Below are 56,694 nucleotides of genomic sequence, written 5' to 3' on the forward strand. Positions count from 1 at the left end.
AGCAGCAGGACTGATCGCGGCGTGGAGCGCGGCTCGGCCTGCCGCGACGCCTGGGACTCAACCAGCAGCAGGGCTGACCGCGGCGTGCAGCGCGGCTCGGCCTGCCGCGACGCCTGGGACTCAACCAGCAGCAGGGCTGACCGCGGCGTGCAGCGCGGCCCGGCCCGCCGCGACGATGGGATGCGCCCCGGTCCCGCGCCGATACGCGAGGCGGGTGCGCCGCCGAGTTGGCAGCGGGGTCAGGGTGACGCCCTCCGGTGCCGACAGCGCACCCAGATCGGGGACCAGCGCCACGCCCTGACCGGCGGCGACCAGAGCGAGCACCGCGCCGAAATCATCCGCGTGATGCCGGATGCGCGGTGTGAATCCGGCCGCCCGGCACGCGCGGACGGTCATGGTGTGGCAGAGCGTGCCCGAGGTGCCCGCGATCCATGGCGAATCACTCTGCGCGGCAAGGTTTTCCGTACCAGCATCGATACCCGGCACGGCCAGGTGGATCGTCTCGGTCAGCAGTGGTTCGCTGTCCAGTCCCGGCTCGGGTTCCATCGGGACGTAGTCGTACTCCTGCACCAGCGCGATATCGAGCGTCTCGGCGCGCAGCGCGGCGGGCGCGGCGGCCGGATCCAGCTCGGTCACCAGCAATTCCAGCCGCGGATGCGCCCGGCTCAGACTCACCAGGGCCGGGGAGAGGATGGTGCGCACCGCCGTGGGGAAAGCGCCGATCCGCAGCGTGCCGGTGAGTTCGGTTCGCGCCGTGGCCAATTCAGCCGTCGCCTGCGCGAGCGTCGCCAGCAGGGTCTCGGTGTGCTCGACCAGCCGCAGCGCCGCCGGGGTCAGCGTGACACTGCGGCCGGTGCGCTCCAGCAGCGGTACACCGGTCTCCCGTTCCAGCGCGCTGAGCTGTTGCGATACCGCCGAGGGCGTATACGACAGTGCCTCGGCGACCGCCGCGATCGTCCCGCGGTGCGCGAGTTCCCGGAGCAGCCGCAGGCGGCGCAGATCCAGCATCAGCACACCTTATGCTCGGCGGCAGAAACCTGAAATAGACGTGACGGTTCTCGTCCAGCACGCTGAAACCATGACATTCGCAGGGTTGTTCGTCCCGCTGATCACCCCGTTCACCGCCACCGGCGAGATCGCCGCCACGGCCCTGGAGGGCCTGGCGCACGAGGTCCTGGACGCGGGCGCGACCGGCCTGGTCGCCCTCGGCACCACCGGTGAACCCGATATGCTCACCCCGGATGAGCGCCGCCGCGTCGTCGATATCTGCGCGCACGTCTGCGCCGAACGCCGGGCCCCGCTGATCGCGGCCGCCGGATCGAATGTCACCGCCGCATCGGAGCGGGCGCTCGCCGAACTCGACACACGCGTCACCGCCGCGCTCACCGTCGTCCCGTACTACCTGCGCCCCTCCGAAGACGGTGTGGTCGAACACTTCCGGCGGCTCGCCGCCGCCAGCCCGGTCCCGCTGGTGGTCTACCACATCCCGTACCGCACCGCCCGCCCCCTGAGCGCCGAAACCCTGTGCCGCATAGCCGAATTGCCGAATGTCGCGGGCTTCAAATACACCGCGGGCGGAATCGGCGACGAGACGATCGCCTTCCTGAGCCGCGCCGCCGCCGATACCGCGATACTGGCCGGTGACGATCTCCACGCCGCCCCACTGCTCGCCCTCGGCGCCACCGGAGCCATTCTGGCCTGCGCCAATATCGCGCCCGCCGGATACGCCGAACTCATCGCCGCCTGGCGCTCGGGTCCGATCGACCGCGCCCGGCGAATCGGCAACACCCTGGCTCCGCTCGCCGCGGCCCTGTTCGCCGAACCCAATCCCACCGTCATCAAGGGGGTACTGGCCGCCCAGGGCCGCATCCCCACCCCGGATGTCCGCCTGCCGCTGCTCCCGGCAAACGCATCATCGGTCACCGCGGCACTGGCCGCGGTCGAGGCGACCTACGCCGCACAACTCGGCTGACCCGGGTGTGACCGGTGTCGCGTGGCCGGAGATGGCAGGATCGGGGGCGTGAACAACCCCGATCCGCAGGTGGAGACCGTCGTCGATCTCGAGGCCATCGCGCACAATGTGCGCATTCTGGTCGAGCACGCCGGTGACGCCGCCGTTATGGTGGTCGTGAAGGCGGACGGGTACAACCACGGCGCGATCGAGGTGGGTAGGGCCGCGCTCGCGGCGGGTGCGCGCGAACTCGGCGTCACCACCGTCGAGGAGGCGGTGACGCTGCGCGAGGCCGGTATCACCGCGCCGATCCTGTGCTGGCTCAACACCTCCGACACCGATTACGCAAGCGCCATCGCCGCCGATATCGAGATCGGGGTCTCCTCGGTTGCGCATCTGGAGGCGGTCGCGCGGGCCGCGCGCGAGCTGAATCGGCAGGCGATCGTCACCCTCAAGGTCGATACCGGGCTCAATCGCAATGGCGTCTCACCGGCCGAATACCCCGAGGTGCTGACCCTGCTGCGCGAACTCGTCGAGGCGGGCACCGTCCGCTTCCGCGCCCTCTTCTCGCATCTGGCGCTGGCGGATTCCCCGCAGCACCCCTCCATCGATATGCAGCGCGACCGCTTCCTGGAGTGCATCGCCACGGCGAAAGAGCAGGGGCTGCAACCGGAATTGACGCATCTGGCCAACTCCGCAGCCGCCCTTACCCGCCCGGACCTGGCCTTCGATATGGTCCGCCCCGGTATCGCCGTCTACGGACTCTCGCCCATTCCGGAGATCTCCGACTTCGGCCTGCGCCCGGCCATGACCTTCCGCGCCCGCGTCGCCCTGGTGAAACAGGTCGCCGCCGGGGAGGGCGTCTCCTACGGGCACGAATGGATCGCCCCGCACGACACCACCGTCGCCCTCATTCCCGCCGGGTACGCCGATGGTGTCCCGCGCGTGCTGGGCGGTCGCTTCGATGTCTGGCTGGGCGGTGCGCGCAGACCCAATCGCGGCCGCATCTGCATGGATCAGCTGGTGGTCGACCTCGGCGACAATGCCGCCGGGGTCCGCGAGGGCGATACCGCCATCCTCTTCGGCGGCGCGCCCGGCGCACCGCATCCGCAGGAGTGGGCCGATGCCCTCGGCACCATCCACTACGAAATCGTCTGTGCCCCACGCGGTCGCGTCGTGCGCAGCCATATCGGCGGTGCCCGATGAGCACGCACGGCATGCGCACCCTGCCCACCGTCGAGGACACCGAGGCCCTCGGCCGCGAACTCGCCACCCAGCTGCAACCCGGCGATCTGGTCATCCTGGACGGTCCGCTGGGCGCGGGCAAAACCGCGCTCACCCGCGGCATCGCGGCCGGTCTCGGCGTCCAGGGCCGAGTCAGCTCACCGACTTTCATCATCGCCCGCCAGCACCGCGCGGGCAGTGATCCGAGCTCCATCGCACTGGTGCACGTCGACGCCTACCGGCTCGGCGGCGATCTCGACGAACTCGACGCCCTCGACCTGGACACCGATCTGCACGATGCCGTTGTCGTGGTCGAATGGGGTCTGGGTGTGGTGGAACACCTCGCCGACCGCCACCTGCGCGTGCTGCTGCGCCGCGAATTCGACTCCGACATCCGCACCGCCGAATGGGAGTGGGTCTCGGCCAACTAGGCCGGGGGTACACAGGGATCGAGTGGCCGCGACCACCCGGTATCGTTAGGGCAATCATGCTTGTATTGGCTGTCGACACCTCGACCCCTGCCGTCACAGCGGGACTGGTGGAACTGGAACCGGCGGACGAGGGGAAAACCGCACCTCGCAGCACGACGCTCACCTCCAAGGTGACCGTGGACGCACGCGCGCACAATGAGGTGCTGACCCCGCAGATCCTGGCCTGCCTGGCCGAATCCGGCCGCACCAGAGCCGAGATCGACGCCGTCGTCACCGGAATCGGTCCCGGACCGTTCACCGGACTGCGCGTCGGCATGGCCACCGCCGCCGCCTTCGGTGACGCGCTCGGTGTGCCGGTATACGGCGTATGCAGCCTCGATGCCATCGCCGCCGATACCGAGAGCTATCTGAGGACCCCGGCCGAACCGGTCGAACTGCTGGTCGTCACCGATGCCCGCCGCCGCGAGGTGTACTGGGCGCGGTACCGCGCCGAGGGCCGGATCGAAGGTCCCGAGGTGAGCAAGCCCGCCGATCTGGACCAGGGCTCGGCCACCGTCATCGCCGGATCCGCCTCGCACGTGGACTACTTCGACCTGCCGGTGCTGCCGGTGGAAACGCCGTCGCCGTCCGGTCTGGTGCGCGTCGCCGCCCGCGACATACTCGCCGGCGTCACTCCCGAACCGCTGGTCCCGCTCTATCTGCGCCGCCCCGACGCCGTCGAACGCAGCTACGCGCAGGTGGGCCGATGACCATCCGCATCGAACCGATGCGGCCCGCCGATGCCGTGCGCTGCGCCGAACTCGAACAGGTGCTCTTCCCGGAGGACGACCCCTGGCACGAGGTGTCGTTCCTGTCCGAGCTGGCCGCCTCCCACAATCGGTACATCACCGCGCGCGACGAGCACGGCCGCATGATCGGCTACGCCGGAATCGCCCTGCTGGGCACCGACGATCAGCCCGAGGCCGAGATCCACACCATCGGCGTCGATCCGGAACTGCATCGCGGCGGCGTCGGCACCCAACTGCTGATCGCCATGCTCGCCGAGGCCGGTCGCCGCGGCGGACCCGTCTTCCTCGAGGTCCGCACCGACAACACCCCCGCCATCGCCATGTACGAGAAGCACGGCTTCCACATCATCGGCCTGCGCAAGAACTACTACCAGCCCAGCGGGGCGGACGCGTACACCATGCGCAAGCCCGCCATGGCCGGGTACACCCAGGACGCCGGGTTCCCGGAGGACACAGAGGTCTTGTCATGATCGTCATGGGTATCGAAAGCTCCTGCGATGAAACGGGAGTCGGCATCGTGCGCCGATTGCCCGACGGCCGTTGCGAACTGCTTGCCGACGAGGTCGCCTCCAGCGTCGATCAGCATGCCCGATTCGGTGGCGTGGTGCCCGAAATCGCCTCGCGCGCACACCTCGAGGCGATCGTGCCCGCCATGCGCCGGGCCCTGGCCGCCGCCGATATCGATAAGCCCGACGCGCTCGCCGTCACCATCGGACCCGGACTCGCGGGCGCGCTGCTGGTCGGCGTCGCGGCGGCGAAAGCCTATGCGGCAGCGTGGGATATCCCGTTCTACGCGCTCAACCACCTGGGCGGGCACGTCGCGGTCGACACCCTCGAGCACGGGCCGATGCCGCCCGCGGTGGCGCTGCTGGTCTCCGGCGGGCATACCCATCTGCTGAAGGTCACCGACCTGTCCCAGCCCATCGTCGAACTCGGCAGCACCGTCGACGATGCCGCGGGTGAGGCCTTCGACAAGGTCGCACGCCTGCTCGGCCTCGGCTATCCGGGCGGACCGGTGCTCGATGCCATTGCCGCCGAAGGCGATCCGCACGCCATCGCCTTCCCGCGCGGTATGACCGGCCCCCGCGATCCGCGCTACGACTTCTCCTTCTCCGGGCTCAAGACCGCCGTCGCCCGCTATGTCGAAGCGGCGCAGCGGGACGGGCGCGAGCTGCCGATCCCGGATATCGCCTCCTCCTTCCAGGAAGCGGTGGCGGACGTCCTGACCATGAAGGCCGTGCGCGCGGTCCAGGACCAAGGGGTGAACACCCTGGTGCTCGGCGGCGGCGCGACCGCCAACTCCCGCATCCGCTCCCTGGCCGAAGAGCGCTGCACCGCGGCCGGAATCACGCTGCGCGTCCCCAAACCCCGCCTCTGCACCGATAACGGCGTCATGATCGCCACCCTCGGCGCGCATGTGATCGCCGGCGGCGCAACCCCTTCCGCCCTCACCGTGGCCACCGATCCGGGTCTGCCCGTCTCCACCAGCCAGCTCTGATCCGATCCCGGACGCGCTCAACCGTGCAGCCACCACGGCCACGGCGCGGTGGACAGCACCGATAACGCCAGGCTGGCCGCCGCCACCAGACCGAGCAGCACATTCTTGATTCGCATCCGCACTCCCGTCACTCCGGGGCCGTTCCCCCGCAGCGACGCTAGCCGTGCCCGAATTCGCCCTCCAGCCATAGCTTTCCGCGCCCCGAGAAACCGGGGGATCCGAACATGGCGCAGCCGCCCGGAGCGTCATTGCTGCGATGCGGCTGTTTCGGAGCGCGGCTCGATCAATCGGTGGGGCGGACCAGGGTGGTGGTGCCGCCGGACGAGCCCGAATTATTGCGGGGCAGACCGGGAGTGGTGGAGCCGGGCGTTGTCGAACCCGGGGTGCTCGGTGCGATGGTGTCGGTCGGCGGCAGGGTGGTACCCAGCAGCGGACCCAGCAGGCGCGGCAGATCGGACGGGAACGGAATCTGCGGTAGGCCCGGATCCGGGCGCAGCGGCGGCTGGGCGGCCGTGGTCAACGGCGTCGACGGGGTGCCGCCGGGCGTGGTGCCCGACTGACCCGCGGACGGTGTGGTGGCGGGGGTGCCGCGGTGCGAGGGATTGGTATTGATCGTGGTGTTCGCACCGGAGGTGGGGCCGCTGGGCGGCGTGGTGGGCAGCACCGGCTGTTGCGCGCCGGTGGTGGGCGGGGAGTAATTGGTGCCCTGCGGTTCGGGGACAAGCTCTTTCACGCCGTATCCGATGATCAACCCGACCACGGCGATCGCGCCGGCGAGCGTGCCCGCCAGCTTGGTGAAGGTGCCGATCGGCGCGTCCGAACCCCGGCTGATCACCGGGAAGGCGATCGGCGCGGCCGAATGCGCCACCAGCGCCGCGCCTTTGGCGATGGCCGCCTCGGGCTCGGGCACGGTCAGCACCGGCACGTCGAGCTGACGCTCCAGACTCGCCAGCACCGCGGGCGTATTCGCGCCACCGCCGATGACCGCGACCACCTCGGGGAACTTGGGTGCGCGGGCGAAGACGGCGCGGGCGAAGACGGCCAGCTCCCGCAGCAGATCCGAGACCAGCTCGTCGAAATCCACCCGGGTGAGTTTGAGCGGCTGCCCGGCCACATGGTCGATGGTGACCGCGGGCGCGATGGACAGATGTTCCTTGGCCGCGCGCGAGCGATTGAGCAGCATGCCCCGATTCGGCCGGGTGCCGCGCCGGGCCAGATGACAGTCCAGCAGATGCCGCAGGATCAGTTCGTCGACCGCGTTACCGCTGACCGTCGCGGTGCGCTCGGAGCGCAGCACGGTGTCGTCGGCGTGATCGGCCACGGTGACGGTGGTGCCGGTGGCCCCGATATCGAGCACCGCGACCGTCTGATAGCGATCCAACAATCCGGTATATCGCAGAAAGGCCAGTGCCGCCGTGCTTTCCGGAATGAGCCGCACATCGCGGCGTTGCCGTCCGATGGCCGAGCGGATGATCTGGGCCTGTTCCCGATCCCGGTAGGCGACCGCGATGTCACCGGGTGGGCCCGGCGCCGAATCGTGGTGTGCCGCGGCCGCTATCGCCGCCGGATGGGTGCCGAGGGGATGCACCGCGTCGCGGGGGATCTGAGTGGTCATCAACTCGATGGAGGAGGCCACCAGATCGCCGAGATCGCTGTGGGCCGTATCCGCGGTGACGACTCGATAATCGAAGTGCTGCAGTCCGTTCGGGGTGGTGGCGACAGTCGCCGAGCACACCACCTCACTCCCGGCGGAGATGCCGAGGGATGTTCGCATGTTCACCTCCCTTCGAGCGGATGGTCCTGGTGTAGACGACCATCTCGAACGGGCTCTGGAAGCGTCATTTGGTTGACGGACGTTTCCGAGCTACGGATCCGGCGGGGCCCTTGTCCGATGGGGCGTCGGGTCCAGCCAACGATCACTTGCGGTAAGGCTCTCGTCTCAGCTCTGTGCGGAGTGCTCCCGCGCAGTGGGGTGAAGCAACGGTGGAACTGGAAGCAACTGTGTAACTGTTCGGTCCGTGACGTGACGCACTCGATGCGGCCCTGCACGCACCCGTCGTCAATGGTGTCACAATCCGTTATCCGAACGTTACAGATTTTCGTATTTCTTTGGAAGCCCTCAGATTCTTCGGCCGTTCCAGTCGGCGAGTCGCGTTGCGGGCGGGTCTGTCGCCGTGTTGCGCGCCCGGCGACGCCGCATAGAGTGCGGCAATAGCAGAGCCCCACCTTGAGCGCTGGCACTCCCATGTATAGAGTGCTAGGTGGCACTGGGCGATGGTCCCGGCACCCGCGACGACGGGGCTTGTAGCGCAGCGTCAGCAACGTGACCGAAACCGTGAGCCCGGGGAACCGCCCCGGGCGCGAAGACCCCTGAAAGTGGAGGGCTCAACGTGGCGAGCGTGAACATCAAGCCGCTCGAGGACAAGATCCTCGTCCAGGCCAACGAGGCCGAGACGACGACCGCCTCCGGCCTGGTCATCCCCGACACGGCGAAGGAGAAGCCCCAGGAGGGCACCGTCATCGCCGTCGGCCCCGGCCGCTGGGACGAAGATGGCGAGAAGCGGATTCCGCTGGACGTCAAGGAAGGCGACGTCGTCATCTACAGCAAGTACGGCGGCACCGAGATCAAGTACGCCGGTGGCGAATACCTGATCCTGTCGGCGCGCGACCTGCTGGCAGTCGTCACCAAGTAGAACGACTCTCCGGGACCCTTCGAGGGGCTCCGCCCTTCGAAACCTCGGACACTCCGCCCCGCGTCGTCGCTTGCAGAAGCCTTCGGCCGGGGCGGAATGCGTTCACTCCCAACCCACTTCAGGAGCAGGTACACACATGCCAAAGCAGATCGAGTTCGACGAGAAGGCTCGCCGGGCAATGGAACGCGGTGTCGACAAGCTCGCCGACGCCGTCAAGGTCACCCTGGGCCCGCGCGGCCGGCACGTGGTGCTGGCCAAGTCGTTCGGCGGCCCGACCGTCACCAATGACGGCGTGACCATCGCCCGCGATATCGATCTCGAGGACCCGTTCGAGAACCTCGGCGCACAGCTCGTCAAGAGCGTCGCCACCAAGACCAACGATGTCGCCGGCGACGGCACCACCACCGCCACCGTGCTGGCCCAAGCCCTCATCAAGGGCGGCCTCAAGAACATCGCCGCGGGCGCCAACCCGATGACCCTGGGCAAGGGCATGAACAAGGCCGCCGACGCGGTCACCGCCGCCCTGCAGGCCATGGCCACCCCGGTCGACGGCGAGAAGGCCATCGCCCAGGTCGCCACCGTCTCCTCGCGTGACGAGGAGATCGGCGCGCTGGTCGGCAAGGCGCTCACCACCGTCGGCAAGGACGGCGTGGTCACCATCGAGGAGTCCTCCTCGACCCAGACCGAGCTGGTCATCACCGAGGGCGTGCAGTTCGACAAGGGCTACCAGTCCCCGTACTTCGTCACCGATCCCGAGACCCAGCAGGCCGTCCTCGAGGACGCGCTGATCCTGCTGAACCGCGAGAAGATCAGCTCGCTGCCGGATCTGCTGCCGCTGCTGGAGAAGATCGCCGAGTCCGGCAAGCCGGTGCTGATCATCGCCGAGGACATCGAGGGTGAGGCGCTCTCCACCCTGGTGGTCAACGCGATTCGCAAGACCCTCAAGGCCGTTGCCGTCAAGGCCCCGTTCTTCGGCGACCGTCGCAAGGCGTTCCTGGACGATCTGGCCATCGTCACCGGCGGCACCGTGATCAACCCGGATCTGGGCATCACGCTGCGCGAGGCGGGCCTCGAGGTGCTGGGTAAGGCCCGTCGCGTCGTGGTCACCAAGGACGAGACCACCATCGTCGAGGGCGCCGGCACCGCCGACGCCATCGCGGCGCGGGTTTCGCAGCTGCGTAAGGAGATCGAGAACACCGACTCCGACTGGGATCGCGAGAAGCTGGAAGAGCGTCTGGCCAAGCTGGCCGGCGGCGTCGCGGTGATCAAGGTCGGCGCGGCCACCGAGACCGAGCTCAAGGAGCGCAAGTACCGCGTCGAGGATGCGGTCTCCTCCGCCAAGGCCGCGGTCGCCGAGGGCATCGTCCCCGGCGGCGGCACCGCCCTGGTGCAGGCCGCGGCTCAGCTGGTCGATCTCAAGGCATCGCTCTCGGGCGATGAGGCGGTCGGCGTCGAGGTCGTGCGCGCGGCCCTGCTGGCCCCGCTGTTCTGGATCGCCAGCAATGCCGGCGTCGACGGCGCGGTCGTGGTCTCCAAGGTCACCGACAGCAAGGACGGCTTCAACGCCGCCACCCTGACCTACGGCGACCTGGTCTCCGAGGGGGTCATCGATCCGGTCAAGGTGACCCGTTCCGCGGTCGAGAACGCCATCTCGGTCGCCCGCATGGTGCTCACCACCGAGTCCGCCATCGTGGAGAAGCCGGTCGAAGAGCCCGAGCACAGCCACCACGGCCACTCGCACTGACGGTGACCGTCGCCCAGCGCGATTGAGTCACCGACGGAACAAGGCCCCCGGACATGGAAGTGTCCGGGGGCCTTGTCGGCTGCGGCGAATTCCGGTGTGGCACAGCACGGGTCCGTGCCGGGCCGAATGCGTCAGCGGCGCACACGCGCCACTCGCGAACCCATGACATGCGTGCGGCCCCGGACAAACTGTCCGGGGCCGCACGCAAGCACTGAGATCGGTGCGCGGCAGGGGTTGTCGTCCGGGTGTGGACCGGTCGGGCGTCCTGCTCTGGGAGCCGAGGGAACTAGTCGCGAATCGCGCGGGGGCGGCCGTTGCCGGGGTACAGCGCGTTGCGATTGTGATGGATTGCGGTGGGTGGCGCCTGGTCTGCTGCTACGGCTGCGAGCAGGCGGTCGCGCAGTGCGGGCGGGGGCGGTGTGGCCGCCACGGTCGCCAGCAGGGCGAGAGCCTCTCGGGTGTGCTGCACTTCCTGGGTGAAGTCCGCGCGCAGTACCGGGTCGTCGGTATCCAGTATTTCCCGCACCGCGCGCTGATCTTCGTCGCCGATCGATCCCAGCGCGACAGTGTGCGCGAGATCGATCTGGCTTTCGTTCATCTCACGTCACTCCCAAACTTTTCTTGAGTCGTGTCAGTCCGTCCCGAATACGGGACTTAACGGTAGGCAACCCTACGCCGAGATAGGCTGCGACCTCGGCATATGTACGTCCGCCGAAGTAGGCGAGCGTGATGGCTTCGCGTTGGGTTTCGGTCAGGGTCGCCAGACCCTGGCGTACCGCCTGCTGTTCGAGCCGTCGCCCCACTTCTTCGGTGACCTCGTCGAATTCGTTACCGAGGGTGCTGGTTCCGTAGGCGACCTCGCGCTGCGCATGCGCCTGTTCGGCGCGCACGCGATCCACCGCGCGGCGATGAGCCAGTGTCATAAGCCAGGTGACAGCGGAGCCCTTGGCCGGATCGAAATTGGCCGCGGTGCGCCAGATCTGGAGGTACACCTCCTGAGTGGTCTCCTCCGCGTAACCAGGATCGTGTAGCACCCGTAGCACCAAGCCGAAGACCCGAGCGCAGGTGCGGTCGTAGAGCTCGGCGAATGCCGGCTCGTCGGACTGCCCGCAGCGCTGGAGAAGTGCGGCTAGTTCGAGGCTTTCGGCTGCGCGTGCCGTCATCGCAGAGTCGGCCGGTGTGGCCGTGCGAGCGTTCCTGGAACTCTGGAACGAGTCGCCCTCTGCGGCCGGCGGCCGCGCTGTCACAACGCTCCGTTCTGTGTCATCGGCCACGAGGGTAGCCGGTCGCTATAACCTCCTCTCGGTGGGGGTATCGGCTAAAGCGACTGCCGCGCAGCGGTTTTCCGATTTGTACCGACTCGCCCAAACCTGTCTTTTCGCGCGACACGCTGTGACACGCCGGAGCTTGTAAGAATCGCCGAAACATTGCCAGTCCCAACCGACTCCTGCTGCGTCAGTGGCCGGTTATTTGCTAGGCATTCGGCGCGCCGCACCGCGCGGATGGGAAAGTTTCTGAAGTCGCGCCGCTGTGGTCAGCGGTTACGAGGTGACGCGCCTCGCCCGCACCGCTGGTTGACAGCTGTCACACGAAATGCTCACGCGGTCGGCCCGCGGCCGGATCGCCGAATCCTCAGGCGACCGCCCGGCGGCGGTTCCGGCGGGCGTGCATCTCACGCTCGGTCTCGGACATTCCACCCCAGATGCCATAGGGCTCGCTGACCTTCAGCGCGTGCGAACGGCACTGCAGCAGGACGGGGCAGGATCGGCAGACTTCCTTGGCGCGCATCTCGCGCTGGGCTCGCGCCCGGCCGCGTTCGCCATCCGGATGGAAGAACACCGAAGAATCCTGTCCGCGGCAGGAGCCGCGCATCTGCCAGTCCCATACATCGGCGTTCGGACCAGGGAGGTGGGTCGGCATGGGCATGGTGAACTCCTCTTGGTGCGAGCTCGTCGGCATTGTCGAGCGGTGCTGGTGAGCAAACAGTGGGCCGCATCACCGGGTTCCGGCGATCGCACTCCGCAGGCTCCGTAATTTCACACGGCGCCGACGGCGGCGATGTCGTACGTTAGGTCGGAGAATGAATTCGAGTCAATAGTCCGTTCCATCCCGATTCAAATACCAGCGCATTAGAGAATTAACGTCTTAGCTATTTACAAAGTGGGTCGTCTACGGCGATACTGATCGGTTGCCCAGTAGGCATCGAGTGCTGCGATAGCCGATCCGACTTGTGGAAATGCCTGATAGGACGCGCTTTTCGAGTGCGAATCCGAGCAATCCCGACTATGCGCGCATCGCGATCAGGGTGATCTCAACCATTGCGCACATCCCCGTGAGCGGGGTGCAGATGGCCGGATCGAGGCGCTCAGGTTAATAACGCGAAACGCCATGCGAATTTCTTACGGGCGTGCTAGGCGATAGCGAGCACAGATTTACCGAGTGGAAACACAAAGACATTCCCCAATGCTGAAAAATAGCTGCATTTCTGTGCTATGGCCGTGGCCGCGGGTCCCGGTGGCACTGGTTACAGTGCGGCAGTGCCTGTGCTCGAAGTGAACTCGCTCCTGGTCGATACCGCCTTCGGCGCCGACCCCGGCCGCGCTGCTACCGGATTGCCCGTCGCGCGTACCGCCCCCGAGAGTTGGCTGCGCGCGGTCTCACTCGGCGGAATCGGGCACTACGCCGCCGCGCGAGTCGAACTACGCCGCGCCCGCGCGTCGACCACCGATCCGGTACTGCGTTCGCTCACGCACAGCCTCGAGGGCTCGCTGCTGCGCCAGCTCGGCTGGCACGCCCGCGCGGCCGCCGCCGACGGCCGCGCCGCCGCCCTGGTGCTGCCCGCCACCCCCGCCGTCGGGCGCGCCGAAGACGTCTCGAATGTGACATGGCTCACCTCGAAGGCGAATACGGCTCGCGCCGAGGCGGTTTGCGATGCGTTGACGGGTCTGGCCGCCGATGCGCTGGGCACCGCTCGGCCGGGGCTTGCCGCCCGGCTGCTGCACCGTTGCCGCACCCATCTCGAACAGCACCTCGCCGATCCGGGAACCGCTTGGCGACAGCGCATTCGGCTGCACTGGGTGTCTGCCGAGACCGCGCTGTGCGCTCCCGGAGCCGGTTTGATCGCCCTGCCCGAACCCATCGGTCCTGTTCCGGGCGTCGCGCACACCCCGTCGACGGCGACGGATCCCGCTCTCGCACATGCGGAGACCGCCCTCGCCCTCGCCGAGAATTCACCTTCGGTCCGGCACCGGGTCAAATCCCGGCTACTGGTGGCGGCCGCCGGTGCCGCGGGCGGTGACCTGGACCGATCCCGTGCGCTCGCGACCGAAGTGGCCGGCGAGACCGCCGAGTTCGAGCTGCTTCCACTGCGCTGGGCCTGCGCCATGCTGCGCGCGGGCATCGATCCCGAATCCGGGGGCGCCGCCGAGGCTTTCGAGTGCGAACGTTTGCTGGCGTTTCGCGGAGGGCGATTGCGTTCGGCGAGCGACACTCTCGGACATCCCTGAGTGCCCCCCGAGAGGTCCCTGAGTCGACCCCGAGACTGACCCCGTAACGGCTGGCTTGAATGAGCCAGCCGCTATTGTTGGACCGTTCCGCCCTCCGCGGAAGCACCGGCCTTCCAGCCACGGTGCCACTCGTAACGCCAGGAACAGCTCTGACGATGAACAACACGGGTGAGGAGTTGGACCCAGCCGTCGTCGCTGCCGCCGCGCAGGGCGACCGGTCTGCTCTAGCCCAGGTACTCGAGAGCATCCGCCCCCTTGTGGTGCGGTATTGCCGTGCGCGGATCGGGTCGGCCGAACGCGGCCAACTCTCCGCGGACGACGTCGCGCAGGAGGTTTGTCTGGCCGTCATGACAGCCCTGCCGCGTTATCAGGATCAGGGCAGACCGTTCATGGCATTCGTGTACGGCATCGCCTCCCACAAAGTCGCCGACGCTCATCGCAACGCCGCCCGTAACAAAGCGGATGCCATGGCCGAAGTACCGGATGTCATATCCACCGACCAGGGGCCGGAACAGCGGGCTCTCGAATCGGAGACGAGCCGGCAGATGAATTCTCTGCTGGCCACGCTTCCGGAGAAGCATCGAGAGATCCTCATCCTGCGCTTGGTCATGGGTTTGTCAGCCGAAGAAACCGCAGTTGCCGTGGGCAGTACGGCAGGTGCTATACGAGTGGCTCAGCATCGAGCGCTCGCGAAACTCAAGTCTCAAGTGGCGAGGGCAGGTGAAATGTATGGCTAGGGATGGCGAGCGCGGTCGGGGCGACTGGAAGCGGCTTGGATCGCAAGACAGCGGTCCCTACGCCGAGGCGTCCGGTGATACCGGGCCGGTGGATATCGCGGCGGTTCGTCGCGACGACGCGCTGATCGATGCCATCTCCGGCGACGGTCCCGTGCAGACGGGCACCACGGAGGAGTATCAGCTCGCGGCGTTGCTCGCGAACTGGCGCGCCGAGATTCTGGACGAGCCGATGCCGGCCGGTCCGGATCTGGACACCATCGTCGCCGCGGTAAATCAGGAGATCGGTGCGCGACAGGCGCGAATCGGCGCCCAGTCGGGCGCGCGACTACGGCTGGTGCGCCCCATTCTGGGATCCGCGGCCGCCCTGGCGTTGATCTTCGGTGGTCTGACGGCCTTCTCGTACAACGCGAATCCGGGAGATCCGCTGTGGCGGGTCAAGGAGGTCGTGTTCAGCGAACAGGCGCAGAGCACCGTGGTCTCGCGTGCCGACAGTGATCTGGCCCAGGCTCAGGAGCTCATCAATCAGGGGCGTCCGGAGCAGGCCAAGGCACTGTTGGAGAGCGCCTCGGCCAATGTCAGCCACGTCAACGACAGCGGTAAGAAGGACGATCTGCAGGATCGCTGGCAACAGGTGCTCACCTCGCTGGCGAAGGTCGCTCCCGATCTGGCCACCTCGTTGATGCCGACGCCGCCGGTGCAGGTTCCGGTCACGAGTCACGTTCCGGTGACAACCCTTCCGGGGGGTGTCACGGTGGTGCCGACCACCGTTGCGGGAACCGGCGGCGACAGCACCGTGCCGACCTACGATCCGCGCGGTCTGGATTCCACGCAGCCGGGTACCGGGCCCACCACGCTGCCCACCCAGCCGGGCACCGTGCCGCCGACGCAGCCCCCCACGGGGGAACCGTCGCAGCCGGTGACGGTGCAGCCGACCGCCGGTCCGTCCACCGTCGCGGAGCCCCCGACCGGGGCTCCGCTCACTACCGCTCCGGCGGGCGGTCAGCAACCGGTCACCCAGCCGCCGGTGGAGAAGCCGGCCCCGGTGGTGCCGACGGCCGCCCCGACCCTGGTTCCGACCATTCCGTCGGTGCCGGGAGTGCCCAAGTGAGTGCCGGGAGTCGCCGAGTGAGCCGAAGAGAGCTACAGGCATAAATAAATGGCCGACCCACATGGAGTCGGCTTTTTCGTACCCGAGAAAAGGGCCCGCGTTCCACAGGAACGCGGGCCCGATTTCGGTTCTAGATGTCGAACCCGTCGAACCCGTCGCCGTGCAGCGCCTCGTTCATCGAGGCATCGGCATAACCGCGACAGTAATCCCAGGTGACGTACGCCTCGGGGGTCGGGTCGTAGGCGGGCTCATGGGGGCGCACCGTGCCATCCACCAATAGCTGGAGGAGGTTGGCGCGCAACATATCCCAATCGTGGTAATGGTCCTGTCGGCAGTCCTCGCAGCTGACCACGAGTCCGCGGATACCGCGGTGGGCCAGCAACGCCTCATATACCGCGAGGTCGGCGAGATCCTCCTCGACCGCTAGGCGCTCGTGAGGATCCAGCGGTTCCCCCGGCTCGATGGCATCGAGCGCGGCCGACGGGTCGGAGGGATCTCCGGCGAATGGATCCGGCGGCAAGCCAGGTGGTAGATGGTCACGCACAGTCCCACGGTACGCAGAAAGAGGGTGCTTGCGCCAGCGCTGTTGAGTATTTGCCCTCACTTCGCTGGTGTTGAAACGCACACCGGGCATTCCGGGACATCGCTGGCCTCGATTGAGGGACATCACGGCGGCCGGGCGTGGCTGCCGGAAGAAATTATGCGCCGGATACCATGGTTGACCAAAGGCCGGGTGGTGAACGCCGGCATTGTCATTCATCCAGTCGTCCGCCGGGATCCGGGCCGGGGGACTGTGCCGAGCTCCAGGAGGGGTCGATCCGATGAGCAGTCCCGTTACGGGCGAACGAAACGCCGGCCGCCCTCATACGGGTGGCGACGATCCGAACAAGATCGCAATGCTCGGCCTCACCTTCGATGATGTGCTGTTGCTGCCCGCCGCCTCGGATCTGATTCCGAGTGCGGTCGACACCTCCAGCCGTCTCACGCGGGACATCTCACTGCGCACGCCGCTGGTGAGCTCCGCCATGGATACCGTCACCGAGGCGCGGATGGCCATCGCCATGGCGCGCGCGGGCGGTATGGGTGTGCTGCACCGCAATCTGTCGGTGGAGGCGCAGGCCGCGCAGGCCGAGACCGTCAAGCGGTCCGAGGCGGGCATGGTGACCGATCCGGTGACCTGTCGGCCGACCGATACGCTCGGCGAGGTCGACGCCATGTGCGCGCGCTACCGCATCTCCGGTCTGCCCGTGGTGGATGAGGCGGGCCAGCTGGTCGGCATCATCACCAATCGGGATATGCGCTTCGAGGTGGATCAGAACCGCCCGGTCGCCGAGATCATGACCAAGGCCCCGCTGATCACCGCGCAGGAGGGTGTCACCGCCGAGGCCGCGCTGGGTCTGCTGCGCCGCCACAAGGTGGAGAAGCTGCCCATCGTGGACGGCAACGGCAAGCTGCGCGGGCTGATCACCGTCAAGGACTTCGTCAAGACCGAGCAGTATCCGAACGCCACCAAGGACCGCGACGGCCGCCTGCTGGTGGGCGCGGCGGTCGGCGTCGGCGAGGATGCCTGGGCGCGCGCCATGACCCTGGCCGATGTCGGCGTCGATGTGCTCGTGGTCGATACCGCGCACGGCCATCAGGCGGGCGTGCTGCAGATGGTCGCCAAGGTCAAGGCCGAGGTCGGCGATCGCGTGCAGATCGTCGGCGGCAATGTGGCGACGCGTGCGGGTGCGCTGGCGCTGGTCGAGGCGGGCGTGGACGCGGTGAAGGTCGGCGTCGGTCCCGGTTCCATCTGCACCACCCGCGTGGTCGCCGGTGTCGGTGCGCCGCAGATCACAGCCATTCTGGAGGCGACCGCCGCGTGCCGTCCGCACGGTGTGCCGGTCATCGCCGACGGTGGTGTGCAGTACTCCGGCGATATCGCCAAGGCGATCGCCGCCGGTGCGTCGACCGTCATGCTGGGTTCGCTGCTGGCGGGCACCGCCGAATCCCCGGGTGATCTGATCCTGGTGGGCGGCAAGCAGTTCAAGAGCTACCGCGGTATGGGTTCGCTCGGCGCCATGCAGAGTCGCGGTGAGGCCAAGTCGTATTCCAAGGACCGCTACTTCCAGGACGATGTGCTGTCCGAGAAGAAGCTGGTGCCCGAGGGCATCGAGGGCCGGGTGCCGTTCCGCGGTCCGCTGGACCAGGTGATCCATCAGCTGGTGGGCGGTGTCCGCGCGGCCATGGGTTACACCGGCGCGCAGACCATCGCGGATCTGCAGGCGGCGCAGTTCGTTCAGATCACGGCGGCGGGTCTGAAGGAGTCGCATCCGCACGACATCACCATGACCGTCGAGGCACCCAACTACACCACCCGAGCCTGATTCCCGCTCATCCTTGCCCTCCGGCACCTCCGCGATAGTTCGCACGCCCCAACAATCTCCACCCGCTCCGCAAGTCATGACCCCGCAAGATTCGCGGCCCGTCTCGCTTCTGGACTGAGTGGAGCGGGGGAGCGAAGCGCGGGAGCGGAGGGCGGGAAGAAGTGAGACTTAGGGGCCGCGAATCCGCCGGAGCGAAGCGGAGGCAATCAAACACAGGAGGACTCGCTATGCGCGATATGGTCGAGATCGGCATGGGCCGGACCGCCCGGCGCACCTACGAACTGGACGATATCGACATCGTGCCGTCCCGGCGGACTCGTTCGTCGAAGCAGGTGTCCGTGGCGTGGCAGCTCGACGCCTACCGCTTCGAGATTCCGTTCCTGGCGCATCCGACCGATGCGCTGGTGTCCCCGCGCTTCGCCATCGAGCTCGGCAAGGCCGGTGGGCTCGGTGTGATCAACGGTGAGGGGCTGTGGGCCCGGCACGCCGATGTCGAGGCCCGGATTCAGCAGCTCGCCGATGTCGCCGAGAAGGAGGGCACCGAGGCCGCGGTGCAGCTGCTGCAGCAGTTGCACGCCGCGCCGATGCAGCCCGAACTGCTCGCCGCCGCGGTCGCCGAGGTGCGCGCCGCGGGTGTGACCACCGCGGTGCGGGTCAGCCCGCAGAACGCGCGGGCGCTGACCCCGAGTCTGGTGCAGGCCGGAATCGATCTGCTGGTGGTGCACGGCACCATCATCTCCGCCGAGCATGTCGGCGACGGCGAACCGCTGAACCTGAAGACCTTCATCGCCGAATTGGATGTGCCGGTCGTGGCCGGTGGTGTGAGCGATCACCGCACCGCCCTGCATCTGATGCGCACCGGCGCGGCCGGTGTGATCGTGGGCTACGGCTCCATGCAGGGTGCGACCACCACCAATGAGGTGCTCGGCATTCGGGTTCCGATGGCCACCGCCATCGCCGACGCCGCCGCCGCGCGCCGCGATTACCTGGATGAGACCGGCGGCCGGTACGTCCATGTCATCGCCGACGGCGAGACGCTGACCTCGGGGCATATCGCCAAGGCCATCGCCTGCGGTGCGGACGCGGTCATGCTCGGCGTTCCGCTGTCCCTGGCGCAGGAGGCTCCGGGCGCGGGCTGGTACTGGCCGTCCGCCGCCGCGCACCCCTCGGTGCCGCGTGGCGCGCTGCTGCCGTACGCCATCGACGAGGAGCGCGTGCCCCTCACCCAGGTCCTGGACGGACCCTCCAACGATCCGTTCGGTTCGCTGAATCTCGTTGGCGGCCTGCGCCGTGCGATGGCCAAGACCGGTTACTCCGATCTCAAGGAGTTCCAGAAGGTCGGCTTGAACATTCGCGCATAGAGCGCAGACTCCTCGCCCCCTGTCCACGCGCCCGCAATGGTGTGCGGCAGGGGGCGAAGTCGTGTTCGGGTCGAATCTCGTTTCTACTGTTCGGCTTTGCGGGAGACGGGGGTCTCACCCGTGCGGACGCGGGGCGAAGTGACCGCTCTGGGGATGACGTTGTCGCGGAGGAAGTCCTGGATGGCGATATTGACCGGGAGCGGGTGGGTCATGCTGACGGTTTGGCGGGCACCCTCGATTTCGAGGTAGCGGGCGTCGGGGAGGCGGTCGGCCAGTTCGCGGGCGTGCGCGCGGGGGATGCCGGAGCGGGTGGGGTGGATAACCAAAGTGGGGCAGGTGATTTCGGCTAGTCGGTCGAGCAGGCAGTCGCGGGTGAGCAGGGCGCCCGCGGCCACCTCGGTGGCGTGCGCGTCGCGGGTCAGCCAGCGGCGGACCCAGAACGATCTATGCCCTTCGTCCTCGCCGATGAGGGAGTGCGCGAGATGGTTCGCCAGTGCGGGACGGACCGCGTCCTCATGCCATTTGTCCAGGAAGCGGCGGGCATTGGCGAGTTCGGCGCTGGTCGGTTCATGCGCTTCGGTGCTGACCAGCACCAGTGCCGAGACGCGTTCGGGAGCCAGCAGCGCGGTGCGCAGCGCGATGAAGCCGCCCTGCGAAATCCCGCCCAGCACCGCCTTTTCCACGCCTAGCTGATCCAGCACGGTGAGGGCGTCGCGGGCGCAGGTCCAGTACGTGAACGGCAGCCCCTCGTCACGGGTGTCGCCGTGTCCGCGGGCATCCCAGGTGACCAACCGGAATTCCGGTGTCAATGCCGCCCGCTGCGAGTTGAACATTGTTCTGTCCATGAGGAATTCGTGCCCCAGCAGCAGTACCGGCCCCTCGCCTCCGCTGTCCTCGTAGTGGATCTCGGCATCGATCGCACGGGCGAATGGCACGCAGTACACGATAGCCAGAACCTCTGACAAAAACCTTTGCTTTGTCACCCTCGGTGGTTGTCGGCCCGGCAGTACGGGTCGGAGTTCCCGGCCGCGTGGGGCCGGAAGGCTCTATGCGCTCTCCGGACACGGCAATTGATCTCGGCAGACACTGCAATCGATCTCGGGCCGGGCGGGTCCGGTGTGTTCTGTGTCGCTCTTTAGACTGATCGGGTGGCAGATACCCAGCGACCAGTCCTTGTTGTCGACTTCGGTGCGCAGTACGCGCAGTTGATCGCGCGCCGGGTGCGCGAGGCGAGTGTGTACTCCGAGGTGGTGCCGCATACCGCCACTGTCGAGGAGATCGCGGAGCGCCAGCCGCTCGCCGTGATTCTCTCCGGTGGTCCGTCCAGCGTGTATGCCGAGGGTGCGCCGCAGCTGGATCCGCGGCTGTTCGATCTCGATGTGCCGGTGTTCGGTATCTGCTACGGCTTCCAGGCTATGGCGCAGGCGCTCGGTGGCACGGTCGCGCACACCGGGACCCGCGAGTACGGGCGCACCGAGTTGAGTGTGGACGGCGGTGTGCTGCACGGCGGTCTGCCGACCCGGCAGCCGGTGTGGATGAGCCACGGTGACGCGGTCACCGATGCCCCCGCCGGTTTCGAGGTGACCGGCACCTCCGCGGGTGCGCCGGTCGCGGCCTTCGAGAATCTGGAGCGCCGCCTGGCCGGTGTCCAGTACCACCCCGAGGTGCTGCATTCGCCGCACGGCCAGCAGATTCTGAGCCGCTTCCTGCACGAGATCGCCGGTATTCCGGCCGCGTGGACGCCCTCCAATATCGCCGACGCGCTGATCAAGCAGGTGCGCGAGCAGGTCGGTGACGGGCATGCCATCTGTGGTCTGTCCGGTGGCGTCGACTCCGCGGTCGCGGCCGCACTGGTGCAGCGCGCCATCGGCGACAAGCTGACCTGTGTCTTCGTCGATCACGGTCTGTTGCGCGCGGGTGAGCGCGAGCAGGTGCAGCGCGATTTCGTCGCCGCGACCGGCGCGAAGCTGGTGACCGTCGACGCGGTGGACAAGTTCCTGGGTGAGCTGAAGGGCGTCACCGATCCGGAGGAGAAGCGCAAGATCATCGGCCGGGAGTTCATCCGGTCGTTCGAGGACGCGGTCTCCGAGGTGGTCGGCGAACAGGGCGAAACCAAGGTCGAGTACCTGGTGCAGGGCACCCTCTACCCGGATGTGGTCGAGTCCGGCGGCGGCACCGGCACCGCGAATATCAAGAGCCACCACAATGTCGGCGGCCTGCCGGACGATCTGGAATTCGATCTGGTCGAGCCGCTGCGCCTGCTGTTCAAGGACGAGGTCCGCGCCGTCGGCCGCGAACTCGGCCTGCCCGAGGAAATCGTTGCCCGCCAGCCCTTCCCGGGCCCGGGTCTGGCCATCCGCATTATCGGTGAGGTCACCCGGGACCGCCTGGACCTGCTGCGCCAGGCCGATGCCATTGCGCGCGAAGAGCTTACGGCCGCCGGTCTGGACAAGCAGATCTGGCAGTGCCCGGTCGTGCTGCTCGCGGATGTGCGCAGTGTCGGCGTGCAGGGTGACGGCCGCACCTACGGTCATCCGATCGTGCTGCGCCCGGTCTCCAGCGAAGACGCCATGACCGCGGACTGGACCCGCCTGCCGTACGAGGCCCTGGAGCGCATCTCCACCCGCATCACCAATGAGGTGGCGGAGGTCAACCGCGTGGTGCTGGACGTGACGAGCAAGCCGCCGGGCACCATCGAATGGGAGTGAGCCGGGAGCGACGCCGGTCGCGCGCGTGACTTTCCGGACAAACGAAGGCCCCCTCACCGCGGTGGTGAGGGGGCCTTCGGCCTTCTCGGAGGGCAGTCCTCGAAGGCGGGTGCGCTGCTCCGGCGAGGTGGGGCAGCGCGGGGACTAGTCTCTCTTCTTCGTGGGGGACAGAACAAGCACGATTCCGACAACGATCGCCGCGATCACGACAATCCAGCCGAGCGAAATACCCTCGGAGACCGGCCAGGAGCTGGGGCCGATGAAGGCCCAGACGCTCACGCCCAGTCCGAGCAGGCCCGCCAGCAGCAGTGAGAACGAGGGACGACGATTCTTCTGCTCAGCCACGCTGCACCTCCGCATTGCCCATCTGCACATCGACGGTCAGATTCAGGACCGGACCCGTTGCCGGACCGGACATTCCGCTCGCACAATTCGAATCACCCAGGCGCACCGTGCAGATGGTGTTCACCCGTAGATTCGGCGGCAGGATCACCCGCGCGTCGCCCATCCGCACCGACACTTTGGTGGCGTGATCCTCGGTGAGCGCCAATTTGCTCAGATCCAGGGTCGCCGAGCCCATGGAGACGTGGTATTCGGGCAGTAGTTCGGTGCCCGCGGCCGCGCTCCAGGAACGATCACCCACCGCGCCCTGATCGAATTGGATCGGGCCGATGAGCGAGGACAGGATGACGAATCCGGCGAGCGGGGCCAGCAGCACCATCAGGCCGTAGCCGCGGCGCAGGAACGCGCCGATGATCAGGCCGAGGGCGAGCACCGCCAGCGCGGCCGCGCCGATCCGGCCCGGGGTCATCCACTCCACGCCCGCCGCCGCCGCGGCCCCGGCCGCCGCCGCGGCCAGCAGTGAGAGGCCGATGACGACCGGTGTCAGCCGGGAGCGAGGTTTGCGCTCGGGGGTCTGCACCACCGGAGTCGCCTGTGCCGGAACGGGTTCGGGTAGATCCCAGGCCAGCGGTGCGACCGCGAAGGGGTCCCAGCCGGGCGGGGTCGGGCCGAAGTCGGGGGAGATCGGTGCGGGACCGTAGGCGAAGGACGGGCGTTCGCTCATGACCGGAATGCGGTGCAGGGCAGGCTCTCCGCGCTCCGCGGGTGTGTGCTCCGGGGCCTTCTCCACGGCCGTGCCGGTGTCCGATGAGGTATCGGTCCGCTCGGCGTCGGCTACCGAATCCGCCGGTGCGAGGCTTTTGCTCAGCACTACGGTGGCGTTGTCGGTTGGCGAGATCGCCGGTGCCGCAGCGGCTTCGGTTCCGGACGCGGTGTCCTGCTTGGTCAGCACGACGGTGTCCGCGTCGGCGGGTTGCTCGGCCTCCGAAACCGGCTGGGTGGCGAGGACTTCCGTGGGAGCCTTGGCCGCCCGCCGCTGATCCGGGTCCGGCACGTAGCTGTCGGGCAGTTTGGTGTACGGCCCGTAGCCGTCGAAAGGCGCTGTGGTGCCCGGATATCCGGTCCAGAACGGCGAAGTGGTGCCCGGAAAGCCGCCGAGGGCGGTCTCACCCGCCTGCTCCAGATAGCCGATCGGTGGTTCGGGCTGGCGCTGATGCAGCAGCCACCAGCCGGCCAGCATGAGTCCGAAGCTCACCACACCGGATCCGCCGAGGCCGACCCCGACCGGGCCCATGGTGCTGACGGCGATGCCCAGCGCCACCAGCAGCACGATGGTCTTGGATGAGGTCTGCGAGCTCTGCCCCCTGCCGAAGAGCGACTCCGCCGCCGAGGACTGGTCGCCGGCCTGGTTGAGCAGCAGCCAGCCGAGCAGGTAGAGCACGATGCCCGCGCCGCCGAACAGCGTCGACACCACGAAAGCGACACGGATCAGCACCGGGTCCACGTTGTAGCGGCGGCCGAATCCGGCGGCGACCCCGGCGATCGGCCCGTGCTGGGGCAGGCGCAGCGGGCGGGTCTGCCACATTTGGTGAATCTGTTCCGCGAATCCGGCACGCCCGGTGCCCCTGGACCAGTCGCTCGTTCTCGTCATGGGATCCATGGTGGTTGTGAGCCGGGTCCGGGCGCATCGGGGAACACCCTGAAAGTGGACCTGACTTGCCTGTCGGGGGCGGGAAATGGGCATAGCGTGATCAGGTCGCCGTAGACCGCGCCGCTGCCGCCGTCACCGTCGGAGCCGGCGGTGATGACGGTGTAGGGCCGCAGCGTGAGTTGGCCGCCGCAGCCGGTGACATCGAGGTGGAAATCCTTGTTCATCGGGTAGGCGAGGCTGCCGTCGCCGGAGCCCTCGGCGCGCCCTCACGCTCCGGACCGATATCCGACCAGTTCAGCCCCGCTTTCCCGGCCGGACCGGGCGAAACGTGGTCTCAGGGCCGGAATCGGGGTGTTTCCTGATGTCGCCCGTCGGAGCCGCATGCCAGTATCGGAGGCATGTATCCGTCCGCACCCCTGTTCGACCCTGCCCGCGGGGCGCTCGATCCCGCGCGCGGGTCCCTCGATACGGGCGGCGGTGCGCAGCCGCCGAAGCTGGTGCGGCGTTCGGGCGGCCGGGTGGTCGGCGGGGTGGCGGGCGGGCTCGCCGATCATCTCGGCATCGATGTGCTCAAGGTGCGCATCGCGTTCGTGCTGCTGTCCGGTCTGCTCGGGGCGGGCGTCGTCGTCTACGGCATGCTGTGGATCTTCACGCCCGGCGGTGGCGACGAGGTGCGCCCGTCCTCCTCGGAGCGGCGGCAGGCGGTCGGCCTGGTGCTGCTGGGTTTGGCGCTCTCGGTGGGCATGTCGTGGTTGTTCAGCGGGACGGCCGCGCATGTGGTGGGCCCGATCATCGTGGTCGCCATCGGTGCGGCGCTGGTGTGGCGCGAATTCGACGCGGACGGACCGAGATCGGTCATCGGACTGCCCGCGCGGCCGTCGGTGGTCACCTGGGCGCGCATTGTCGGCGGGGCCACGCTCATCGTGGTCGGGCTGGGTGTGGTGGTGCTGGCCCGGGTCAACTGGAGTTCGATGGGTTCGGCGCTGCTGGCGGTGGCGGTGACGCTGGTCGGGGCCGGACTGCTCACGGTGCCGCTGTGGCTGCGCATGGTGCGCGCGCTCAATGATGAACGGGCGGCGCGCATTCGCAATGACGAGCGCGAGGAGATCGCCTCGCATCTGCACGATTCGGTTTTGCAGACCCTCGCGCTGATCCAGCGGCAGGCCGAGGATCCGCACGAGGTGGTGCGGCTGGCGCGCAGTCAGGAGCGCGAGTTGCGCAAATGGCTGTTCGACGATGCCGGTCCGGCCGAGTCGAGTCTGGCGGCGGCGCTGCGCATCATCTCCGGTGAGGTGGAGGATCAGCACGGGGTGAAGGTGACGCCGGTGACGGTCGGCGATGTCTCCATGGATGTGGACGACAGCGGAATCGGCTTGCCCAAGGAGCATTTCACCGCGGTGCTGGGTGCGTCGCGGGAGGCGCTGGTGAATGCCGCCAAACATGCCGAGGTGCCCGCCATCGATCTGTTCGCCGAGGTGGAACCGCATCAGGTGAGTGTGTTCGTGCGTGATCGCGGTAAGGGTTTCGATGTGAACGCGGTCGAATCCGATCGGCAGGGTCTGACGCGCTCGATTCGCGCCCGCATCGAGCGCCGCGGCGGCAAGGTGGAGATCCTGTCCACCCCGGGGCGCGGTACCGAGGTGCGAATCATCATGCCGCGCAAGGATGGTGCGGACGAGCGCATAGTGGTGCAGCAGGAGAATCACGAGGGTGATGGAGCTACCACCGAATGAGGAGATGTTGTTGAGCGTCCGGGTCTTTCTGGTCGATGATCACGCGGTGTTCCGGTCCGGGGTGCGGGCCGAGCTGAGTCGCGAATCCGATATGGAGGTGGTCGGCGAGGCCGGCGGGGTGGCCGAGGCCATTGCCGGAATCAAGGCGACCGCACCGGATGTGGTGCTGCTCGATGTGCACATGCCCGATGGCGGCGGTGTAGCGGTGCTGCAGGGGATCGAGACGGGGCCGGTGTGCTTGGCGCTGAGCGTCTCCGATGCCGCCGAGGATGTGATCGCGGTGATTCGCGCGGGTGCGCGCGGCTATGTCACCAAGACCATCTCGGGTCCCGAACTGGCGGACGGCATTCGCCGGGTGTCCGGGGGCGATGCCGTATTCAGTCCGCGCCTGGCCGGTTTCGTGCTCGATTCGTTCACCGGTAAGTCCCCGGTCCCCGAGCCGCCCCTGGATCCGGAGCTGGATTCGCTGACCCCGCGCGAGTTGGAGGTGCTGCGCCTGCTCGCGCGCGGCTACACCTACCGCGAGATCGCCGAGAACCTCTTCATCTCGGTGAAGACCGTGGAAACCCACGCCTCGAACGTGCTGCGAAAGACCCAGCAGTCCAACCGGAATGCCCTCACCCGCTGGGCACACCGCCGCCGAATCGACTAGAGCGCCACCAAGACCACGATGATGATCAGCAGGCCGATGAGCAGGCCGATCGCCACCGCGAGGGGTCCGGCATTGGGGCCGAGTTTGGCGAAGTCGAACGACGTGGTCTTCGACTTCGGTGGTGGCGCGGTGGCCGTCGCGGCATTGTTGCGCTGCGGCCGGGGCAGCGGGCTGGAGTTCGGGCTGCGCAGTCCGGCGGCGGAGTTGCGGGCCGCCCAGGCCGGAATGGTGCCGTCGTCGGTGCGGACGGGTGCGCCGAGAATATAGGGCGCGGTGCCGGGACCGAATGCGGCGGTGAGGATTTCATTGCGCGCCTCGGCCATGGTGGGGCGGCGCTGCGGTGCGGGCTCCATCATGTGCAGCAGCACGCTGGTGAGCGGTCCGCTGCGCTGCGGCGGAATGATCTGCGCCATGGCGGCGCGCTCCACGATCACATCGCTGTCCTCGTGGAAGCCGTAGGGCGGCTGCCCCTCGATGGCGGTGTACAGCGTTGCGCCGAGCGAGAATACGTCGCTGGCGGCGCTGGGCTGGGTGCCGCGCGCGACCTCCGGCGGCAGGTAGGCGGGTGTGCCGGTGATGACGTCGCCGGGATCGTCGGTGGCATCGCCCGCACCGCTGGAGATGCCGAAGTCGCTGAGCTTGACCATGCCGACCTCGTCCCCGCGATCGGCGACGAGGATATTGCCGGGCTTGATATCGCGGTGCACGATGCCCGCCGCGTGCGCGGTGGCGAGCGCGTCGGCGACCTGCGCGCCGATCTGTGCCACCTCGATGGGCGGGAGCGCGTTGGCCAGCGAAAGTGCTTTGGCCACACTGCGAGAGGGCAGATATTCCATGACCAGCCAGGGTTCACCGGCCTCGAGCACCACGTCGTAGACGGCGATGGCGTGCTCGTGTGAGAGCTTGGCCGCGACCCGGCCCTCGTGCATGATGCGCTGGCGCACCTCGCGCGCCTCGTCCTCGCTGAGTCCGGCGGTGGTGAGCACCTGTTTGATGGCGACATCGCGGTGCAGCAGCCGGTCGGTGGCCAGCCATACCGCGCCCATGCCACCGCCGCCGAGCTTGGATTGCAGGCGGTAGCGACCGGCCACGAGGTAATCGGGGCCGACGATGGGACGGGCGCGTTCGGTCACGGGTGCAGGGTAGCGGAAAACCATCCTGACTGGCCTGCTTCGAAGCTCGAGGTTTGCGCCACTGCCTCTTGACGCGCGCCGACACTCGAGTTCTACTGTGCATGAATCGAACATATATTCGATTAAGATAGGTAGCTGGATCGGTGCTGTCTCGTCGGGCTCGGACATCGGTTGGGAGAGGTGGTCCATAGATGGGTGCGGCGGAGGCGAAACAGGCGCAGCTCGCGGAGCTGCGGCGGCGAATGGCGGCGATTCCGGCGCGCGGTGCGGAGACGGCCGCGCGCAGGCCGGCGGCGGTGGGTGCGCCGCCCCGGCCGCTGCCCCCGGTGCCGGGTGCGCCACCGGGGGTGCGGGAGCGGCCGGACGGTGCGTTGCGCGGGCTTGGGGAAGACACGCGAGCGCTCACCGAATCGCTGCGACGGGAGGCGCTGCCGGTGCCCCCGGTACTCGAAAGTCTTTTGCCCGAAGGCGGTTTGGCGAAGGGTTCGGTGGTGCTGTACCGCGGTGCGCACTCACTGCTCTCGGGTTTGCTGGCCGCGGTGACGGGGTCCGGCGCGTACGCCGCGGTGGTGGGTATGCCCCGGCTCGGCTTGCTGGCCGCGGCGGAGATGGGCGCCCGATTGGATCGGCTGGCGGTCGTCGCCGATCCGGGCTCCGACCCGCTGGAGGTTGCCTCGGTTTTGCTGGACGGTCTGGATCTGGTTGTCCTGGGCCTGAATGGGGCTTCCATACCCATATCGCGCACCCGGGTGCTCACCGCGAAGGCACGCAGTAAGGGCGCCACGCTGGTGGTGACCGGTGGTTCCTGGGCGGGTCCGGTGCTGCGGATCGATGCCGAGGTCACCGGCTATTCCGGGCTGGGGCGCGGCTGTGGCCGATTGCGCACCGTACTGCTGAATGTCTCGGTGCACAGTCGCTCCGCGCAGCCGCGTACGGGGCATCTCACGCTCTGTCCGGGCGATGGCCGGGTCGAGTGGGTGGACACCCGGCAGACCGTGGCCGCGAATCACGATGCGGCCGAACCGTTCACCCGCCATGCCGTCTCCTGACCGTCCGCTGTGAAGACGCGGCGGGTGGTGGCGCTGTGGTGCCCGGATTGGCCCGCCGTGGCCGCGGCCGCCGAGGCGGGTGCGCCGGTGACGCGGCCGGTGGCGGTGCTCGCGGCGAATCGGGTGGTGGCGTGTTCGGCGCTGGCGCGGGCGGAGGGGATCCGGCGCGGGCTGACCAAGCGGGAGGCGCAGGGACGCTGCCCGGAATTACTGGTGGCGCAGGAGGATCCGGATCGGGACGCGCGCCTGTTCGAACCGGTGGTGGCGGCCGTGGACGCCACGGTGCCCGGGGTGGAGGTGCTGCGGCCCGGACTGCTGGCGCTGTCCGCGCGCGGTGCGGCGCGGTTCTTCGGGTCCGAGGAGCTCGCGGCGGAGCGATTGGTGGACGCGGTGGCGGCGGTCGGCGTGGAGTGTCAGATCGGTATCGCCGACGAACTCTCCACCGCCGTGCTGGCGGCCCGCCGCGCCGCCATCGTCCCGACCGGCACGGGCGCGGAATTCCTTGCCCCGCTACCGGTCTCGGAGTTGTCGGTGGAGCCCGCGCTGGCGCCGCCGCGGCGCGCCGAGCTGGTGGATCTGCTGCACCGCCTGGGTTTGCGGCGGATCGGTGATTTCGCCGCCCTGACCCCGGCGGAGGTCACCTCCCGCTTCGGTTCTGATGCCATTGCCGCGCACCGCTGTTCCCGCGCCGAACCCGAGCGGCCGCCCTCGGCGCAGACCCCGGCCCCCGATCTCACCGTCGAATACCGTTGCGACCCACCGATAGAGCGGGTGGATGCGGCGGCCTTCGCCGGTCGCCTGCTCGCCACCCGCCTGCACGAGGCGCTGGCCGCGGCGTCGGTGGCCTGTACCCGTCTGGAGATTCACGCGGAAACCGAATCGGGTGAACACTTCTCGCGGATCTGGCGCTGCGCCGAACCCCTCGCCCCCGACAGCACCGCCGACCGGGTGCGCTGGCAGCTCGACGGCTGGCTCACCCGGCGCTCGCTGGATCGTGCCCGTCGTGCGCGCCGGGATTCCCCCGGCGCACCGGAGATTCCGGAGTGGGACGACGCCCCGAACGATCCGATCACCCTGCTGCGGCTGGAGCCGATCGAGGTGGTCTCGGCGGGTGCGCTGCAATTGGGCCTGTGGGGCGGCGTCGGCGAGGACGAGGAGCGCGCCCGCCGCGCGCTGCTCCGTGTCCAGGGCCTGCTCGGCGGTGATGCCGTCCGGCTCGGTGTCCTCAGCGGCGGTCGCGGCCCGGCCGAACGCGTCACCCTGGTCCCGCTCGGCGAGGAGCCGGTCCCCGCCGCCGATCCGGCCCAGCCCTGGCCGGGCCGTCTCCCCGAACCCGCGCCGACCGTGGTGTGGGCGACCCATCCCGAGGTCCGCCTGGAGGATGCCGATGGCACGCCCATCTGGGTCACCGACCGCGGTCTCTTCACCGCCGATCCGGCGCGACTGCACTGGGGCCGCCGTTCCTGGCAGCTGGTCGGCTGGGCCGGACCCTGGCCGCTGGACGACCGCTGGTGGAGCCATCGGGTCCAGCACGGTTTCGCCGCCCGCGCCCAGGTGCAGTTGGACCAGGACAAACGGGTCCTGCTGCTGCTCGGCTACGACCTCACCTGGCACGTCGAGGGCCTCTACGAATGACCCCGGGCATCGGTCATCGGGAACCCGTGGTGTTCCCGGTGATCGCCTGACCGGTCGCTATGGCGATCGGCACACCCTGCGGCGGGCCTCGGGGCGGGTCCGTACGCTGGTTGATCGTGGAGTTGACGGTTGCGCGCGAGGCGTTCGGGGACGTGCTGATCGCCTATCGGGATTCCGGGGCGGGGGCGGCGCACACCGTGCCGGTGCTGCTGGTGCACGGGATGGGCGGGGACGGGCATACCTGGGATCGGTTCGCGGCGCGGCTGGTGCGGCAGGGGCGGCGGGTGATCATTCCGGATCTGCGGGGGCATGGGCGCAGCGCGCATACCGATTCGTATCGCTTTCCCGAGTTCGGGGCGGACATCCTGCGGCTCTGTGATCGGCTCGGGCTGGATCGGGTGGATCTGATCGGGCATTCGCTGGGCGGCTACGCGGTGTCGTGGGCGGCGATGGAGCGGCCGGAGCTGGTGCGCCGGTTGGTGATCGAGGAGCAGCCGTTACCGCTGCGTTCGGGGGATGAGCAGGTGACCTTCACCCGGCGGCTGCCGTCGGTGCCGGAGCTGTGGCATGCCACCACCAGTCTGCTGCGGCATCCGCGGGCGGTGCTCGCCTTCGATCGGTCCATGACGGGTGTGGCGCTGGAGCAGTTCCGCAAACCGTATCCGGAGTGGTGGGAGGGGCTGGCCGAGATCACCGCGCCGACCCTGTTCCTGCGCGGCGGGCCGGGCGGGATGGTCGATCCGGTCAAGCTGGAGTCGATGGCGGCCGCCGTGCCGGACTGCACGGTGCGGGCGTTCGGCTGCGGGCACAGCATTCATCGCGATCGGTATCACGAGTTCGAGGCCGCCGTACTGCCGTTCCTGGGGCAGTGAGAACGTCTCGTAGGTAATTGGACATATTGCGTTTTCCGGGCACCGAACACCGGCGGTTCGGGCGGAATCTACAGTGAGACGGTGTCCGCACTCGAGCGTCCTACCCTGTTCTTCGCCGATGAGCAGTCGTTTCGGGACTGGCTGACTGCCAATCACGCCGCCGTGGACGGCATTTGGCTGAAATTCGCCAAGAAGGGCTCCGGCTACCGCACGCTGGACCACTCCGCCGCACTGCGCCAGGCGCTGTGCTTCGGCTGGATCGACAGTCAGGCGCGGACCCTGGACGAGGAGTTCTATCTCGTCGGATTCACCCCGCGCCGCCGTCGCAGCCCCTGGTCGCAACGCAATCAGGGTTTGGTCGCGGAGTTGATCGAGCAGGGTCTCATGCATCCGGCCGGGCAGGCCGAGATCGATCGTGCCAAGGCCGACGGCCGCTGGGAGAACGCCTCCGGCCGGGAACTGCCGGAGGATTTCCTGGCCGCGCTGGCCCGGCATCCCGAGGCGGCGGCCTTCTTCGAAACCCTGCCCATGCAATCGCGCATCGCAGTCGGCTACCACCTCGGCAGCGCCGTCCGCCCGGAGACCCGGGCGCGCCGGTTGGAGCAGTTGATTCGCAAACTCGCCGACGGACAGCCGCTATGAGCTTCGACGGACTGTCGTGTTCGGCTGCCGCGCTGGAGATTCCGCTCCCCGGCAGCGCGACGCGCATCACCGGCTGGCTGTGCGTGGAACAACCCGGCGCGTGGGGACGCGATGTGATCGGCGATGAGGTGCTGGGTCCGGAGATCACCGCCGATCTGGCCGCCCGCACCAAGGCCGCGCAGGTGCGCCCGACCCTCATTCGCCGCCCGGGGCGCAATGAATTCAACGGTGTGCGAACGGTTCTCATCGCCAGCTCGCGACCGCAGGGATCGTGGTGCGAACGATTCGAGATCGCCGACCTGAAAGAGCTGCTGGATTTTGATCTGCATCTGCTCAACGGTCCCGCACCGGGAATCGGTGTGCGCGTGGATGATCCGCTGATCCTGGTGTGCGCGCACGGAAAACGCGATCAGTGCTGTGCGCTGCTCGGCCGCCCCATAGCCGCGACCCTGGCCGAGCGCTACCCCGATCGGGTCTGGGAGTGCTCGCACACCGGCGGTCACCGCTTCGCGCCCGCGGTCGTCCAGCTCCCGACCGGCCTGACCTACGGTCGCCTGGAAGCGGATTCGGCGCTGGCCATGGTCGCGGCCGCCGACCGCGGCGAGGTCTCCCTGACCGGGTTCCGCGGCCGCAGCTGCTACACCCCGGTCGAACAGGTGGCGGAAGTCGCTGTCCGCCAACTGATCAGCGATGCGACCTATACGGCCGAGGCCGTGCGACCGACCGCCGGTGACTCCGATGCGGCGGTCCGCGTCGACGATCTCACCGTCGAATCCACCGACATCGACAGTGCCACCGCGAGGGAGCCCGCCACCTGCGCGGGCGCCGCGACCGTCACCCATCGTGATGGCCGCCGCTGGCTGGTCACCGCCCGCACCGTCGCCTACGCCCCGCGCCAGGCCAGCTGTGCCGCCGGGCCCAAACCCGCCACCGCCGTGGTCGCGGATCAGGTCCGGCCGCTGTCCTGAGCGTTAGCGCAGGGTGATCGCGGTGAGCGCGTCACGCAGCGCGGAGTCGATCGGCGGGCGGTCCGCTGCTCACCGAGGAGGACGGACCGGTGTAGCCGGGTGGTGCTGCTCTCGCCCCGGCGGGGGCCGCGGGGGCTCCGGCAAGGATTTCCGGGCCCCGGCGGAGCGGATGTCCGCGATCACACCATGCCGGGAACCCCGGGCAGGCCGAAGGTGTGATCGCCGAACATGACGTAGGCGCGTTCGGCGTCATTGGTGGCGTGTACCCGGGCGGCGTGCGCATCACGCCAGAAGCGCTGTAGCGGAGTGCCTTTCACGAGCGCGGTGGCGCCGGAGGCGGCGAAGAGCTGATCGATGGCGCCGACCGAGCGCTGGGTGGCGCGGACCTGATCGCGGCGGGCGGCCATGCGCAGATCCATCGGGATCTCCGCACCGGCCAGCACCAGTTCCCATTCGTCCCGCAGATTGCCGACGAGTTGACGCCAGGCGGCGTCGATCTCGCTGGCGGCCTCGGCCACCCGCACCTTGATGAACGGATCGTCCTTGGCGTTCTCACCGAGGAAGGCCGCGCGCACCCGCTTGCCCTGATGCTCGACGAAGGCGGCGTACGCGCCCTGCGCCATGCCCACCACGGGGGCCGAGATGGTGGTGGGCATGATGGTGCCCCACGGCATCCGGTACAGCGGTTCGGTATTGACTTTCGCGCCGGGGGCGGCGAACTCGTTCATGACCAGGAATGACAGGAAGCGGTGTTCGGGTACGAACACGTCCTGCACCACGAGGGTGTTGGAGCCGGTTCCGGCCAGGCCGATCACATTCCAGGTCTCGTCGATGGTGTAGTCGGCGCGCGGAATGAGGAAGGTGCCGAAGTCGGCGGGATTGCCGTCGATCATCACCAGACCGCCGACGAAGGCCCAGTCCGCGTGCGCGCTGCCGGAGGAGAAGGCCCAGGAGCCCTTGACGAGATAGCCGCCCTCGACCTTGGTGCCCGAGCCCATCGGCGCGTAGGAGGAGCTGATCCGCACCTCGGTGTCCTCGCCCCAGACATCCTGCTGCGCCTGCTGATCGAAGAGTGCGAGATGCCAATTGTGCACGCCCACAATGCTTGCCACCCAGCCGGTGGAGGAGCAGGCGCTCGCGAGCAGCCGGACGCAGTCGTACAGGACCACGGGCTCGGCCGCGTATCCGCCCCATTGGGTCGGTTGCATGAGCTTGAAGAATCCGGTGTCCTGCAGCGCTTTGATGCCGGCGTCGGAGATCTGGCCCTGATCCTCGACTTCCTGCGCGCGTTCGCGCAGATCCGGTAGCAGTGCCTTGACCTTCTCGACCACTTCGTGCGTCACGTGAGTTGCCCCCACCTTCGATTAAACAGAAACTAACGTGTTTTCGATCGTGACGTTAGCGCGTCCATCGCCTCCGCGCGCGCGGAAGTGCGCCGATGGCAACGCCTTCCGCGCTGCGGGAGCGGGAAGGCGTTGCCGGGGAATCGATTCGAGATCTTTGGGTTGCCGAAGGTTTACCAGTGTGTGCCGGGTACCAGGCGCGCGGCGCGGCGCAGCGCCGTCCGGGTCACCCGCAACGCCGGGGGAGTCGAACGCCGATGCCGTTGCGGCACCACGATCTCCACCTCCTCGGTCTCCGGTTCGACCACCGCTTCGCCCTTGGCGGCGGGCGAATCCGGGATGGCGCGGTAGTAGCGGTGCAGCACCCGCTCCTTGATGCCGGGTGCGATCAGGGTGCCGTATTCGGCGATGGTGCCCAGGGGGACGTCGATGCGGCGCGGTCGTTCGCTGAGCGCGCGCACAATGGTCGCGGCCGCCCACTCCGGTGATTGGGTGGAGGTGCCCTGATCGCCGCTGGGCGTGATCATGGGGGTGCGCACCAGCGGCATGTGGATGGTGGTGAAAGTGATGTTGTCGGAGAACATTTCGGCCGCGGTCACCTCGGCGAACTTGTCCAGTGCGGCCTTGCTCGCCAGATAGGCGGCGAAGCGCGGGGTGGCGACCTGGACGCCGGCGCTGGAGATGTTCACGATGTGCCCGAATTTGCGCTCGCGCATCTGCGGCAGCAGCGCCAGGGTCATGCGCACCGCGCCGAAGTAGTTGACCGCCATGGTCCGTTCGAAATCGTGCATGCGGTCGGTGGAGCGGTGCACGGCGCGGCGGATGGAGCGGCCGGCATTGTTGACCAGCATGTCGACATGGCCGTGCTGGGCCAGGATGAGCGTGATCACCGCGTCCACCGAATCGGCGTCGGTGACATCGCACTGGTAGCCGTGCGCCTCGCCGCCCGCGGCCTTGATCTCATCGACCACGGCGGCGAGCTCCTCGCCGCGGCGGGCGAGTAGGAGTACGACCGCACCCTTGTCGGCGGCGGCCACGGCGGCCGAGCGGCCGATGCCGGAGGACGCGCCGGTTATGACAATGTGCTTGCCGGTCAGGTCGCGGCGGGCGCGCCGACGGGCCAGGTAACCCGAGGTATCGGTCATCACTGCTCCCTTGCAGATCGAATTGCCTAGAACTTACTCCTAAGTAAGTTCCGGTGCCAGGAGTGGGCGGTGAATCTCCGAGGGCGCGCCGGGGCAGCTTTTTATAGACCGTTCGGTTGGATCTCCTATACTGCCGAGAAAGATCGAATGTATGTTCGATTTGCCGTGGCGATCGAGACGAAGGAGGGGTCGTGGGCTGGCATAACGGTCCGCCTACCTGGGCGGAGTTGGAGCGCGTGCTCTCCGGCCGGCCCGATCCCGCCCGGCGGATCGAGGGCGATGGCGGCGACAGCCCCGCCTGGTCCCGCAAGCGGGAGAAGTACGAGGCCGGATCTCTCGCCCGCGTCGAAGGCCCCACCGTCCCCTACGCGGAACTGCACACCCACTCCGCCTACAGCTTTCTCGACGGCGCGAGTCCGCCCGAGGAGTTGGTCGAGGAGGCGGTCCGCCTCGGACTCGAGGCCCTGGCCCTCACCGACCACGACGGCTTCTACGGGGTGGTGCGCTTCGCCGAGGCCGCCCGCGAATGGGGTATGCCCACCGTCTTCGGCGCGGAACTCTCCCTCGGCGCCGCCGCCCGGGCGAGTGCGCACCTCGCACCGCGAGGCGTGCGGGGACGGGGCCGACACGGGGATGCCGACCCGGCCGCCGAGACGTTCGCCGAGGCTACGGCCCGAACAGGCGGCAGTGCTGAGAGCGGAGCCGCGGGGCGGAGTGTGGGGGCAGGCGGTAGCCGAATCGGCAAGGGCGCGAGCACTTTCGGTGAAGGGGCATGGTCGGATTCCGCCCCGCGCACCGGTGCGCCGGATCCGGTCGGGCCGCATCTGCTCATCCTGGCACGGGGGCAGGAGGGGTATCGGCGGTTGTCGCGGGAGATGGCGGCGGCGCATATGGCGGCGGGGGAGAAGGGGATTCTGCGATACGACTTGGATCGGCTCACCGAGGCGGCGGGCGGGCACTGGCAGGTGCTCACCGGATGCCGCAAAGGCACTGTGCGGCAGGCGCTCACGCAGGGCGATGCGGCGGCCGAGGCCGCGCTGCGGGAGCTGGTCGAACGGTTCGGGCGCGAGCACGTGAGCGTGGAGCTGACCCACCACGGGATTCCGGAGGACGATGAGCGCAACGCGCGGCTCATCGCGCTCGCGGATCGGATCGGGTTACCCGTATTGGCAACCACCGGAGCGCATTTCGCCGCGCCACCGCAGCGGCGGCGGGCCATGGCGCTGGCCGCCATACGCGCGCGCTCCAGTCTGGACGAGATGGCGGGATGGCTGCCCCCGACCGGAGGCGCGCATCTGCGCTCCGGAGCCGAGATGGCGCGATTGTTCGCCGAACATCCGCGCGCGGTCGCCAATGCCGCCGCGCTGGCGCGCGAATGCGCCTTCGATCTGCGGCTGATCGCACCGCAGCTGCCGCCGTTCGATGTGCCCGCGGGGCATGACGAGGACTCCTGGCTGTGGGAGCTCACCATGCGCGGTGCGGCGCGCCGCTATGGCCCCCGCGCGGGCAATCCGAAGGCGTATCAACAACTCGACCATGAGCTGGAAGTGATAGCGCGGCTGAAGTTTCCGGGCTACTTCCTGGTCGTGCACGATATCGTCGACTTCTGCCACACCCATGACATTCTGTGTCAGGGGCGGGGTTCGGCCGCGAATTCGGCGGTCTGCTATGCCATCGGCATCACCAATGTGGATCCGGTCGCGAACAAACTGCTGTTCGAGCGGTTCCTGTCGCCGGAGCGGGACGGCCCGCCCGATATCGATGTGGATATCGAATCGGATCGGCGGGAGGAGGCGATCCAGCACGTCTACACCAAATACGGGCGCGAGTACGCCGCGCAGGTCGCCAATGTGATCACCTATCGCGGGCGCTCCGCGGTGCGCGATGCCGCTCGCGCACTGGGGTTTTCACCCGGGCAGCAGGATGCCTGGAGTAAACAGGTGAGCCGCTGGACCGGTGTCGCCGAGGAGGAGCACACCGATATTCCGGCCGACGTGCTCGGGCTGGCCGGTGAATTGGAGGGCCTGCCAAGGCATTTGGGCATTCACTCCGGAGGCATGGTGATCTGCGATCGCCCCATCGCCGATGTGTGCCCCACCGAGTGGGCGCGCATGCCCGGTCGCAGTGTCCTGCAATGGGATAAGGACGACTGTGCCGCGGCGGGTTTGGTGAAGTTCGATCTGCTCGGACTCGGCATGCTGTCGGCGCTGCACTACATGATCGACCTGGTGCGCGAGCACAAAGGCGAGGTCGTGGAGCTGCATCGCCTGGATCTGACCGAATCCGCCGTGTACGACATGCTGTGCCGCGCCGATTCGGTCGGTGTCTTCCAGGTCGAATCCCGGGCGCAGATGGCGACTTTGCCGCGTCTGAAGCCGCGCGACTTCTACGACCTGGTGGTGGAGGTGGCGCTGATCCGCCCCGGACCCATTCAGGGTGGTTCGGTGCACCCCTATATTCGCCGCCGCAATGGGCGCGAGGAGGTGACCTATGACCATCCGGCACTGGAGAATTCGCTCGAACGCACGCTGGGCATCCCACTGTTCCAGGAGCAGCTCATGCAGATGGCCGTGGATATCGCCGGTTTCTCCGCCGCCGAGGCCGATCAGCTGCGCCGCGCCATGGGCTCCAAGCGCTCCACGGAGAAGATGGAGCGGCTGCGCGAACGCTTCTACGACGGTATGCGCGAGTTGCACGGCATTACCGGTGAGATCGCCGACCGCATCTACGAGAAGGTGTACGCCTTCGCGAATTTCGGCTTCCCGGAGAGTCATTCGCAGAGTTTCGCCTCGCTGGTGTTCTATTCCTCCTGGTTCAAACTGCATCATCCGGCGGCGTTCTGCGCGGGTCTGCTGCGTGCCCAGCCGATGGGTTTCTACTCCCCGCAATCGCTGGTGGCCGATGCCCGGCGGCACGGGGTGGTGGTGCACGGCCCGGATATCAATCACAGTCTGGCGGAGGCGACCCTGGAGGCGCGGGGGATGCAGATCCGGCTGGGTCTGGCCGCGGTGCGCGGTATCGGCGTCGAACTGGCCGAACAGATCGTCGCCGCCCGTGCCGCCGGACCGTACACCTCATTCCTGGATCTCACCGGCCGCGTGGAACTGACTGTGCCGCAAGCGGAGTCACTCGCCACCGCGGGCGCGATCGGCAGTCTCGGCGGCACCCGCCGCGAGGCACTCTGGGCGGCCGGAGCGGCCGCGGGCGAACGCCCCGACCGTCTGCCCGGCACCGGTGCGGCCGTGGACGCCCCCGCCCTGCCCGGTATGAGCGCCCTGGAACTGGCCGCCGCCGACGTCTGGGCCACCGGCGTCTCGCCCGGCAGCTATCCCACCGAATTCCTGCGCCCCCAACTCGACGCCCTCGGCGTCATCCCCGCCGCCCAGCTGCTCGGAATCCGGGACGGCACCAGGGTCCTGGTGGGCGGCGCGGTAACCCACCGGCAGCGTCCCGCCACCGCCGCGGGCGTCACCTTCCTCAACCTGGAGGACGAGACCGGCATGGTCAATGTGGTCTGCTCCGTGGGTCTTTGGGCTCGCTTCCGCCGCCTGGCCCAATCCGCCCCGGCCCTGCTCATCCGGGGCCGAGTCCAGAACGCCGAAGGCGCGGTCACCGTCGTGGCCGACCATCTCCAGCGCATGAACCTGCGCATCGAGGCCCGCTCCCGCGACTTCCGCTGACCCACGAGACAATTCGTCCACCCGAATTCGAGAGGAGTCCGCGTGCCCACCGTGGAAGGCAAAGCCAACCGGGCCGCCATCGAACTCCTGGCCGCCCACCTGGGCGTCCCCAAATCCTCGATCACCCTCACCGCCGGAGCCACCTCCCGCTTCAAATGCTTCGAGATCGACCGCTGACACGGCTCAGAATTCGAGTTCGTCCCAGGGGATGTGAATCGGGAACGGGAAATCGAAGGCGATGCCCGCGGAGTCGGCGGGTGTCCACTCACCGACGACCAGGTAATTCGTTGTTCGGAGCGGGTGAACCCCGTCGGGCAACGACCCCGGCTCGCTCTCGAGGCCGAAGATGCGCACCATCGCGATAGCGCTGATTTCCGCGGCCAGGGTGATCTCCCAATACCAGGGGATTCCAGCGCTCGCGTAGCGACCGCGCTTGGCATCCATATCCGACTGCTTGTTGGAGGGCGAGAGGACTTCGCCGACCACGGAGACATCGGTGGCGCGCACGTCTTGGTACGGGGATTCGAGGCAGCGGTGGACCAGGAAGTCGGGCGTGAGGAAGTCTGATCTACCGGTGGGGCGCAGGAAGACGTTGGTCTCGGTCGTGGCGCGCCAACAGTTTTCGGGCTGATGTATCGCGGCATCACGCGCACACTTGCGCAATCCGCTCCACAGCAGATTCGTAAAGGTCTGGTGTTCGGACGGGCCGCGCCGTAGCCAGACCACCCGGCCGTCCCACAACTCGATCTGCTCCGCGATCTCCTCCGGGAGCCGTTCGAGTTCCTCCCAGGTCATGTACTCGGGGAGTTCTGGTTGCGTATACGGAAGCGCCATCTCGTCAGGATATTTCGGCATACCCGCAGCCTCCCGGGCTTTTCGAAGCTAGGACGGTTTCATCCCCATTGTCGCGTGTCTCGGCCGCCGGCACACGATTCGAGCGATCGCATGTCACTAGACCGCGCCCGGGAAGCCCTGTTGCCGCCAGGCTTCGTAGACGGCTACGGCGGCGGCGTTGGAGAGGTTCATGGAGCGGCGGCCCGGGAGCATGGGGATGCGGAGCCGGTCGGTGACGCGGGGGTCGGCCAGGACCTCTTCCGGGAGGCCGGTGGGTTCGGGGCCGAAGAGCAGGACGTCGCCGTCGCGGTACGCGATATCGGTATTGCGGGTGGTGGCGGCGGCGGTGAAGGCGAAGACGCGCTCGGGGTTGATGGAATCCCATGCGGCGCTGAGGTTCTCGTGCACGGTGACCGAGGCCAGGTCGTGGTAGTCCAACCCGGCCCGGCGTAGTTTGGGCTCGGACAGGTCGAAGCCCAGGGGTTCGATCAGGTGTAGCTCGCAGCCGGTTCCGGCGGCCAGTCGGATGGCATTGCCGGTATTGGGCGGGATGCGGGGGGAGAAGAACACCACATGGAACACGCCCTCAGCATTGCAGAGGATGACAACCGTACTGTTCGCGGCCCGGTGGCCGGGCGTGCCGGATGGTCGCGTGGAATCGGCGGGCTGCACGGGAGCGGGGGCGGTTAAGCTCTGCTGCGTGAGTCCAGCCCATGCCGCCCCGTCGGGTCCCACCAGTCGATTCGGCCGGTCCGTGCGTGACAATCTGCCGATGGTGCTGGTCGGCGCCGTACTGGTGGTGGCGGTGGTGTTCCTGGCCTGGGATCGCTGGCGGCGCGGCACCTTCTTCTTCGGCGGCGCGACGCTGCTGGCGGCGGCCTTCCGAATGCTGCTGCCCACGGAGAGGGTGGGCTTGCTGGCGGTGCGCAGCAAGCCCTTCGATGTGGGGTGGTTGACGGTGATGGGGAGCGTGATCATCGTGCTGGCGGCGACCATCAACAGCCTGGGCGTCACCTAGCCGATTCAGGCGGTGGTGAGGCGGCGTCCGAGTTCGCGGCGCAGTATCTCCTGGTCGGGTAGGCGGTGTAATACGCGCAGCACGGCGGGGCGAAGTTCGCGCTGTTCCTCATCGGAGAGCAACGCGACCAGATCGCGCAGATCCATGTCATCGAAGGCTGCTGTCATGTTGCATACCTTACGACGACGCACCGGAACAGTCACGGAATCGGCGTGTCGGTTACCGAGGCGTCATCGCCGCGAAACCGTCAGTGCGTCAAGATAATTCGTACGAAACAGGCAGGACTCATGGTGTGCCCGCGGTCATCGCGACCGCGGGCAGCCTCGACGAGGTTCAGCGGCGCGCCGCGCGCGCCAGCTCCATGGTCTCGGCCATGAGTTTGCCGACCGCTTCGGTCTCGGTCAGGAAGCCGTCGTGCCCGTCGCGCGAGTGCACGATCTCCAGGCCCTTGCAGCCGGGCAGCAGATCGGCCAGCTCCTGCTGATTGCGCAGCGGATACAGCCGATCGGAGTCCACGCCGCCGACCACCACCGGTACCGGGGTGCTGGCCAGCGCGGCCTCGACGCCACCGCGCCCGCGGCCCACGTCGTACCGGTTCAACGCCTCGGTGAGCAGCACGTAGGTGGCCGGATCGAAGCGCGAGATGAGCTTGTCGGCCTGATACTCCAAATAGCTCTGCACCGCGTAACGCCCGCCCGCCCAAGGGTTTTCGTCACCTTGGGCATGGTTCGCGAAGCGATGGTCGAGTTCGGCCTCGGCGCGGTAGGTCAGATGCGCCATGCGGCGGGCCAGGCCCATACCGGTCATCGGGGCGCGCCCGGTGCCGTAGTAATTGCCGCCCTGCCAGTCCGGATCGGCCTTGATGATGGCGATCTGCGTGGTCTGCTGGCCCAGCTGATCGGCGGTGGCGCGGGCGCTGGCGGCCAATACGAGTGCGGCCCCGACCCGTTCGGGATAGCCGATCATCCACTCGAGCACCCGCATGCCGCCCATGGATCCGCCGACGACCGCGGCTAGTCGGTCGATGCCGAGCCGATCGAAGAACTGCGCCTCCGCGGTCACCTGATCGCGAATGGTGTACTCGGGAAACCGTCCGCCCCAAGGCTTTCCATCCGGAGCCAGCGAGGACGGCCCGGTGCTGCCCTTACAGCCGCCGAGCACGTTGACCGCGATGACACACCATTCCCGGGTATCGACCGCCTTGCCCGGTCCGATGGTTCCGTCCCACCAGCCGGGGGAGTCGTGATGCACATCGGCGGGGCCGACCACATGCGAGTCGCCGGTGAGCGCATGCTCCACCAGCACCACATTGTCGGCGTTCGCCGATAGTTCGCCCCAGCGCTGAACAGCCAGCGTCACATCGGGAATGACGGCGCCGCTCTCCAGCGCCACATCCCCGATGGCAATGCTGCCGAGCGTCCCGTCCGGCGGCGGCAGCAGTGCCGCCGCCGTCGGAACGGTCGTACCCGAGTCGGTGTTCGCGCTCAACTCGCGGCCGCCGTCAGTCCGGCGCGCAGGTCGGCCAGGATGTCGTCGATACCTTCGATCCCCACGGCCAACCGCACCAGACCAGGGGTGACGCCGGAGGCGAGCTGCTCCTCGGGGGACAACTGCGAATGGGTGGTGGAGGCCGGGTGGATCACGAGCGAACGCACATCCCCGATGTTAGCGACATGACTGTGCAGCACCAGAGCGTCCACGAACTTCTTGCCCGCATCGACGCCGCCCGCCAGCTCGAACGAGACGATCGCGCCGACGCCCTTGGGTGCCAGCTGTTTGCCACGTGCGAACCACGGCGAATCGGGGAGTCCGGCGTAGTAGACCTTGTCGATCCCCGGCTGCCGGGTCAGGAACTCCGCCACGGCCTGCGCGTTGGACACGTGCCGCTCGATCCGCAGGCTCAGCGTCTCGATGCCCTGGGCGATCAGGAACGCGTTGAACGGCGCGACCGCCGCACCCAGATCGCGCAGCAGCTGTACACGCGCCTTGAGCGCGAACGCCGGTGCGCCGAGCGAGGCGAACACCACACCGTGATAGCTGGGGTCGGCGGTGGTGAAGCCCGGGAAGCGGGGCGTGTCATCGGCATCGGTCACGGTCCAGTCGAAGGTTCCGCCGTCCACGATGACCCCGGCCACGGCCGAACCGTGTCCGCCCAGGTATTTGGTGGCCGAGTGCACCACGATGTCCGCGCCGTGCCGCAGCGGCTGGATCAGGTACGGCGTGGCGACGGTGTTGTCCACGATCAACGGCACGCCTGCGGCGTGCGCGACACCGGCGATACCCGGGATATCCAGAATGGAGCTGCTCGGATTGGCGACGGTCTCGCCGTAGAACGCCTTGGTGTTCGGCCGCACGGCCGCCTCCCACTGCGCCAGATCGTCCGGATCGTCCACGAAGCTGACCTCGATGCCCAGCTTGGGCAGCGAGTAGTGGAAGAGGTTGTAGGTGCCGCCGTACAGGTGCGGGCTGGAGACGATGTGATCGCCCGCCTGGGCCAGGTTCAGGATCGCGTAGGTCTCCGCGGCCTGTCCGGAGGCCAGCAGCAGGGCGGCCACACCGCCCTCCAGCGCGGCGATACGCTGCTCCACCACATCCTGGGTGGGGTTCATGATGCGGGTGTAGATATTGCCCGGTTCGGCGAGTCCGAACAGCGCGGCGGCGTGATCGGTATCGCGGAAGGCGTACGAGGTGGTCTGGTAGATCGGCAGTGCGCGCGCGCCGGTGGCGGCGTCGGGGGCTTGGCCCGCATGCACCTGCCTGGTCTCGAAGGACCAGTTGGCGGGGTCGGTATCGCCATTGACGGGGGCTGCGGACGCGGTCGAGTCACTCATGTCGTGCTCCAGGGACAAGGTCGCCTATACGGCGGAGGTGGACGTTATCGGAAGGCGAATTGGCTTCGACAACAACACATCTCGGGTCCTCCTACAGTGCGCTTGCGTTCGGCCTTCGAACGCCTGGTCCTCACCCGGAGCACCCCGCCGCTGCTGGAGGGTTGCCGATCAGCGAGCCGGGGCTTTGCGCTGATGCTCTTGACCTTGGCGGAGATTCTAACGGGGCGGCGCAATAGCCGTCGCCACGGGGAGGGCACAACTGCGTGTGAACTCGTCGAATGCGGCCACGACATTCTTGATGAGGTCGTGGGCCGTGGCCGGAGTGGAGCAGTCCGGGAAGCCCGAGTCGGCGTCGGATTCGCATTCCATGCCGATGCGCGCGATGGCGTGCCAGGTGGAGGCGATGACCTGAACCTGCATGGAGTTCGGTTCGGTGCGCAGGCGTTCGGCGAGCACGGCGGTCATGGCGCGGGTCTTGCTGTCCGCGGATTGCAGACTCTGCGCGCGGACCGTCGGACTGGTCTGGGTGATGCGCTGCATCTGCTGGAACCAGCGGAACGGGACCGGATTGTCGCTGTCGATGACCTGCTCGACGAAGGCGCGGAAGGCGTTCAGCAGCGCCTGCAGTTCGTTGCCCGTAATCGGTTGTGCGCGTAGCTGTTCCGCCAGTGCGATGCCGACGTCCTCGACCGGGGCGATGACGATCGCCTCCTTGCTGTCGAAGTACCGGTTGATGGTGCGCGGTGAGACGTCGGCCTCATCGGCGATCTGCTCCACGGTGGTGGCGTCGAAACCCTGGGCATCGCACAGTCGCAGCGCCACATCGATGATGCGGGTTCGGGTCTGCTGCTTCTTGCGCTCGCGCAGACCGGGACGGTGGCGCTCCAGCAGATCGGCATGCGTCGACGACTCGGACATGCCGCCATTGTATCGCCGCCCCGTCTGATTGTGACTTGAACAGCCAACTGTCTGATTACGACAATTTTCTCTTGACGCCAAATGTCCGGGAGTGCCACGATGGACCAGGCTGTTCGAACCACTCCTGAGGAGACGGCATGACCACTGGGACGGCGACTCTCGCGCCCAACGAAACATCAAGTCCGGCAAGCGCTTCCAGGCGCTGGCTGGCGCTGGGCGTGATCGCCATGGCCCAGCTGATGGTGGTACTCGACGCCACCATCGTGACGATTTCCCTACCCTTCGCCCAGCAGGACCTGGGCATCAGCGACGGCAACCGGCAGTGGGTGCTGACCGCGTACACCCTCATCTTCGGCGGGCTGCTGCTGCTCGGTGGACGCCTGGCCGACTACCTGGGCCGTCGCCGGATCTTCCTGATCGGCCTGATCGGTTTCGCCGCGGCCTCCGCGCTGGCCGGGCTGGCCCAGAACACCGCCGAACTCTTCGCGGGCCGCGGCCTGCAGGGCGCTTTCGGCGCGCTGCTGGCGCCGGCGGCGCTGTCGCTGGTGTCGGTCACCTTCACCGAGGCCAAGGAGCGGGCGCGCGCCTTCGGCGTCTTCGCGGGCGTCTCGGCGGGTGGCGCGGCCATCGGCCTGATCGTCGGCGGTGCGCTCACCGAATACGCCAGCTGGCGCTGGTGCCTGCTGGTGAACACCCCGATCGCGCTGCTGGCGTTCGCGGGTGCGATGGCTTTCGTCATCAAGGACATTCCGGCCCCGCGTACCGGCGGTTACGACCTGCCGGGTGCGATCACCGCGACGCTCGGATTGGTCTCGGTGGTCTACGGTTTCAGCCGCGCGGCCGATGACGGCTGGGGCGCGGCCAGCACGCTGTCGCTGCTCGGCGTCGGTGTGGCACTGCTGATCGCGTTCGTCGCCATCGAGCGGCGTTCGGCCAATCCGCTGCTGCCGCTTCGTATTCCGGGTGAGATCAATCGTGGCGGGTCGTTCCTGGTGGCGTTGATCACGCCGATCGCCATGTTCGCCATGTTCCTGAATCTGAGCTTCTACCTGCAGATCACCCTCGGCTATTCGGCGCTGAAGGCGGGTGCGGCGTTCCTGCCGTTCCCGGTGGGCATCGTCATCTCCGCGGGTATCGCGAGCGCGCTGTTGCCCAGGATCGGGCCGCGGCCGGTGATGCTGGTGGGTGCGCTGTTCGGCACCGGTGGCCTGCTGTACCTGGCGCAGCTCTCGCTCGGGGACAGTTACGCCACGCATGTGCTGCCCGCGATCCTGCTCATCGCGCTCGGTATGGGCGGGTTGTTCGTGGCCATGCAGACCACCGCGCTGCATCAGGTCGACGATGAGGATTCCGGTGTGGCCAGTGCGCTGTTGAACGCGGCGCAGCAGGTCGGTGGTTCCATCGGCACCGCGCTGCTGATGACGCTCTCGGTGCAGGCGACCGAGAGGTACGCGCGCAATCATCCGACCATCGACAGTGTGGTGGCGCGCGCCTCGATCCACGGTTACGACATCGCGTTCTACGCGGGTGCGGGCTTCTTCCTGCTGACGATTCCGATCATCGCGTTCATGATTCGCGATAAGCCGGAGACGCTGCTGGAGGGCCCCGAGCACGTGCACGTCGGCGTCTGATTCCGGTTCGGTCCGCACCCCCGTCGTGCCATGCGCGGCGGGGGTGCTTCGTGCCGTAAGTCACTCGATCCCTACCGGTGAGTAACTGACGGCGGTATCCCGCGGAGCGGGGGCTGCCCGCGCGGTGCGGTGCATAGCAGCAGTACGCTCGTCTTGTTTGGCGCTCCATAACGCGCGGACCTGGTACCAGAGGTCCCGCCGAGAACGCCGGGCATATACGTTGTTTGTTGAACAGCCGGGGCCCGCGCTCACAAGCGCGCTCACCTGGCCGTGCAATGGGAGCACCACCTTCCTAGGAGGACACGAAGTCCATGTCCAAGATCAAGGTTGAAGGGACTGTCGTCGAACTCGATGGCGACGAGATGACCCGGATCATCTGGCAGTTCATCAAGGACAAGCTGATCAATCCGTACCTCGATGTGAACCTCGAGTACTACGACCTCGGCATCGAGTACCGCGACAAGACCGATGATCAGGTCACCATCGACGCCGCCAACGCCATCAAGAAGCACGGCGTGGGCGTCAAGTGCGCGACCATCACACCGGACGAGGCCCGGGTGAAGGAATTCGACCTGAAGAAGATGTGGCGGTCGCCGAACGGCACCATCCGCAATATTCTGGGCGGCACCATTTTCCGCGCGCCGATCATCATCTCGAATGTTCCGCGACTGGTTCCGGGGTGGACCAAGCCGATCATCATCGGCCGGCACGCCTTCGGCGATCAGTACCGCGCCACCGATTTCAAGGTGCATCAGGCGGGTACCGTCACCCTGACCTTCACGCCGGAGGACGGCTCCGAGCCGATCCAGCACGAGGTCGTGCGCATGCCCGAGGACGGCGGCGTGATCATGGGTATGTACAACTTCCAGGAGTCCATCCGTGACTTCGCGCGGGCCTCGCTGAATTACGGCCTGCAGCAGAACTACCCGGTGTACCTCTCCACGAAGAACACCATTCTCAAGGCGTACGACGGCATGTTCAAGGACACCTTCGAAGAGGTGTACCAGACCGAATTCAAGAAGGAATTCGACGCCGCCGGTCTGACCTACGAGCACCGTCTCATCGACGATATGGTCGCCTCCGCGCTCAAGTGGGAGGGCGGCTACGTCTGGGCCTGCAAGAACTACGACGGCGATGTGCAGTCCGACACCGTCGCGCAGGGCTTCGGCTCGCTCGGCCTGATGACCTCGGTCCTGCTCACCCCGGACGGCCGCACCTGTGAGGCCGAGGCCGCGCACGGCACGGTCACCCGGCACTACCGCCAGTACCAGCAGGGCAAGCCCACCTCCACCAACCCGATCGCCTCGATCTTCGCGTGGACCCGTGGCCTGGCGCACCGCGGCAAGCTGGACAACACCCCCGAGGTGATCGGCTTCGCCCAGGCCCTGGAAGAGGTCGTCATCAAGACCGTCGAAGACGGCCAGATGACCAAGGACCTCGCCCTCCTGGTCGGCGGCGATCAGGGCTACCTCACCACCGAGGAGTTCCTCGGCGTCCTCGACGCCAACCTGGCGCGCACGCTGCGCTAGCCCCACCCCCGGGAGTCTCAGGGTTTCACCCTGAAAACCCCAGGGGCACAAGGGCCCCCGCCGGTTTCACACTGAAACCGTCAGGCCCCAGGACGTTTCGACGTCCGAACCGCGCTGCTGCACCGCGAACAGCGCCGCACCGGCGAACCGATGGCGGCCGGGACCGATCGTCCCGGCCGAGACCATCCCTTCGCCACGTACATTCCGGGCACCTGTCCCGCCTCTTCCGGCGGAGCGGGTGCCCGAACTGTTTCCGGGGCAGGCATTCTCAGCGGCTCTCGCGCTTGCCGATCGATCACCGGGGCATCAGGGCGGCGACCCGCCGAGGCGCTCTGTCGCGAGGTCCCGGTGATCACCTGATCGAATTCGAGCGCGGTCACGAAACGGTCATGAGTGGTGGGGGAGGCTGGTGGGGACTGTGGGCTAGGAGGAGATGTGTCGGATATCGGGAGTGATTTGCGGCGGGTGGTGCGGGGGCGGGTGCTCGCGCCGGGGGAGGAGGGGTTCGAGGCCGCTCGGCGGGCGTGGAATTCGGCTGTGGAGCAGCGGGTTTCGGCGGTGGTCGAGGTGGTGGACGCGGCGGATGTCGCGGCCGTGGTGGAGTATGCGGCCAAGGCCGGGGTGGGGGTGACGGCGCAGGCTACGGGGCATGGGGCCTCGGCTGCGGCGGAGGGGACCGTGCTGTTGAAGACCGCCGCGCTCGACCGGGTCGAGGTGGATGCGGGGCGGCGGACGGCTCGGGTGGGCGCGGGTGTGCGGTGGGGTGCGCTGTTGGAACGGAGTTCGGATTATGGGCTGGCTGCGGCCGTGGGGAGTTCTCCCGTTGTCGGGGTTACCGGGTACACCTTGGGTGGCGGGCTCGGATGGTTCGCTCGCAGCAGGGGATTCGCCGCCAATGGGGTGCGGGCCGCGGAAGTTGTCGCGGCGGATGGGACTCGGATGCTGGTGACCGCCGACTCCGATCCGGAGTTGTTCTGGGCACTGCGGGGTGGTGGCGGGGATTTCGCGGTGGTGACCGCGCTGGAGTTCGACCTGTTCGACACCGGTGAGCTGTACGGCGGGCGGATGCTGTGGCCTGCCGAGCAGGCCGAGGCGGTGCTGGCGGCGTATCGGGAGGCGACGCTGGAAGCTGGTGAGGGGCTGAGTATTTGGGTGACGCTGGTGCAATTCCCGCCCTTCCCGCAGGTACCGGAGTTCCTGCGCGGCAAGGCCATGGTCGCGGTGGATGCGGTCGCTACGGGTTCGGATGTGGCCGCGGTGCGGCGGATTACGGTCCCGCTGCGCTGGTTCGAGGCGATTCCGGGTGTGGTGCTGGACAATCGGCGTCCGCTTCGGGGCACCGACCTCGGCGGGATCTGTATGGAGCCCACGACCCCCAGCGCCGCGCGGGCGCGCGGCCAGTTCCTCACCGATCTCTCGACCCATGTCACCGATGTGCTGCTCGGCATTGCCGCACCGCTCGGTTCGCCCGCCGCACCGCCGCGCTCGGTGAGTCCGCTCGCGCTGGTTCAGATTCGGCATCTCGGCGGGGCTTTGACGCGACCGCCCTCCGATGCGGGTGCGGCGGGTGGCGTGCGCGAGCCCTATCTGTTGTCGATGCTCGGCCCGGCGCCGACCCCGGAACATGCCGGGGCCGTGGCGCAGCGACAGCACACGATTGTCACGGCGCTGCACTCGCACGTGTCCGGTCGCAAGCCGATGACCTATTTGGATGCCGGTGATTCGGCGGCCGAGGCCTTCGCCCCGGACACCCTCGCGCGGCTGCGGTCGATCAAGCGGCGGTACGACCCCGCGGGGACGATTCGCGGGAACTTCCCGGTCTCGGCCTGAGCCCCGGGGGAGTCGCGCGAGCGCACGCCCCCGGCGGCGGACTGCGGTAATCTCCACCACCCGGGCGCCCGTGCCGAGCAGGTCGGGACTCGGGTGAGGGGGGTCACCGTGAAATGGGGATGGGGGAGTGGCGCGCCGGTGTTGCGCAATTCCATGGCGAACTCTGTACCGGGCGTGGATGTGGCCGTCGAGGCACCCGACGACGTGGGCTCGGTCGTCGCCGAGCGCGGCTGGCCGATCGCCGCGATCCTGGCTCTGGCCTTGGGCGGCTTCGGCATCGGCACCACCGAGTTCGTCACCATGGGTTTGCTGCCCGATATCGCCGACGCCATGTCGGTCTCGGAACCCGTTGCCGGACACATTGTTTCGGCCTACGCCCTGGGCGTGGTGGTGGGCGCGCCGGTGATCGCCGCCATGGCCGCCCGGGTGGGCCGCAAACGGCTGCTGATCGCCCTGATGGTGGCATTCACCGTGGGCAACGCCGCAACGGTGATCGCCCCGACCTTCACCACCCTGACCGTCGCACGCTTCATCTCGGGTCTGCCACACGGCGCCTACTTCGGCGTCGCTTCGTTGGCGGCGGCCTCGCTCGCCCCGGTCGGTCAGCGCGCCAAAGCGGTTGCCGCGGTTATGCTCGGATTGAGCGCCGCCAATGTCGTCGGCGTTCCCGCAGCCACCTGGCTCGGCCAGCATCTGGGCTGGCGGGATGCCTTCGTGGTGGTGGCCGTCATCGGTGTGGCCACGGTGGCCGCCATCGTCAAGTTCGTGCCCGAGTTGCACGGTATTCGCCTGACCGACCCCCGTACCGAGCTCGGCGCGCTGCGCCGCTCGCAGGTGCTGCTCACCCTGGTGGTCGGCGCGGTCGGCTTCGGCGGCATGTTCGCGGTGTACACCTACATCACCACCACCCTCACCGATGTCTCCGGGATGAGCGTCGGCCTGGTTCCGATCGTGCTCATGCTGTTCGGCCTGGGCATGGTGGCGGGCAATATCCTCGGCGGTGTGCTGGCCGATCGCGGCGTGGACAAGGCGATCTTCGCGGCCCTGCTCGCCATGGTGGTAATCCTCGCGGCGTTCGTCGCGGCGGCCCACAACCCGTACACGGCGGCGATCGGGGCCTTCTTCATCGGTGCGTCGGGTGCGGCGCTCGGTCCTGGCCTGCAGACCCGCCTGATGGATGTGGCGCACGATGCGCAAACCCTGGCCGCGGCCCTCAATCACGCGGCCCTGAATATCGCGAACGCCGCGGGCGCGTGGCTCGGCGGCCTGGTGATCGCCGCGGGTCTGGGCTATACCGCGCCCGCGGTGGTGGGCGCGGGTTTGGCCGTGCTGGGCGTCGTGCTCTTCACCGCGACGGTGGCAATTGCCCGCCGGTCGCCCGCCGCGATCGGGCAGTGAACATACACAGATGTATGTAAGTGTACTATCCGTCGTATGACCCGGTCCGCCGTCTCGAAGCCGCAGCGTCGCACGCAGGAGCAGCGCAGCACCGAGACGCGGATACGCCTGCTGGACGCCACCATCGAATGTCTCGTCGAATTCGGTTATGCCGGAACGACCACGCCGCGGGTGGCGGAGCGGGCCGGGGTGACCCGGGGCGCGCAGGTGCATCACTTCGGCTCCAAGACCGATCTGGTGGTGGCGGCCATCAGTCATCTGGCGCAGCGCCGCACCGAGGCCGCCATGCAGGAGATCGGGCGGGTGCGCGGCGGGGACGATCCGCTCGGCACCGCCCTGGAATTCATGTGGGAGCTGCATCAGGGCCCGCTCTTCATCGCCGCCATCGAGCTGTGGGTGGCCAGCCGCACCGATCCGGTGCTGGCCACGGAGATGGAGAAGGTCGAGCCGTACGTGAACAACGCGGTACTGCTGTCGGTGGCGCAGTTGGTGCCGAATGAGATGCACCGCAAGCACGTTCGCGATTTCGCGTACACCGCCATGGACACCCTGCGCGGCATTCTGGTCACCAATTTCATCTCCCCGGATCCCGAGCGCGCGCATCGCCGCTGGCTGCGCGCCTCCGCGCAACTGCGCTTGGCAGCCGAATCGGCTGTTCCGGATCTCGGTATCACGGACTGACACCGCGCCCTTTCACCACCTCACCGGTATGTTCCGCGCCCGCCGCGTGAACAGCTGATCTTGTGCACTCCCGGCCCGATTACGGCTGCCCTCTTGCCTACTTACATACAGCTTTGTATGTTTGTTTCCAACCGGCCCGGAGGCAGGGCGGCCTGATGTGAGGAGTTCGATGGCGAACAAGGTCTACGTCGTCGGCGTCGGCATGACGAAGTTCGAAAAGCCGGGGCGACGCACGAACGAAGACGGCAGCGGCTGGGATTACCCGGATATGGCGCGCGAATCGGGCACCAAGGCCCTCGCGGACGCGGGTATCGACTATCGCGAGATCGAGCAGGCGTACGTCGGCTACGTGTACGGCGAATCCACCTCGGGCCAGCGCGCGGTCTACGAACTCGGCATGACCGGCATCCCGGTGGTGAACGTCAACAACAACTGCTCCACCGGCTCGACCGCGCTCTACCTTGCGGCACAGGCGATTCGGGGCGGTCTCGCCGACTGCACGCTGGCGCTGGGCTTCGAGAAGATGCAGCCCGGATCGCTCGGCTCCAGCTACGACGATCGCGAACAGCCGATGGCCAAGCATGTGATGGCGCTGGCGGAGATCTCCGAGGTGCTGTTCCCGGTGGCCCCGTGGATGTTCGGCGCGGCCGGTCGCGAGCATATGACCAAGTACGGCACCACCATCGAGCACTTCGCCAAGATCGGCTACAAGAACCACAAGCATTCGGTGAACAATCCGTACGCGCAGTTCCAGGAGGAGTACTCCCTGGCGGACATCCTGGCCTCACGGATGATCTACGACCCGCTCACCAAACTCCAGTGCTCACCCACGTCGGACGGTTCGGGCGCGGCCATTCTGGCCAGCGAGGAGTTCGTGGAGCGACACGATCTGGCGGCGCGGGCGGTGGAGATCGTCGGTCAGACCATGACCACCGATTTCCAGTCCACCTTCGACGGCAGCGCCAAGAACCTCATCGGCTACGACATGAATGTGCAAGCGGCGCGGAAGGTTTACGCGCAGGCGGGGCTGGGGCCCGAGGACTTCCAGGTCATCGAGTTGCACGATTGCTTCTCCGCCAACGAACTGCTGCTGTACGAGGCCCTGGGCCTGTGCGAGGAGGGGCAGGCCGGTCAGCTCATCGACGCGGGCCAGACCACCTACGGCGGCAAATGGGTGGTGAACCCGTCGGGCGGACTCATCTCCAAGGGACATCCCTTGGGCGCCACGGGTTTGGCGCAGTGCAGTGAACTCACCTGGCAGCTGCGCGGCACCGCCGACAAGCGGCAGGTCGACAACGTCACCGCCGCACTCCAGCACAACATCGGCCTGGGCGGCGCGGCGGTCATCACCGCCTATCAGCGCGCCGACCGCTGAATCCCGCAGTACCCGAACAACTTTCAACACGGACTCGACGAGGAGTACCTCTCATGGGACATATCGAAGCCAGCAAGGACCTGACCGCCTCCCCGGACGCGCTGTGGGCCGTCGTCTCCGATCCGCAGACCTGGGACAAGTGGTTCTCCATCCACGAGCGCTGGCTGGAGGAGCCCCCGGCCGTCCTGGCCCCCGGCTCCAAACTGGTCGCCAAGATCCTCATGCTCGGTATGGCGAACAAGATCGAATGGGTGGTGGAGAGCGTCGACACCCCGAATCGCCTGGTACTCAGCGGAACCGGGATGGCGGGCGTGAAGGTGCAGTTCGCCTTCGACATCACCCCCGAGGGCACCGGCAGCACGTTCTCGGTCTCCGGTGATTTCGAGGGCGCGCTCATCAAGGGCGCACTCGGCAAGGCGGTCGAGAAGGACGGCCTGAACCAGCTCGACAAGACGCTGACCGCGCTCGACGCGCTGGCGACGGCAGCCTGATGACCGGCAACGCGGTCGAATTCGACGCGTCCGGTCTCGATGTCTGGAGCGATGACGAGACCTTCGAGGTCACCGGTGAACGACTGGCCGAATACGCCGCCGCCACCAACGATCCCATCGAAGCACATCTGAAAGGCGAAGTGGCAGCGCCGATCTTCGCCATCGTCCCGGTCTTCGAGGCCATGATGATGCCGGTGCTGGACGTCGTGCCGATGGATATCTTCGGCCGGGTCGTGCACGGCGAGCAGGACTTCCACTTCCACCGCCCGATCCGCCCCGGCGACACGCTGGTCTCGCGGGCCAAGTCCATCGGGTACGAAGGGAAGGACAATGGCTCGACCATCACCATCCTCATCGAATGCCGGGCGCAGGACGGCGAACTCGTCAATGAGCAGTACCTGACGGCGTTCTTCCGAAATGTGAACGCGGGCCCCAGAGTCGGTGACGGCGCGCCCGCACACCGGTTCGATCCCGCGCTGGCCGGCACACCGCCGCTGGCCCGAGTGGCCGCGCACGTGGACCTGGATCAGACCTTCCGCTACTCGCCCGCCTCGGGCGATCCGGTGCCGCTGCACCTGGACGAACAGGTGGCCAAGGACGCCGGACTGCCCGGCATCATCGCGCACGGCCTGTGCACCATGGCCATGGCCTCCTGGGGCGTACTCGCCGAGGTCGGCGGCTCCGATGTCGCCCGGCTGCGCCGCTTCGCGGTGCGCTTCTCCAAGATGGTCTTCCCCGGTGACGACCTGGAGACCCGGATCTGGCGCAAGAACGCCGAAAACGGGGAAACCACCTACGCATTCGAGACCGGCCGCGGCGGCGACCTGGTCCTGACCGACGGCCTCGCCGTCATCGCCGACTGATTTTCGAAGGAGCAGGATATGGGTGCACTCGACGGACGGGTTGCCATCATCACCGGAGCCGGGCGGGGTATCGGCCGCGAACACGCCCTGCTGTTCGCGCGGGAGGGCGCGGCGGTGGTGGTCAACGACCTGGGCGGCAGCAATGCCGGTGAGGGCGCGGACGCCGGACCGGCGCAGGAGGTGGTGAACGAGATCGTCGCCGCAGGGGGGCGCGCGATCGCGAACACCGACAGTGTGGCGGACTGGGCGGGCGCGAAAGCCCTTGTCGAACAGGCCGTCTCGGAATTCGGCAAGCTCGATGTGGTCGTCAACAACGCGGGCATTCTGCGGGATGCGTTCATTGCCGGAATGGATGAGGCGCAATGGGATTCGGTGGTCGCCGTCCATCTCAAGGGGCATGCGGCGGTGCTGCGTCATGCCGCCGCGTACTGGAAGGACCAGTCCAAGGCGGGTAATCAGCCGACTGCCGCGGTGATCAATACCGCCTCCGCCTCGGGCACCACCGTGCCGAACGCCGGACAGGCGAATTACGGTGCGGCCAAGGCGGGTATCGCCGCGCTCACCCTGGTCGCGGCCGATGAGCTGGCCCGCTACGGGGTGCGCGTGAATGCGATCGCCCCCATTGCCCGTACGCGCCTGACCCTGGCCACCCCTGGAATGGGCGCGATGATGGCCGCCGAGGCCGAAGCCGTGGAGGAGGGCGGCTTCGACGCCTTCAGTCCGGCGAACATCTCCCCGCTGGTCGCCTACCTGGCCACCGAGAAGTGCCCGATCACCGGCAAGGTCTTCGCCGTGCAGGGTGGGGCCATCTCCGAACTCGCGGGCTGGCACGACGTGAAGACCATCGAGACCGAAGGCCCCTGGCTGCTCGGCGACATCGCCGACCAGCTGCCCTGATGTTGCGAAACCCTCTGGAGAACAACGATGTTCGAATGGTCCGAGACCGATGAGATGATCCGGGACGCGGTGCGGAGCTTCATCGACAAGGAGATCCGCCCGCATCTGGACGCCCTGGACAGCGGGGAGATGCTGCCGTACCCGATCATCCGGAAACTGTTCACCCAGTTCGGCATCGATGCGGTGGGCGCGGACGCGATCGCCAAACTCATTGCCAAACAGCGCAAACGGGAAGAGGCCCTGGCGGCGGGTGAACCGCTGCCGGAGAAGTCGGGGAAGAAGTCGGGCGACGGTGGCCCGTTCGCCGGGCAGGAATCGATGATGGCGGTGCTCATCAGCGAACTCTCCGGCGTCTGCATGGGCATTGTCAGCGCTCTGGGCGTGAGTATCGGTCTCGGCGCGACCACCATCATGTCGCGTGGGACGCTGGCACAGAAGGAACGCTGGCTCGCCGATATCGTGACCATGAAAAAGGTTGCGGCCTGGGCGATCACCGAACCGGATTCCGGTTCGGACGCCTTCGGCGGTATGAAGACCTACGTCCGCCGCGATGGCGACGACTACATCCTCAACGGTCAGAAGACCTTCATCACCAATGGTCCGTTCGCCGATGTGGTGATCGTCTACGCCAAGCTCGACCAGGGCGACGGCGCTGACAAACGCGACCGCAAGGTGCTGACCTTCGTGCTCGACAAGGGTATGGAAGGTTTCACCCAGGGCAAACCCTTCAAGAAGATGGGGCTGCACGCCTCACCGACGGGCGAGTTGTTCTTCGACAATGTGCGCCTGTCCAAGGATCGGCTGCTCGGCGAGACCGAACAGCATGAGGGCGGCGACGGACGCGAAAGCGCCCGTTCGAGTTTCACCGCCGAACGGGTCGGCGTCGCCTTCATGGCGCTGGGCATCGTGAACGAATGTCACCGGCTCAGTGTGGAATACGCCAAGACCCGCAAGCTGTGGGGACAGGAGATCGGGCGCTTCCAATTGATCCAGCTCAAGCTGGCGAAGATGGAGGTCGCGCGCATCAATATCGAGAATATGGTCTTCAATATCCTCGAACGCGGTCGCGCGGGTAAGCCGCCCACGCTGTCCGAGGCGTCGGCCATGAAGCTCTACTGCTCGGAAACGGCCACCGATGTCGCCATGGACGCCATCCAGCTCTTCGGCGGCAACGGGTACATGTCCGAGTACCACGTCGAGCAATTGGCGCGAGATGCCAAGTCGCTCATGATCTACGCGGGCAGCAATGAAATCCAGGTCACGCACGTGGCCAAGGGACTGCTCGCCTAGTGCTCCCGGCCGGTCCCGCGACGGTTCGCGGGACCGGTTGTCGTGCGGCACCTTTCAAGGAGCGTTTCTGACAATGACGTCCTCGAGACCTGCCGGAAGCGGCGAAATCCGCGAATTCCTCCCGACCTTCGGAACCACCCGCACTCGC

The 56,694-nt window shown here is 67.7% G+C and carries 53 protein-coding genes, 1 pseudogene and 1 riboswitch (1 of these 55 only partly in view); of the genes and pseudogenes, 35 read left to right on the top strand and 19 right to left on the bottom strand.

Annotated features, from left to right (window positions below):
* Positions 1 to 120 precede the first annotated feature (120 nt).
* Positions 121 to 1,008, bottom strand: coding sequence for a LysR family transcriptional regulator (locus NA10_RS00585; RefSeq protein ID WP_067561957.1), 888 nt, complete (start codon positions 1,006 to 1,008; stop codon positions 121 to 123).
* A gap of 70 nt (positions 1,009 to 1,078) precedes the next feature.
* Between NA10_RS00585 and NA10_RS00590 the strand changes: the two genes are divergently transcribed.
* The 6 genes from NA10_RS00590 to tsaD are packed head-to-tail and all read left to right on the top strand — an operon-like array spanning position 1,079 to position 5,892.
* On the top strand, positions 1,079 to 1,972 hold the full coding sequence (locus tag NA10_RS00590) for a dihydrodipicolinate synthase family protein (RefSeq protein ID WP_067561960.1): 894 nt from the start codon (positions 1,079 to 1,081) through the stop codon (positions 1,970 to 1,972).
* Positions 1,973 to 2,020: 48 nt separating this feature from the next.
* A complete protein-coding gene (gene alr / locus NA10_RS00595; RefSeq protein ID WP_307188367.1) occupies positions 2,021 to 3,157 on the top strand; it encodes an alanine racemase in 1,137 nt (378 codons plus the stop codon).
* Complete coding sequence (gene tsaE, locus NA10_RS00600; RefSeq protein WP_067561850.1) at positions 3,154 to 3,606, top strand: tRNA (adenosine(37)-N6)-threonylcarbamoyltransferase complex ATPase subunit type 1 TsaE; 453 nt, start codon at positions 3,154 to 3,156, stop codon at positions 3,604 to 3,606. The genes alr and tsaE overlap by 4 nt, the downstream gene beginning before the upstream one ends.
* A gap of 56 nt (positions 3,607 to 3,662) precedes the next feature.
* Positions 3,663 to 4,355, top strand: a complete 693-nt coding sequence (tsaB, locus tag NA10_RS00605) for a tRNA (adenosine(37)-N6)-threonylcarbamoyltransferase complex dimerization subunit type 1 TsaB (RefSeq protein WP_067561853.1) — start codon at positions 3,663 to 3,665, stop codon at positions 4,353 to 4,355.
* Positions 4,352 to 4,864, top strand: a complete 513-nt coding sequence (gene rimI / locus NA10_RS00610) for a ribosomal protein S18-alanine N-acetyltransferase (protein WP_067561855.1) — start codon at positions 4,352 to 4,354, stop codon at positions 4,862 to 4,864. The genes tsaB and rimI overlap by 4 nt, the downstream gene beginning before the upstream one ends.
* On the top strand, positions 4,861 to 5,892 hold the full coding sequence (gene tsaD, locus NA10_RS00615) for a tRNA (adenosine(37)-N6)-threonylcarbamoyltransferase complex transferase subunit TsaD (protein WP_067561857.1): 1,032 nt from the start codon (positions 4,861 to 4,863) through the stop codon (positions 5,890 to 5,892). Before rimI ends, tsaD begins: the two co-directional genes overlap by 4 nt.
* A gap of 283 nt (positions 5,893 to 6,175) precedes the next feature.
* On the opposite strand, the gene NA10_RS00620 is transcribed toward tsaD, so the two are convergent.
* Positions 6,176 to 7,666 carry a DUF7159 family protein gene (locus tag NA10_RS00620; RefSeq protein WP_067561860.1) on the bottom strand — a complete coding sequence of 497 codons (1,491 nt, stop codon included), beginning with the start codon at positions 7,664 to 7,666 and terminating at the stop codon, positions 6,176 to 6,178.
* Positions 7,667 to 8,282: 616 nt separating this feature from the next.
* Between NA10_RS00620 and groES the strand changes: the two genes are divergently transcribed.
* Entirely contained in the window at positions 8,283 to 8,585 is a 303-nt protein-coding gene (groES, locus tag NA10_RS00625; RefSeq protein ID WP_067561862.1) for a co-chaperone GroES, read from the top strand.
* Positions 8,586 to 8,721: 136 nt separating this feature from the next.
* Positions 8,722 to 10,329, top strand: coding sequence for a chaperonin GroEL (gene groL / locus NA10_RS00630; RefSeq protein ID WP_067561865.1), 1,608 nt, complete (start codon positions 8,722 to 8,724; stop codon positions 10,327 to 10,329).
* A gap of 286 nt (positions 10,330 to 10,615) precedes the next feature.
* Here groL and NA10_RS00635 read toward each other — a convergent pair whose 3' ends face one another.
* From NA10_RS00635 to NA10_RS00645, 3 genes are all read right to left on the bottom strand, one after another.
* Positions 10,616 to 10,927, bottom strand: a complete 312-nt coding sequence (locus tag NA10_RS00635; RefSeq protein WP_245676933.1) for an RskA family anti-sigma factor — start codon at positions 10,925 to 10,927, stop codon at positions 10,616 to 10,618.
* A gap of 1 nt (position 10,928) precedes the next feature.
* The gene (locus NA10_RS00640) at positions 10,929 to 11,492 is read right to left on the bottom strand and encodes a sigma-70 family RNA polymerase sigma factor (RefSeq protein WP_067561868.1); all 564 of its coding nucleotides are present in this window, start codon (positions 11,490 to 11,492) and stop codon (positions 10,929 to 10,931) included.
* A gap of 469 nt (positions 11,493 to 11,961) precedes the next feature.
* Positions 11,962 to 12,255: a WhiB family transcriptional regulator gene (locus NA10_RS00645; RefSeq protein ID WP_067561966.1), complete on the bottom strand. Its 294-nt coding sequence runs from the start codon at positions 12,253 to 12,255 to the stop codon at positions 11,962 to 11,964.
* Positions 12,256 to 12,866: 611 nt separating this feature from the next.
* Between NA10_RS00645 and NA10_RS00650 the strand changes: the two genes are divergently transcribed.
* From NA10_RS00650 to NA10_RS00660, 3 genes are all read left to right on the top strand, one after another.
* Entirely contained in the window at positions 12,867 to 13,835 is a 969-nt protein-coding gene (locus NA10_RS00650) for a hypothetical protein (RefSeq protein ID WP_067561871.1), read from the top strand.
* A 155-nt stretch (positions 13,836 to 13,990) separates the two neighbouring features.
* Positions 13,991 to 14,572 carry a sigma-70 family RNA polymerase sigma factor gene (locus NA10_RS00655; protein WP_067561873.1) on the top strand — a complete coding sequence of 194 codons (582 nt, stop codon included), beginning with the start codon at positions 13,991 to 13,993 and terminating at the stop codon, positions 14,570 to 14,572.
* Entirely contained in the window at positions 14,565 to 15,680 is a 1,116-nt protein-coding gene (locus tag NA10_RS00660; protein WP_084514178.1) for an anti-sigma-D factor RsdA, read from the top strand. The genes NA10_RS00655 and NA10_RS00660 overlap by 8 nt, the downstream gene beginning before the upstream one ends.
* A gap of 130 nt (positions 15,681 to 15,810) precedes the next feature.
* On the opposite strand, the gene NA10_RS00665 is transcribed toward NA10_RS00660, so the two are convergent.
* Positions 15,811 to 16,224 carry a DUF5319 domain-containing protein gene (locus tag NA10_RS00665; protein WP_067561879.1) on the bottom strand — a complete coding sequence of 138 codons (414 nt, stop codon included), beginning with the start codon at positions 16,222 to 16,224 and terminating at the stop codon, positions 15,811 to 15,813.
* A gap of 277 nt (positions 16,225 to 16,501) precedes the next feature.
* Here NA10_RS00665 and guaB point away from each other — a divergent pair, with 277 nt between their 5' ends.
* Positions 16,502 to 18,046, top strand: coding sequence for an IMP dehydrogenase (guaB, locus tag NA10_RS00670; protein ID WP_084514179.1), 1,545 nt, complete (start codon positions 16,502 to 16,504; stop codon positions 18,044 to 18,046).
* 227 nt (positions 18,047 to 18,273) lie between these two features.
* Positions 18,274 to 19,407, top strand: a complete 1,134-nt coding sequence (locus NA10_RS00675; protein ID WP_067561883.1) for a GuaB3 family IMP dehydrogenase-related protein — start codon at positions 18,274 to 18,276, stop codon at positions 19,405 to 19,407.
* A gap of 83 nt (positions 19,408 to 19,490) precedes the next feature.
* Here NA10_RS00675 and NA10_RS00680 read toward each other — a convergent pair whose 3' ends face one another.
* Positions 19,491 to 20,342: an alpha/beta fold hydrolase gene (locus NA10_RS00680; protein WP_067561886.1), complete on the bottom strand. Its 852-nt coding sequence runs from the start codon at positions 20,340 to 20,342 to the stop codon at positions 19,491 to 19,493.
* A gap of 213 nt (positions 20,343 to 20,555) precedes the next feature.
* Here NA10_RS00680 and guaA point away from each other — a divergent pair, with 213 nt between their 5' ends.
* A complete protein-coding gene (guaA, locus tag NA10_RS00685; RefSeq protein ID WP_067561888.1) occupies positions 20,556 to 22,115 on the top strand; it encodes a glutamine-hydrolyzing GMP synthase in 1,560 nt (519 codons plus the stop codon).
* A gap of 144 nt (positions 22,116 to 22,259) precedes the next feature.
* Here the strand turns inward: guaA and NA10_RS00690 are convergent, their stop codons facing one another.
* The 3 genes from NA10_RS00690 to NA10_RS36320 are packed head-to-tail and all read right to left on the bottom strand — an operon-like array spanning position 22,260 to position 24,332.
* Positions 22,260 to 22,460 carry a hypothetical protein gene (locus tag NA10_RS00690; RefSeq protein WP_245676934.1) on the bottom strand — a complete coding sequence of 67 codons (201 nt, stop codon included), beginning with the start codon at positions 22,458 to 22,460 and terminating at the stop codon, positions 22,260 to 22,262.
* Complete coding sequence (locus tag NA10_RS00695) at positions 22,453 to 24,108, bottom strand: PspC domain-containing protein (RefSeq protein ID WP_157555914.1); 1,656 nt, start codon at positions 24,106 to 24,108, stop codon at positions 22,453 to 22,455. The genes NA10_RS00690 and NA10_RS00695 overlap by 8 nt, the downstream gene beginning before the upstream one ends.
* Positions 24,105 to 24,332: an MspA family porin gene (locus NA10_RS36320; RefSeq protein ID WP_157555916.1), complete on the bottom strand. Its 228-nt coding sequence runs from the start codon at positions 24,330 to 24,332 to the stop codon at positions 24,105 to 24,107. Before NA10_RS36320 ends, NA10_RS00695 begins: the two co-directional genes overlap by 4 nt.
* Positions 24,333 to 24,506: 174 nt before the next feature.
* On the opposite strand from NA10_RS36320, the gene NA10_RS00700 reads away from it, so the two are divergent.
* A complete protein-coding gene (locus NA10_RS00700; protein ID WP_067561896.1) occupies positions 24,507 to 25,841 on the top strand; it encodes an ATP-binding protein in 1,335 nt (444 codons plus the stop codon).
* A 4-nt stretch (positions 25,842 to 25,845) separates the two neighbouring features.
* The gene (locus NA10_RS00705) at positions 25,846 to 26,493 is read left to right on the top strand and encodes a response regulator (RefSeq protein WP_067561899.1); all 648 of its coding nucleotides are present in this window, start codon (positions 25,846 to 25,848) and stop codon (positions 26,491 to 26,493) included.
* On the opposite strand, the gene NA10_RS00710 is transcribed toward NA10_RS00705, so the two are convergent.
* Positions 26,490 to 27,650, bottom strand: coding sequence for a serine/threonine-protein kinase (locus NA10_RS00710; RefSeq protein WP_067561902.1), 1,161 nt, complete (start codon positions 27,648 to 27,650; stop codon positions 26,490 to 26,492). The two genes, NA10_RS00705 and NA10_RS00710, sit on opposite strands and share 4 nt — an antisense overlap.
* A gap of 167 nt (positions 27,651 to 27,817) precedes the next feature.
* On the opposite strand from NA10_RS00710, the gene imuA' reads away from it, so the two are divergent.
* From imuA' to NA10_RS00735, 5 genes are all read left to right on the top strand, one after another.
* Positions 27,818 to 28,675 carry a DnaE2-dependent mutagenesis accessory factor ImuA' gene (gene imuA' / locus NA10_RS00715; RefSeq protein WP_067561905.1) on the top strand — a complete coding sequence of 286 codons (858 nt, stop codon included), beginning with the start codon at positions 27,818 to 27,820 and terminating at the stop codon, positions 28,673 to 28,675.
* A gap of 9 nt (positions 28,676 to 28,684) precedes the next feature.
* Complete coding sequence (locus NA10_RS00720) at positions 28,685 to 30,310, top strand: DNA polymerase Y family protein (protein WP_067561907.1); 1,626 nt, start codon at positions 28,685 to 28,687, stop codon at positions 30,308 to 30,310.
* A gap of 116 nt (positions 30,311 to 30,426) precedes the next feature.
* Positions 30,427 to 31,182 carry an alpha/beta fold hydrolase gene (locus NA10_RS00725; protein ID WP_067561968.1) on the top strand — a complete coding sequence of 252 codons (756 nt, stop codon included), beginning with the start codon at positions 30,427 to 30,429 and terminating at the stop codon, positions 31,180 to 31,182.
* A gap of 81 nt (positions 31,183 to 31,263) precedes the next feature.
* Entirely contained in the window at positions 31,264 to 31,824 is a 561-nt protein-coding gene (locus tag NA10_RS00730) for a YdeI/OmpD-associated family protein (RefSeq protein ID WP_067561910.1), read from the top strand.
* Complete coding sequence (locus tag NA10_RS00735) at positions 31,821 to 32,792, top strand: ferredoxin family protein (protein ID WP_067561913.1); 972 nt, start codon at positions 31,821 to 31,823, stop codon at positions 32,790 to 32,792. The genes NA10_RS00730 and NA10_RS00735 overlap by 4 nt, the downstream gene beginning before the upstream one ends.
* A gap of 179 nt (positions 32,793 to 32,971) precedes the next feature.
* Here NA10_RS00735 and hsaA read toward each other — a convergent pair whose 3' ends face one another.
* Positions 32,972 to 34,135, bottom strand: coding sequence for a 3-hydroxy-9,10-secoandrosta-1,3,5(10)-triene-9,17-dione monooxygenase oxygenase subunit (gene hsaA, locus NA10_RS00740; RefSeq protein ID WP_067561915.1), 1,164 nt, complete (start codon positions 34,133 to 34,135; stop codon positions 32,972 to 32,974).
* A 173-nt stretch (positions 34,136 to 34,308) separates the two neighbouring features.
* Positions 34,309 to 35,280, bottom strand: coding sequence for an SDR family NAD(P)-dependent oxidoreductase (locus NA10_RS00745; RefSeq protein ID WP_067561918.1), 972 nt, complete (start codon positions 35,278 to 35,280; stop codon positions 34,309 to 34,311).
* 191 nt (positions 35,281 to 35,471) lie between these two features.
* On the opposite strand from NA10_RS00745, the gene NA10_RS00750 reads away from it, so the two are divergent.
* Complete coding sequence (locus tag NA10_RS00750) at positions 35,472 to 38,960, top strand: error-prone DNA polymerase (protein WP_067561920.1); 3,489 nt, start codon at positions 35,472 to 35,474, stop codon at positions 38,958 to 38,960.
* Between the two features lie 36 nt (positions 38,961 to 38,996).
* Positions 38,997 to 39,137 (top strand): annotated as a pseudogene (locus NA10_RS35150) (DUF167 domain-containing protein); the annotation flags it as partial.
* A 6-nt stretch (positions 39,138 to 39,143) separates the two neighbouring features.
* On the opposite strand, the gene NA10_RS00755 reads toward NA10_RS35150, so the two are convergent.
* Positions 39,144 to 39,794: a Uma2 family endonuclease gene (locus NA10_RS00755; protein WP_245676935.1), complete on the bottom strand. Its 651-nt coding sequence runs from the start codon at positions 39,792 to 39,794 to the stop codon at positions 39,144 to 39,146.
* Positions 39,795 to 39,911: 117 nt separating this feature from the next.
* Positions 39,912 to 40,376 (bottom strand): tRNA (cytidine(34)-2'-O)-methyltransferase, encoded by a 465-nt coding sequence (locus NA10_RS00760; protein ID WP_067561922.1) that lies wholly within the window; start codon positions 40,374 to 40,376, stop codon positions 39,912 to 39,914.
* Positions 40,377 to 40,566: 190 nt separating this feature from the next.
* Between NA10_RS00760 and NA10_RS38385 the strand changes: the two genes are divergently transcribed.
* Complete coding sequence (locus NA10_RS38385) at positions 40,567 to 40,812, top strand: DUF3017 domain-containing protein (protein ID WP_067561974.1); 246 nt, start codon at positions 40,567 to 40,569, stop codon at positions 40,810 to 40,812.
* A 5-nt stretch (positions 40,813 to 40,817) separates the two neighbouring features.
* Here the strand turns inward: NA10_RS38385 and NA10_RS37435 are convergent, their stop codons facing one another.
* The 4 genes from NA10_RS37435 to NA10_RS37440 all read right to left on the bottom strand — a co-directional run bounded on the left by NA10_RS37435 (position 40,818) and on the right by NA10_RS37440 (position 44,561).
* Positions 40,818 to 40,979 (bottom strand): hypothetical protein, encoded by a 162-nt coding sequence (locus NA10_RS37435; RefSeq protein ID WP_169812511.1) that lies wholly within the window; start codon positions 40,977 to 40,979, stop codon positions 40,818 to 40,820.
* A 166-nt stretch (positions 40,980 to 41,145) separates the two neighbouring features.
* Positions 41,146 to 42,252, bottom strand: a complete 1,107-nt coding sequence (gene metX / locus NA10_RS00770; RefSeq protein WP_067561976.1) for a homoserine O-acetyltransferase MetX — start codon at positions 42,250 to 42,252, stop codon at positions 41,146 to 41,148.
* Between the two features lie 44 nt (positions 42,253 to 42,296).
* Positions 42,297 to 43,643 (bottom strand): bifunctional o-acetylhomoserine/o-acetylserine sulfhydrylase, encoded by a 1,347-nt coding sequence (locus NA10_RS00775; RefSeq protein WP_067561979.1) that lies wholly within the window; start codon positions 43,641 to 43,643, stop codon positions 42,297 to 42,299.
* Between the two features lie 93 nt (positions 43,644 to 43,736).
* A riboswitch (SAM riboswitch) is annotated at positions 43,737 to 43,847 on the bottom strand.
* A 12-nt stretch (positions 43,848 to 43,859) separates the two neighbouring features.
* Entirely contained in the window at positions 43,860 to 44,561 is a 702-nt protein-coding gene (locus tag NA10_RS37440) for a TetR/AcrR family transcriptional regulator (RefSeq protein ID WP_067561925.1), read from the bottom strand.
* A gap of 137 nt (positions 44,562 to 44,698) precedes the next feature.
* Between NA10_RS37440 and NA10_RS00785 the strand changes: the two genes are divergently transcribed.
* The 11 genes from NA10_RS00785 to NA10_RS00835 form a co-directional block, all read left to right on the top strand.
* Positions 44,699 to 46,192, top strand: a complete 1,494-nt coding sequence (locus tag NA10_RS00785; RefSeq protein ID WP_067561928.1) for an MFS transporter — start codon at positions 44,699 to 44,701, stop codon at positions 46,190 to 46,192.
* Between the two features lie 311 nt (positions 46,193 to 46,503).
* A complete protein-coding gene (locus tag NA10_RS00790) occupies positions 46,504 to 47,721 on the top strand; it encodes an NADP-dependent isocitrate dehydrogenase (RefSeq protein ID WP_067561931.1) in 1,218 nt (405 codons plus the stop codon).
* A gap of 435 nt (positions 47,722 to 48,156) precedes the next feature.
* The gene (locus NA10_RS00795) at positions 48,157 to 49,551 is read left to right on the top strand and encodes an FAD-binding oxidoreductase (RefSeq protein WP_245676936.1); all 1,395 of its coding nucleotides are present in this window, start codon (positions 48,157 to 48,159) and stop codon (positions 49,549 to 49,551) included.
* 153 nt (positions 49,552 to 49,704) lie between these two features.
* Positions 49,705 to 50,949 (top strand): MFS transporter, encoded by a 1,245-nt coding sequence (locus NA10_RS00800; RefSeq protein ID WP_084514187.1) that lies wholly within the window; start codon positions 49,705 to 49,707, stop codon positions 50,947 to 50,949.
* A 36-nt stretch (positions 50,950 to 50,985) separates the two neighbouring features.
* A complete protein-coding gene (locus NA10_RS00805; RefSeq protein ID WP_067561933.1) occupies positions 50,986 to 51,630 on the top strand; it encodes a TetR/AcrR family transcriptional regulator in 645 nt (214 codons plus the stop codon).
* A gap of 169 nt (positions 51,631 to 51,799) precedes the next feature.
* Positions 51,800 to 53,005, top strand: a complete 1,206-nt coding sequence (locus NA10_RS00810; RefSeq protein WP_067561936.1) for a lipid-transfer protein — start codon at positions 51,800 to 51,802, stop codon at positions 53,003 to 53,005.
* A gap of 53 nt (positions 53,006 to 53,058) precedes the next feature.
* A complete protein-coding gene (locus NA10_RS00815) occupies positions 53,059 to 53,496 on the top strand; it encodes a type II toxin-antitoxin system Rv0910 family toxin (protein ID WP_067561939.1) in 438 nt (145 codons plus the stop codon).
* Positions 53,496 to 54,359, top strand: a complete 864-nt coding sequence (locus tag NA10_RS00820; protein WP_067561941.1) for a MaoC/PaaZ C-terminal domain-containing protein — start codon at positions 53,496 to 53,498, stop codon at positions 54,357 to 54,359. The genes NA10_RS00815 and NA10_RS00820 overlap by 1 nt, the downstream gene beginning before the upstream one ends.
* An 18-nt stretch (positions 54,360 to 54,377) precedes the next feature.
* Positions 54,378 to 55,256: an SDR family oxidoreductase gene (locus NA10_RS00825; protein WP_067561944.1), complete on the top strand. Its 879-nt coding sequence runs from the start codon at positions 54,378 to 54,380 to the stop codon at positions 55,254 to 55,256.
* 27 nt (positions 55,257 to 55,283) lie between these two features.
* Entirely contained in the window at positions 55,284 to 56,546 is a 1,263-nt protein-coding gene (locus tag NA10_RS00830) for an acyl-CoA dehydrogenase family protein (protein WP_067561946.1), read from the top strand.
* Positions 56,547 to 56,588: 42 nt separating this feature from the next.
* A protein-coding gene (locus NA10_RS00835; RefSeq protein ID WP_218021419.1) for an alpha/beta fold hydrolase crosses the window boundary here: on the top strand, positions 56,589 to 56,694 show its start. The gene runs 422 nt beyond the window's last position; 106 of the gene's 528 nt are visible here — the first part of the coding sequence; the start codon lies at positions 56,589 to 56,591; its stop codon lies off the right edge, out of view.

It is taken from the genome of Nocardia acidivorans NBRC 108247 (assembly GCF_001625085.1).
Classification (GTDB): Bacteria; Actinomycetota; Actinomycetes; order Mycobacteriales; family Mycobacteriaceae; genus Nocardia; species Nocardia acidivorans.

Bases quoted from the DNA above. Each gene is read 5' to 3' on its own strand.
- NA10_RS00585 (WP_067561957.1), bottom strand. From the start codon at position 1,008: ATGCTGGATCTGCGCCGCCTGCGGCTGCTCCGGGAACTCGCGCACCGC.
- NA10_RS00590 (WP_067561960.1), top strand. From the start codon at position 1,079: ATGACATTCGCAGGGTTGTTCGTCCCGCTGATCACCCCGTTCACCGCC.
- tsaE (WP_067561850.1), top strand. From the start codon at position 3,154: ATGAGCACGCACGGCATGCGCACCCTGCCCACCGTCGAGGACACCGAG.
- tsaB (WP_067561853.1), top strand. From the start codon at position 3,663: ATGCTTGTATTGGCTGTCGACACCTCGACCCCTGCCGTCACAGCGGGA.
- rimI (WP_067561855.1), top strand. From the start codon at position 4,352: ATGACCATCCGCATCGAACCGATGCGGCCCGCCGATGCCGTGCGCTGC.
- tsaD (WP_067561857.1), top strand. From the start codon at position 4,861: ATGATCGTCATGGGTATCGAAAGCTCCTGCGATGAAACGGGAGTCGGC.
- NA10_RS00620 (WP_067561860.1), bottom strand. From the start codon at position 7,666: ATGCGAACATCCCTCGGCATCTCCGCCGGGAGTGAGGTGGTGTGCTCG.
- groL (WP_067561865.1), top strand. From the start codon at position 8,722: ATGCCAAAGCAGATCGAGTTCGACGAGAAGGCTCGCCGGGCAATGGAA.
- NA10_RS00635 (WP_245676933.1), bottom strand. From the start codon at position 10,927: ATGAACGAAAGCCAGATCGATCTCGCGCACACTGTCGCGCTGGGATCG.
- NA10_RS00640 (WP_067561868.1), bottom strand. From the start codon at position 11,492: ATGACGGCACGCGCAGCCGAAAGCCTCGAACTAGCCGCACTTCTCCAG.
- NA10_RS00645 (WP_067561966.1), bottom strand. From the start codon at position 12,255: ATGCCCATGCCGACCCACCTCCCTGGTCCGAACGCCGATGTATGGGAC.
- NA10_RS00655 (WP_067561873.1), top strand. From the start codon at position 13,991: ATGAACAACACGGGTGAGGAGTTGGACCCAGCCGTCGTCGCTGCCGCC.
- NA10_RS00660 (WP_084514178.1), top strand. From the start codon at position 14,565: ATGGCTAGGGATGGCGAGCGCGGTCGGGGCGACTGGAAGCGGCTTGGA.
- guaB (WP_084514179.1), top strand. From the start codon at position 16,502: ATGAGCAGTCCCGTTACGGGCGAACGAAACGCCGGCCGCCCTCATACG.
- NA10_RS00675 (WP_067561883.1), top strand. From the start codon at position 18,274: ATGCGCGATATGGTCGAGATCGGCATGGGCCGGACCGCCCGGCGCACC.
- NA10_RS00695 (WP_157555914.1), bottom strand. From the start codon at position 24,108: ATGACGAGAACGAGCGACTGGTCCAGGGGCACCGGGCGTGCCGGATTC.
- NA10_RS36320 (WP_157555916.1), bottom strand. From the start codon at position 24,332: ATGAACAAGGATTTCCACCTCGATGTCACCGGCTGCGGCGGCCAACTC.
- NA10_RS00700 (WP_067561896.1), top strand. From the start codon at position 24,507: ATGTATCCGTCCGCACCCCTGTTCGACCCTGCCCGCGGGGCGCTCGAT.
- NA10_RS00705 (WP_067561899.1), top strand. From the start codon at position 25,846: ATGTTGTTGAGCGTCCGGGTCTTTCTGGTCGATGATCACGCGGTGTTC.
- NA10_RS00710 (WP_067561902.1), bottom strand. From the start codon at position 27,650: ATGGTTTTCCGCTACCCTGCACCCGTGACCGAACGCGCCCGTCCCATC.
- imuA' (WP_067561905.1), top strand. From the start codon at position 27,818: ATGGGTGCGGCGGAGGCGAAACAGGCGCAGCTCGCGGAGCTGCGGCGG.
- NA10_RS00735 (WP_067561913.1), top strand. From the start codon at position 31,821: ATGAGCTTCGACGGACTGTCGTGTTCGGCTGCCGCGCTGGAGATTCCG.
- NA10_RS00745 (WP_067561918.1), bottom strand. From the start codon at position 35,280: ATGACCGATACCTCGGGTTACCTGGCCCGTCGGCGCGCCCGCCGCGAC.
- NA10_RS00755 (WP_245676935.1), bottom strand. From the start codon at position 39,794: ATGGCGCTTCCGTATACGCAACCAGAACTCCCCGAGTACATGACCTGG.
- NA10_RS38385 (WP_067561974.1), top strand. From the start codon at position 40,567: ATGGTGCTGGTCGGCGCCGTACTGGTGGTGGCGGTGGTGTTCCTGGCC.
- NA10_RS37435 (WP_169812511.1), bottom strand. From the start codon at position 40,979: ATGACAGCAGCCTTCGATGACATGGATCTGCGCGATCTGGTCGCGTTG.
- NA10_RS00775 (WP_067561979.1), bottom strand. From the start codon at position 43,643: ATGAGTGACTCGACCGCGTCCGCAGCCCCCGTCAATGGCGATACCGAC.
- NA10_RS37440 (WP_067561925.1), bottom strand. From the start codon at position 44,561: ATGTCCGAGTCGTCGACGCATGCCGATCTGCTGGAGCGCCACCGTCCC.
- NA10_RS00785 (WP_067561928.1), top strand. From the start codon at position 44,699: ATGACCACTGGGACGGCGACTCTCGCGCCCAACGAAACATCAAGTCCG.
- NA10_RS00790 (WP_067561931.1), top strand. From the start codon at position 46,504: ATGTCCAAGATCAAGGTTGAAGGGACTGTCGTCGAACTCGATGGCGAC.
- NA10_RS00800 (WP_084514187.1), top strand. From the start codon at position 49,705: ATGGCGAACTCTGTACCGGGCGTGGATGTGGCCGTCGAGGCACCCGAC.
- NA10_RS00805 (WP_067561933.1), top strand. From the start codon at position 50,986: ATGACCCGGTCCGCCGTCTCGAAGCCGCAGCGTCGCACGCAGGAGCAG.
- NA10_RS00810 (WP_067561936.1), top strand. From the start codon at position 51,800: ATGGCGAACAAGGTCTACGTCGTCGGCGTCGGCATGACGAAGTTCGAA.
- NA10_RS00815 (WP_067561939.1), top strand. From the start codon at position 53,059: ATGGGACATATCGAAGCCAGCAAGGACCTGACCGCCTCCCCGGACGCG.
- NA10_RS00820 (WP_067561941.1), top strand. From the start codon at position 53,496: ATGACCGGCAACGCGGTCGAATTCGACGCGTCCGGTCTCGATGTCTGG.
- NA10_RS00825 (WP_067561944.1), top strand. From the start codon at position 54,378: ATGGGTGCACTCGACGGACGGGTTGCCATCATCACCGGAGCCGGGCGG.
- NA10_RS00830 (WP_067561946.1), top strand. From the start codon at position 55,284: ATGTTCGAATGGTCCGAGACCGATGAGATGATCCGGGACGCGGTGCGG.